Origin of the sequence: Zhengella sedimenti (assembly GCF_046506625.1) — a bacterium.
In the GTDB taxonomy this organism is placed as follows: domain Bacteria; phylum Pseudomonadota; class Alphaproteobacteria; order Rhizobiales; family Rhizobiaceae; genus Zhengella; species Zhengella sedimenti.
The window spans coordinates 1-54,206 of the sequence record NZ_JBKFFP010000001.1; the positions used below are offsets into that span (position 1 = coordinate 1).

Annotated in this window: 56 protein-coding genes and 1 other RNA gene (1 of these 57 running past the window's edge); 20 read left to right on the forward strand and 37 right to left on the reverse strand. The window is 65.7% G+C overall.

Annotation, left to right across the window (positions count from 1 at the left end; all coding sequences use genetic code 11):
• Positions 1-187: 187 nt before the first annotated feature.
• The 5 genes from ACLB6G_RS00005 to ACLB6G_RS00025 all read right to left on the reverse strand — a co-directional run bounded on the left by ACLB6G_RS00005 (position 188) and on the right by ACLB6G_RS00025 (position 5,524).
• Complete coding sequence (locus ACLB6G_RS00005; protein ID WP_410354049.1) at positions 188-2,053, reverse strand: feruloyl-CoA synthase; 1,866 nt, start codon at positions 2,051-2,053, stop codon at positions 188-190.
• Positions 2,054-2,120: 67 nt separating this feature from the next.
• Complete coding sequence (locus ACLB6G_RS00010) at positions 2,121-3,551, reverse strand: FAD-dependent oxidoreductase (protein ID WP_410354050.1); 1,431 nt, start codon at positions 3,549-3,551, stop codon at positions 2,121-2,123.
• Positions 3,548-3,694 carry a hypothetical protein gene (locus tag ACLB6G_RS00015; protein WP_410354052.1) on the reverse strand — a complete coding sequence of 49 codons (147 nt, stop codon included), beginning with the start codon at positions 3,692-3,694 and terminating at the stop codon, positions 3,548-3,550. The genes ACLB6G_RS00010 and ACLB6G_RS00015 overlap by 4 nt, the downstream gene beginning before the upstream one ends.
• A 94-nt stretch (positions 3,695-3,788) precedes the next feature.
• The gene (locus ACLB6G_RS00020; RefSeq protein WP_410354053.1) at positions 3,789-4,706 is read right to left on the reverse strand and encodes an EamA family transporter; all 918 of its coding nucleotides are present in this window, start codon (positions 4,704-4,706) and stop codon (positions 3,789-3,791) included.
• Positions 4,707-4,762: 56 nt separating this feature from the next.
• Positions 4,763-5,524 (reverse strand): GGDEF domain-containing protein, encoded by a 762-nt coding sequence (locus ACLB6G_RS00025; protein WP_410354054.1) that lies wholly within the window; start codon positions 5,522-5,524, stop codon positions 4,763-4,765.
• Between the two features lie 128 nt (positions 5,525-5,652).
• Between ACLB6G_RS00025 and ACLB6G_RS00030 the strand changes: the two genes are divergently transcribed.
• Positions 5,653-6,354 (forward strand): pyrimidine 5'-nucleotidase, encoded by a 702-nt coding sequence (locus ACLB6G_RS00030; protein WP_410354056.1) that lies wholly within the window; start codon positions 5,653-5,655, stop codon positions 6,352-6,354.
• 9 nt (positions 6,355-6,363) lie between these two features.
• Here ACLB6G_RS00030 and ACLB6G_RS00035 read toward each other — a convergent pair whose 3' ends face one another.
• The 3 genes from ACLB6G_RS00035 to ACLB6G_RS00045 form a co-directional block, all read right to left on the reverse strand.
• A complete protein-coding gene (locus tag ACLB6G_RS00035) occupies positions 6,364-6,939 on the reverse strand; it encodes a copper chaperone PCu(A)C (protein ID WP_410354057.1) in 576 nt (191 codons plus the stop codon).
• A 120-nt stretch (positions 6,940-7,059) separates the two neighbouring features.
• The gene (locus ACLB6G_RS00040) at positions 7,060-7,452 is read right to left on the reverse strand and encodes a DUF2946 family protein (protein WP_410354058.1); all 393 of its coding nucleotides are present in this window, start codon (positions 7,450-7,452) and stop codon (positions 7,060-7,062) included.
• A gap of 91 nt (positions 7,453-7,543) precedes the next feature.
• A complete protein-coding gene (locus ACLB6G_RS00045) occupies positions 7,544-8,383 on the reverse strand; it encodes an LOG family protein (RefSeq protein WP_410354059.1) in 840 nt (279 codons plus the stop codon).
• A 145-nt stretch (positions 8,384-8,528) separates the two neighbouring features.
• Between ACLB6G_RS00045 and dapD the strand changes: the two genes are divergently transcribed.
• The 4 genes from dapD (at position 8,529) to ACLB6G_RS00065 (ending at position 12,054) form a co-directional block, all read left to right on the forward strand.
• A complete protein-coding gene (dapD, locus tag ACLB6G_RS00050; protein ID WP_410354060.1) occupies positions 8,529-9,383 on the forward strand; it encodes a 2,3,4,5-tetrahydropyridine-2,6-dicarboxylate N-succinyltransferase in 855 nt (284 codons plus the stop codon).
• Positions 9,384-9,473: 90 nt separating this feature from the next.
• A complete protein-coding gene (locus ACLB6G_RS00055; RefSeq protein WP_410354061.1) occupies positions 9,474-10,220 on the forward strand; it encodes a hypothetical protein in 747 nt (248 codons plus the stop codon).
• 35 nt (positions 10,221-10,255) lie between these two features.
• Positions 10,256-11,461, forward strand: a complete 1,206-nt coding sequence (dapE, locus tag ACLB6G_RS00060; RefSeq protein WP_410354062.1) for a succinyl-diaminopimelate desuccinylase — start codon at positions 10,256-10,258, stop codon at positions 11,459-11,461.
• A gap of 5 nt (positions 11,462-11,466) precedes the next feature.
• On the forward strand, positions 11,467-12,054 hold the full coding sequence (locus ACLB6G_RS00065; protein WP_410354063.1) for a transporter: 588 nt from the start codon (positions 11,467-11,469) through the stop codon (positions 12,052-12,054).
• Here the strand turns inward: ACLB6G_RS00065 and truA are convergent.
• Genes truA through def form a run of 3 tightly spaced genes read right to left on the reverse strand, consistent with a single transcriptional unit; the run spans position 12,045 to position 14,304 of the window.
• On the reverse strand, positions 12,045-12,794 hold the full coding sequence (truA, locus tag ACLB6G_RS00070) for a tRNA pseudouridine(38-40) synthase TruA (protein ID WP_410354064.1): 750 nt from the start codon (positions 12,792-12,794) through the stop codon (positions 12,045-12,047). The two genes, ACLB6G_RS00065 and truA, sit on opposite strands and share 10 nt — an antisense overlap.
• 4 nt (positions 12,795-12,798) lie before the next feature.
• A complete protein-coding gene (fmt, locus tag ACLB6G_RS00075; protein WP_410354065.1) occupies positions 12,799-13,731 on the reverse strand; it encodes a methionyl-tRNA formyltransferase in 933 nt (310 codons plus the stop codon).
• A 39-nt stretch (positions 13,732-13,770) separates the two neighbouring features.
• Positions 13,771-14,304 carry a peptide deformylase gene (gene def / locus ACLB6G_RS00080; protein WP_410354066.1) on the reverse strand — a complete coding sequence of 178 codons (534 nt, stop codon included), beginning with the start codon at positions 14,302-14,304 and terminating at the stop codon, positions 13,771-13,773.
• Between the two features lie 118 nt (positions 14,305-14,422).
• On the opposite strand from def, the gene ACLB6G_RS00085 reads away from it, so the two are divergent.
• A complete protein-coding gene (locus ACLB6G_RS00085; RefSeq protein ID WP_410354067.1) occupies positions 14,423-15,640 on the forward strand; it encodes a DNA recombination protein RmuC in 1,218 nt (405 codons plus the stop codon).
• Between the two features lie 107 nt (positions 15,641-15,747).
• On the forward strand, positions 15,748-16,062 hold the full coding sequence (locus tag ACLB6G_RS00090) for a TraR/DksA family transcriptional regulator (RefSeq protein ID WP_410354068.1): 315 nt from the start codon (positions 15,748-15,750) through the stop codon (positions 16,060-16,062).
• Between the two features lie 21 nt (positions 16,063-16,083).
• Here ACLB6G_RS00090 and ACLB6G_RS00095 read toward each other — a convergent pair whose 3' ends face one another.
• On the reverse strand, positions 16,084-16,257 hold the full coding sequence (locus ACLB6G_RS00095; protein WP_410354069.1) for a hypothetical protein: 174 nt from the start codon (positions 16,255-16,257) through the stop codon (positions 16,084-16,086).
• Positions 16,258-16,417: 160 nt separating this feature from the next.
• On the opposite strand from ACLB6G_RS00095, the gene ACLB6G_RS00100 reads away from it, so the two are divergent.
• On the forward strand, positions 16,418-17,452 hold the full coding sequence (locus tag ACLB6G_RS00100; RefSeq protein ID WP_410354070.1) for an NADP-dependent oxidoreductase: 1,035 nt from the start codon (positions 16,418-16,420) through the stop codon (positions 17,450-17,452).
• A gap of 6 nt (positions 17,453-17,458) precedes the next feature.
• Here the strand turns inward: ACLB6G_RS00100 and ACLB6G_RS00105 are convergent, their stop codons facing one another.
• The 4 genes from ACLB6G_RS00105 to ACLB6G_RS00120 form a co-directional block, all read right to left on the reverse strand.
• Entirely contained in the window at positions 17,459-18,688 is a 1,230-nt protein-coding gene (locus ACLB6G_RS00105) for a lytic murein transglycosylase (RefSeq protein ID WP_410354071.1), read from the reverse strand.
• Between the two features lie 82 nt (positions 18,689-18,770).
• A complete protein-coding gene (recR, locus tag ACLB6G_RS00110; RefSeq protein ID WP_410355131.1) occupies positions 18,771-19,379 on the reverse strand; it encodes a recombination mediator RecR in 609 nt (202 codons plus the stop codon).
• A gap of 42 nt (positions 19,380-19,421) precedes the next feature.
• On the reverse strand, positions 19,422-21,020 hold the full coding sequence (locus ACLB6G_RS00115) for an ATP-dependent DNA ligase (RefSeq protein WP_410354072.1): 1,599 nt from the start codon (positions 21,018-21,020) through the stop codon (positions 19,422-19,424).
• Positions 21,017-22,042: a ligase-associated DNA damage response exonuclease gene (locus ACLB6G_RS00120; protein ID WP_410354073.1), complete on the reverse strand. Its 1,026-nt coding sequence runs from the start codon at positions 22,040-22,042 to the stop codon at positions 21,017-21,019. Before ACLB6G_RS00120 ends, ACLB6G_RS00115 begins: the two co-directional genes overlap by 4 nt.
• Before the next feature lie 138 nt (positions 22,043-22,180).
• On the opposite strand from ACLB6G_RS00120, the gene ACLB6G_RS00125 reads away from it, so the two are divergent.
• Positions 22,181-22,684 (forward strand): GNAT family N-acetyltransferase, encoded by a 504-nt coding sequence (locus ACLB6G_RS00125; protein WP_410354074.1) that lies wholly within the window; start codon positions 22,181-22,183, stop codon positions 22,682-22,684.
• Between the two features lie 16 nt (positions 22,685-22,700).
• Here ACLB6G_RS00125 and ACLB6G_RS00130 read toward each other — a convergent pair whose 3' ends face one another.
• The 4 genes from ACLB6G_RS00130 to ffs all read right to left on the reverse strand — a co-directional run bounded on the left by ACLB6G_RS00130 (position 22,701) and on the right by ffs (position 26,031).
• A complete protein-coding gene (locus tag ACLB6G_RS00130) occupies positions 22,701-23,585 on the reverse strand; it encodes a DMT family transporter (RefSeq protein ID WP_410354075.1) in 885 nt (294 codons plus the stop codon).
• Between the two features lie 82 nt (positions 23,586-23,667).
• Complete coding sequence (locus ACLB6G_RS00135; RefSeq protein ID WP_410354076.1) at positions 23,668-23,991, reverse strand: YbaB/EbfC family nucleoid-associated protein; 324 nt, start codon at positions 23,989-23,991, stop codon at positions 23,668-23,670.
• Positions 23,992-24,018: 27 nt separating this feature from the next.
• Positions 24,019-25,848 (reverse strand): DNA polymerase III subunit gamma/tau, encoded by a 1,830-nt coding sequence (locus ACLB6G_RS00140; protein ID WP_410354077.1) that lies wholly within the window; start codon positions 25,846-25,848, stop codon positions 24,019-24,021.
• Between the two features lie 85 nt (positions 25,849-25,933).
• Positions 25,934-26,031: signal recognition particle sRNA small type (gene ffs, locus ACLB6G_RS00145), an RNA gene on the reverse strand.
• A 161-nt stretch (positions 26,032-26,192) separates the two neighbouring features.
• On the opposite strand from ffs, the gene ACLB6G_RS00150 reads away from it, so the two are divergent.
• Both ACLB6G_RS00150 and nudC read left to right on the forward strand, forming a co-directional pair.
• Positions 26,193-26,621, forward strand: coding sequence for an HIT domain-containing protein (locus ACLB6G_RS00150; protein ID WP_410354078.1), 429 nt, complete (start codon positions 26,193-26,195; stop codon positions 26,619-26,621).
• Between the two features lie 54 nt (positions 26,622-26,675).
• Complete coding sequence (nudC, locus tag ACLB6G_RS00155; protein WP_410354079.1) at positions 26,676-27,623, forward strand: NAD(+) diphosphatase; 948 nt, start codon at positions 26,676-26,678, stop codon at positions 27,621-27,623.
• A 14-nt stretch (positions 27,624-27,637) separates the two neighbouring features.
• Here the strand turns inward: nudC and ACLB6G_RS00160 are convergent, their stop codons facing one another.
• The 4 genes from ACLB6G_RS00160 to ACLB6G_RS00175 all read right to left on the reverse strand — a co-directional run bounded on the left by ACLB6G_RS00160 (position 27,638) and on the right by ACLB6G_RS00175 (position 30,810).
• Positions 27,638-28,432, reverse strand: coding sequence for a DUF1206 domain-containing protein (locus ACLB6G_RS00160; protein WP_410354080.1), 795 nt, complete (start codon positions 28,430-28,432; stop codon positions 27,638-27,640).
• Positions 28,429-29,085 (reverse strand): phosphatase PAP2 family protein, encoded by a 657-nt coding sequence (locus tag ACLB6G_RS00165; protein WP_410354081.1) that lies wholly within the window; start codon positions 29,083-29,085, stop codon positions 28,429-28,431. The genes ACLB6G_RS00160 and ACLB6G_RS00165 overlap by 4 nt, the downstream gene beginning before the upstream one ends.
• Before the next feature lie 114 nt (positions 29,086-29,199).
• On the reverse strand, positions 29,200-30,072 hold the full coding sequence (locus ACLB6G_RS00170; protein ID WP_410354082.1) for a prephenate dehydratase: 873 nt from the start codon (positions 30,070-30,072) through the stop codon (positions 29,200-29,202).
• A gap of 12 nt (positions 30,073-30,084) precedes the next feature.
• On the reverse strand, positions 30,085-30,810 hold the full coding sequence (locus ACLB6G_RS00175) for a 3-deoxy-manno-octulosonate cytidylyltransferase (RefSeq protein WP_410354083.1): 726 nt from the start codon (positions 30,808-30,810) through the stop codon (positions 30,085-30,087).
• A gap of 198 nt (positions 30,811-31,008) precedes the next feature.
• Between ACLB6G_RS00175 and ACLB6G_RS00180 the strand changes: the two genes are divergently transcribed.
• The 8 genes from ACLB6G_RS00180 to ACLB6G_RS00215 all read left to right on the forward strand — a co-directional run bounded on the left by ACLB6G_RS00180 (position 31,009) and on the right by ACLB6G_RS00215 (position 41,158).
• The gene (locus ACLB6G_RS00180; RefSeq protein ID WP_410354084.1) at positions 31,009-31,653 is read left to right on the forward strand and encodes a c-type cytochrome; all 645 of its coding nucleotides are present in this window, start codon (positions 31,009-31,011) and stop codon (positions 31,651-31,653) included.
• Between the two features lie 181 nt (positions 31,654-31,834).
• A complete protein-coding gene (locus ACLB6G_RS00185; RefSeq protein ID WP_410354085.1) occupies positions 31,835-33,763 on the forward strand; it encodes an extracellular solute-binding protein in 1,929 nt (642 codons plus the stop codon).
• 4 nt (positions 33,764-33,767) lie between these two features.
• Positions 33,768-35,645, forward strand: a complete 1,878-nt coding sequence (locus tag ACLB6G_RS00190; protein WP_410354086.1) for an extracellular solute-binding protein — start codon at positions 33,768-33,770, stop codon at positions 35,643-35,645.
• Between the two features lie 39 nt (positions 35,646-35,684).
• Entirely contained in the window at positions 35,685-36,794 is a 1,110-nt protein-coding gene (locus ACLB6G_RS00195; RefSeq protein ID WP_410354087.1) for a microcin C ABC transporter permease YejB, read from the forward strand.
• Positions 36,794-37,942 (forward strand): ABC transporter permease, encoded by a 1,149-nt coding sequence (locus tag ACLB6G_RS00200; RefSeq protein ID WP_410354088.1) that lies wholly within the window; start codon positions 36,794-36,796, stop codon positions 37,940-37,942. Before ACLB6G_RS00195 ends, ACLB6G_RS00200 begins: the two co-directional genes overlap by 1 nt.
• Positions 37,939-39,570 (forward strand): ABC transporter ATP-binding protein, encoded by a 1,632-nt coding sequence (locus ACLB6G_RS00205; protein ID WP_410354089.1) that lies wholly within the window; start codon positions 37,939-37,941, stop codon positions 39,568-39,570. Before ACLB6G_RS00200 ends, ACLB6G_RS00205 begins: the two co-directional genes overlap by 4 nt.
• A complete protein-coding gene (locus ACLB6G_RS00210; RefSeq protein WP_410354090.1) occupies positions 39,567-40,199 on the forward strand; it encodes an NUDIX domain-containing protein in 633 nt (210 codons plus the stop codon). The genes ACLB6G_RS00205 and ACLB6G_RS00210 overlap by 4 nt, the downstream gene beginning before the upstream one ends.
• Positions 40,196-41,158 (forward strand): 2-hydroxyacid dehydrogenase, encoded by a 963-nt coding sequence (locus ACLB6G_RS00215; RefSeq protein ID WP_410354091.1) that lies wholly within the window; start codon positions 40,196-40,198, stop codon positions 41,156-41,158. The genes ACLB6G_RS00210 and ACLB6G_RS00215 overlap by 4 nt, the downstream gene beginning before the upstream one ends.
• On the opposite strand, the gene ACLB6G_RS00220 is transcribed toward ACLB6G_RS00215, so the two are convergent.
• From ACLB6G_RS00220 to ACLB6G_RS00230, 3 genes are all read right to left on the reverse strand, one after another.
• The gene (locus tag ACLB6G_RS00220) at positions 41,152-42,009 is read right to left on the reverse strand and encodes a C40 family peptidase (RefSeq protein ID WP_410354093.1); all 858 of its coding nucleotides are present in this window, start codon (positions 42,007-42,009) and stop codon (positions 41,152-41,154) included. The two genes, ACLB6G_RS00215 and ACLB6G_RS00220, sit on opposite strands and share 7 nt — an antisense overlap.
• Complete coding sequence (locus ACLB6G_RS00225) at positions 42,006-42,356, reverse strand: MarR family winged helix-turn-helix transcriptional regulator (protein WP_410354094.1); 351 nt, start codon at positions 42,354-42,356, stop codon at positions 42,006-42,008. The genes ACLB6G_RS00220 and ACLB6G_RS00225 overlap by 4 nt, the downstream gene beginning before the upstream one ends.
• Positions 42,357-42,418: 62 nt before the next feature.
• Positions 42,419-43,795, reverse strand: a complete 1,377-nt coding sequence (locus ACLB6G_RS00230; protein WP_410354095.1) for a leucyl aminopeptidase family protein — start codon at positions 43,793-43,795, stop codon at positions 42,419-42,421.
• A 108-nt stretch (positions 43,796-43,903) separates the two neighbouring features.
• On the opposite strand from ACLB6G_RS00230, the gene ACLB6G_RS00235 reads away from it, so the two are divergent.
• Entirely contained in the window at positions 43,904-44,716 is an 813-nt protein-coding gene (locus ACLB6G_RS00235; protein ID WP_410354096.1) for a tetratricopeptide repeat protein, read from the forward strand.
• A 252-nt stretch (positions 44,717-44,968) separates the two neighbouring features.
• On the opposite strand, the gene ACLB6G_RS00240 is transcribed toward ACLB6G_RS00235, so the two are convergent.
• The 10 genes from ACLB6G_RS00240 to ACLB6G_RS00285 form a co-directional block, all read right to left on the reverse strand.
• On the reverse strand, positions 44,969-45,964 hold the full coding sequence (locus ACLB6G_RS00240; RefSeq protein ID WP_410354097.1) for a type II secretion system F family protein: 996 nt from the start codon (positions 45,962-45,964) through the stop codon (positions 44,969-44,971).
• Between the two features lie 4 nt (positions 45,965-45,968).
• Positions 45,969-46,991, reverse strand: coding sequence for a type II secretion system F family protein (locus tag ACLB6G_RS00245; protein WP_410354098.1), 1,023 nt, complete (start codon positions 46,989-46,991; stop codon positions 45,969-45,971).
• Positions 46,992-47,022: 31 nt separating this feature from the next.
• Positions 47,023-48,498 (reverse strand): CpaF family protein, encoded by a 1,476-nt coding sequence (locus tag ACLB6G_RS00250; protein ID WP_410354099.1) that lies wholly within the window; start codon positions 48,496-48,498, stop codon positions 47,023-47,025.
• A 30-nt stretch (positions 48,499-48,528) separates the two neighbouring features.
• Positions 48,529-49,812, reverse strand: a complete 1,284-nt coding sequence (locus ACLB6G_RS00255) for an AAA family ATPase (protein WP_410354100.1) — start codon at positions 49,810-49,812, stop codon at positions 48,529-48,531.
• Between the two features lie 20 nt (positions 49,813-49,832).
• Positions 49,833-50,552, reverse strand: coding sequence for a CpaD family pilus assembly protein (locus ACLB6G_RS00260; protein ID WP_410354101.1), 720 nt, complete (start codon positions 50,550-50,552; stop codon positions 49,833-49,835).
• Positions 50,553-50,568: 16 nt separating this feature from the next.
• The gene (locus ACLB6G_RS00265) at positions 50,569-52,107 is read right to left on the reverse strand and encodes a type II and III secretion system protein family protein (protein ID WP_410354102.1); all 1,539 of its coding nucleotides are present in this window, start codon (positions 52,105-52,107) and stop codon (positions 50,569-50,571) included.
• Positions 52,104-52,925: a Flp pilus assembly protein CpaB gene (cpaB, locus tag ACLB6G_RS00270; protein WP_410354103.1), complete on the reverse strand. Its 822-nt coding sequence runs from the start codon at positions 52,923-52,925 to the stop codon at positions 52,104-52,106. The genes ACLB6G_RS00265 and cpaB overlap by 4 nt, the downstream gene beginning before the upstream one ends.
• Before the next feature lie 203 nt (positions 52,926-53,128).
• Complete coding sequence (locus ACLB6G_RS00275; protein ID WP_410354104.1) at positions 53,129-53,650, reverse strand: A24 family peptidase; 522 nt, start codon at positions 53,648-53,650, stop codon at positions 53,129-53,131.
• Between the two features lie 164 nt (positions 53,651-53,814).
• A complete protein-coding gene (locus ACLB6G_RS00280) occupies positions 53,815-53,988 on the reverse strand; it encodes a Flp family type IVb pilin (RefSeq protein ID WP_410354105.1) in 174 nt (57 codons plus the stop codon).
• A gap of 181 nt (positions 53,989-54,169) precedes the next feature.
• Positions 54,170-54,206: the 3' end of a Flp family type IVb pilin gene (locus ACLB6G_RS00285; protein WP_410354106.1), read on the reverse strand. Its footprint extends 137 nt past the window's final position; the window shows 37 of its 174 coding nt (coding positions 138-174); its start codon lies beyond the right edge, outside the window; the stop codon is at positions 54,170-54,172.

Sequence of the window (54,206 nt, forward strand, 5' to 3'; positions counted from 1 at the left end):
CGAAGTGCTCTGACCGGCCTGCTTTTCTTCACGCAATTTCGCGGACGCGAAAGTCTGCAACTTTCGCTGAAATTGCTCCCTTTCACGCAATTTCACGGGCGCGAAAGTCTGCAACTTTCGCTGAAATTGCTTGTCCGACCACGTGCGCATCACCTTTTTCGAAGTGCTCTGACCGGCCCGGCGAGTTTCAAGCCTTCGCCTGCCTGTTCGTCACCAGCACATGACTGGCCGGTTCACCGGCATAGATGTCCTCGATCAGGTGAGCACGGGCGGCCATGACAGCACGCTGGTTGATCGAGCCCTTGTCGGTGACCTCGTGATCGTCCAGCGAGGGCGGACTGTCGACGATGATGGCGCGGGCGACGAAATTGGAACTTCCGGTCGACGTCGCGCCGAGCGCATCGAGGCGTTCCTGGAAGATGCGGCGTACTTGCGGATGCGCGGCGACGGCGGCATCGTCGGCGTCGGCCAGTTCCGGCGCGATCCTGCGCACCGCATCGTGGTCGGTGAAAAGCAGGGCGCCGATGAAATTGCGGTTCAGGCCCGTCAGCACCGCATCGCGCACATAGGGCGCGAAGGTCTTGACGATCCTGGCCCGCACACCGGCGAAATCGACCCAGGTGCCGGTGGACAGCTTGAAGTCCTCCGTCACGCGGCCGTCGAAGATCAGGCCCTTGCCCGGGTCCTGCGGATCAACGAATTTCAACGCGTCGCCCATCATGTAATAGCCTTCCTCGTCAAAGGCCTCCCTCGTCTTGTCGGGCTGACGCCAATAGCCCGGCGTGATGGAGGGGCCACGCAAGCGTACCTCAGTCTTCTCCGCATTGGGCACGAGCTTGAGTTCGAGACCGGGCGCAGGCAGGCCCACCTCGCCCGGCCGTTCCACCGCCCAGGTCGTGGTCAGCGCGAAGGGCGCGGTTTCGGTGGACCCGTAGCCCGTGACGATGATGATCTTTTCGCCCACCGTCTGCTCGGCGAATCTCTCCAGCGCATCCCAGACATGCTGGGCAAGCCCGGCGCCGGCATATTGCATCAGCTTGAGGCGTGAATAGAAATTCCGCCGCAGCGCCTCATTGACCGCGAACTGGGCCGTCAGCATTTCGTAGCCCTTCGGCACGTTGAAATAGAGCGTCGGCGCGATCTCGGTCAGGTTGCGCACCGTTGCCGCAATGCCATTGGGCGTCGGCGCGCCATCGTCGATATAGAGCGAACCGCCATTGTAGAGCACCAGGCCGAAATTGTGATTGCCGCCGGCGGTGTGGTTCCAGGGCAGCCAGTCGACCAGCACCGGCGGTTCCTCCTTCAGGAAGGCCAGGGCATTGGCGATCATTTCCTGGTTGCAGGCCATCATGCCGTGGGTGTTGATGACGGCCTTGGGCATGCCGGTGGAACCGGAAGTGAAAAGGAACTTGGCCACCGTGGCGGCGGTGATCGCCGCATGGGCTTCGTCCACGGCCTCCGTGACAGGCGTTTGCGCCAGTTCGTCGAAGAAATGGGTGTCATATCCGTCGACCGGATCGCGGGCGAGAACCAGCGTCATGCCAGGCTTCATGATCGCGGCCAGCGCCTTCTCGTAAGGCTTGCCCACGGCGGTGAACACCATGCCCGGTGTCAGGAGATCGCAGACGTGCTTCAGCTTGGCATGGTCCTGCGAGACCAGCGAATAGGCGGTGGAGACCGGTGCATAGGGGATGCCGGCATACATGGCGCCCAGCGCCATCAGGCCGTGCTCGATGCCGTTGCCCGACAGGATGACCAGGGGCCGCTCGGCCGAAAGGCCATGGGCCAGCATGTATTCGCCTATGGCACGGACCTTTTCCAGCGCCTGCGCATAGGTCACCGTGCGCCAGTTCCCCTCGAAACGGTCCGCCAGGAAGATGCGGCCGGGCGCCTCGGCGGCCCAGTGCTCCAGCCGGTCCGTGACGGACCGGGCCGATTCCGCCAACCGGTATGGCGAACGCAGGATCACCACGCCGTCGGGCCGCCGCTCGGCCTCCACCGCCAGATCGCCGAGCAGGACAGGACGCATGCCGGGAACGTCGAGTAGCGCCATGAAAACCTCCCTCACGCACTTTGTTATCTTGTATAACTATAAGCGACTTCTGTCCACAGGCTTCGTCTCAGGGGCGCCGGACGAGGTGGTCCGCAAGGCGCAGGGCGAGAAGCACGATCGTGGTGGTGGGATTGGCATGTCCCGATGTCGGGAAAACCGAGGATCCGGCGATGAAAAGGTTCTCCATGCCGTGGACCCGGCAATCGGCATCCACGACGGAGGTTCGCGGGTCGGTGCCCATGCGCGTTCCGCCCATGTGGTGATGGGCGGCCAGCGGCGCGGTGCGGGGCAGGCTGCCCTCGCGCAGCCAGGGCGCCAGGCGCACACGGCCGGCGCCCGCACGGATCATGGCCTCGCCCGTCATCGTCATGGCCTGGCGGATCGTGTGCAGATCGCTGTCGGCAATGCGCCAGTTCAGGACGATCCGCGGCACGCCGGCGGCATCGCGTCCGGTGGCGGAAAGCGCGACGTGGTTGGACCAATCCGGCGCCTGCTCCCAGCCGACGTGCAACTGCGCTGCGCAACGCAGGCGCAATCCGGCCCGGCGTGCACCCCACTCGGCAAGTCCCGGCGCGACACAGGCCAGTTGCGCCAGGAGATGCTTGGCGCCCGGATAGGGATCCTCGATCAGCCGGACATGGAAGTTCAGGATTTGTCTTGCCTCCAGCGCCGCACGGGACGGGCCGAAAAAGGCCTCTCCATCGTCATCGGTGGCAAATGGCGGGTCACCGAACAAGACCATGTCGCCTGCCTGGACGGCAGGATGCTCCATCCAGTAACGTCCAAGCGCGGCATCCATCGGGACAACGCCACGGCCCGAGACGATGTTGGACCAAAGCAGGAGCCGCGCGTTTTCCAGGCCGCCGGCGGCGACCACGACATGGCCGGCCGCGACCCTGCCCGCAGGCGCACCGCGTGACCACAGGTCCAGTCCGGTCACACGGCGGCCGTCGCCGTGAAGAGCGGGCACATAGGCATCCGTCACCAGCGCGACATGGCGCGATGCCGCGATCTGCGCACGGAAGTTCCGGGCAAAGCGCACCGGTTCGCTCTTGATGAAGCCGATCTGTTCCAGATCACCGGCAAACGTCCGGGCGGGCGGGAATGGCGGCAGTTCCAGGATCGACCGCGCCTCCTCCAGCCAGGGAGCAAGATCGGCCGCCCCGACAGGCCAGCCGCTTTCGGGGACGTGCGCCCGCGGTTCGAAATCATGGGGATCGAGCAAGCGGCACCAGCCTGCCCAATGGTTGGAGGATCCGCCGAAATGGCGCAGCCGGGTGATGTCGAGGTCGAAATAGGGATCGCCCCGCACCTCACCGCGATAGAAGGCCTGCGAGCTTTCCGTGAACGCCTCGCTCCCGGCCTCCAGGATGGTCACGGGAATGCCCGCGCGGCCGAGCGCAAGCGCGATCGTGACGCCTGCGGGACCGCTGCCGACGACAATGACACGCGGCCGGAACCCGGAAGACCGATACTGCTCCGGCCCGGAAAAGATCACCCGAGATCGCTCCGTGCGAGAATCCAGCCATCCCGTTCGACGAGCCCGGCCTTGCCGGTCCGGTTGCCCGCAGATACCCGGCTGCAGGCCAGCAGAGCAAGGCACGCCCCCATGAAGAAGCGGCGCGTAACGTAACGCATCAAGTCAATTCCCCCTTGCGGCCGCACAAACCGCATGAACCGGCTGATTGCCGCACGGCAATGAAAGTCAGCCGGGAGGAAATGTCAAATCAGCAACTCAAGGGAGAAGCACCAGCATGACGATCCCGGCGACGATCATGGCGCAACCGGCCACCTCCAGCCGGTTCATGTGCTCGCGGAACACGAAGACGGTCGAGGCGAAAATGAACAGCATTTCCACCTGGCCCAGCGCCTTGACCACGGCGGCCTGTTCCAGCGTCATCGCGGCGAACCAGAGGAAGGAGGCGGTCGCGCCCGCCAGTCCGGTCAGGGCGGACATGCGCCAGGCGGCGCGGATGCGGCCAAGTTCGGCGCGGTCGCGCCACAGCATCCAGCCCAGCATGAGAACGGTCTGGAGAAGGATGGCGACCACCAGCACACAGGCCGCCTGCACGAAATAATCCGGCACCGCCATGGTCTGCGCCAGCGAGAGCGACGCGGCGCGATAGGCCACGGCGGCGATGCCGAACATGGTGCCGGAGGCAAGCCCGATGGCAGCGGTGCGCGTGAAGACCGAGGCGACCAGCGCCCGGGCCGTGACCGGACCGCGCGCAACCGAGATCAGCATGACGCCCGCCACGGAAACGCAGATGGCCACCAGTGCGCCGGGCGAGACCCGGTCGCCCAGGAAGATGAGCCCGAAAACGGCGGCCTGCGCCGGCTCCGTTCGCGAATAGGCGCTGCCGACGGCAAAATTGCGCAATGAGAACATCTGCACCAGCAGGGCCTGCGCGGCGATCTGCGACAGCGCGCCGACCACGACCCAGACAGCGAAACCCGTGTTTGGCGCGGGAAGCGGGAGACTTGAAAACTGCAGGGTGGCGAGCAGGAAGACCAGAGCGAAGGGCGCGCCGAAGCCGAAACGGACAAAGGTGGCGCCGGTCGTGCCCATGGCGCCCTTCAGATGCTTCTGGAGGCTGGAGCGGATGTTCTGGATGAAGGCGGCAGCGATCGTGATGACGATCCAGGCTTCCATGGGGGACTCCGGGCGGGGACAGGCCCAAAGCCTTTAGCCTTCCGGCAACGCGGGAATCAAGCTGCCTGAGGCCTTGCCCCGTCGATCACGACGAGATTGCGGCCGCCGTTCTTGGCCTTGTAGAGGGAGGTGTCGGCGCGACGCAGCGCCTCGGGAACCGGCAGGTCCTGGGCTTCCACGACGCCACCGATCGACACGGTGAGCGGATGGCGCCGTCCCGCTTCCGGCTCAAAGACGATATCCGCGACAGCCCTGCGTACCCGCTCGGCGACAAGAAACGCATCGTCCTTGCCCGCGCCGCGCAGATAAACGGCGAATTCCTCGCCGCCGATGCGGCCGACGATGTCATGTGCGCGCACGCTCTCGCGAATGCGCCGGGTGATGGCGATCAGCGCCTCGTCGCCGATGAGATGTCCATAGCTGTCATTGATCGACTTGAAATGGTCGGCGTCGAGGATGAGGAGCGTGCCGCGGTCCGTCTTGCGGCGCAGGGCAGAGAGCTTCTTCATGAAATATTCACGATTGAGGAAACCGGTCATCGGATCGATCTCGACCTTGCGGCGCAAATCGGCATTGGACCGCTCAAGGTCCTCGCGAAGCGAATCGAGGTCGGCGATCGCCTTGCGATGCCGTTCGGACTGGTAGAGGAGATAGCCGACAAGCGGCATCGAGATCGCGTAGGGTGCAAGCAGGGCCATCAGGACGCTGGCCGTGTTGAAGCCGAGATGCGCCATCTTCTGCACAACGATCGTGAGCGCCGAAGTGACCAACAGGGCGGCGGTGCAAACCAGGAAGGCTTTCCACATGATCGACTTCATGTCACGAACTCCTGTTCCGCCGCCAGAATTAGCACTCCATTTTTAAGATATCTCTCATTTAACGATGACAATTTTCGTCAATTGCGCGGCGGGATGCATGCCGGCGCGGCGCGTGCAATAGTGACGTCATGAAACCGATTCCGCCGAGCGCTTCCTTCGCGCATGTCCGCAACTGGGTGTTCGACCTAGACAACACCCTTTATCCCCACCATGCCAACCTTTTCGCGCAGATCGACGTGCGCATGACGCAATATGTCGCCGACCTGCTGCAATTGCCGCGCGAGGAAGCGCGGAAGCTGCAGAAGGACTTCTACCGCGATTACGGAACGACGCTGAAGGGCCTGATGGAGGTCCATGGCATCGACCCGGACGATTTCCTGGAGAAGGTCCACGACATCGATTATTCCTGGCTGGCGCCGGACCCGGAACTGGGCGAGGCGATTGCCGCGCTGCCAGGGCGCAAGTTCATCTTCACCAATGGCGACCGGGGCCATGCCGAGCGCACCGCCCGGCAACTCGGTATCCTCGATCATTTCGACGAGATCTTCGACATCGTCGCCGCCGGCCTCGTCCCGAAACCCGCGCAGGAGACCTATGACAAGTTCGCGGCGCTGCACCGGGTGGCAGGCGCGCAGTCGGCCATGTTCGAGGACCTGGCGCGCAATCTCACCGTGCCGAAAGCACTCGGCATGAAGACGGTGCTGATCGTGCCGCGCAATTTCGAGCCGGATTTCGCAGAGGTCTGGGAGCGCGACGAACCGGGCGAAGGGGTCGTCGATCACGTGACCGACGACCTGAAGGGCTTTCTCTCGGCCATACTGGCGGATTGAGGGAAGCGGTCAGCCGCCCTGCTTCATCATGCCGCCATGGCCGCCGCCATGCATCATGCCCTTGCCGTCGCCCTGGTTCATCTTCATGCGGCCGTGGTCAAAGGGCATGACCTTGAGCGTCACGTCGACCTTGCCGGCCTTCTCGAAGGTGAGCGTGGCGGGCACGGTGCTTCCCTCCTTGAAAGGCTCCTTCACCTCAAGAAACATCAGGTGAAAGCTGCCGGGCTTGAGTTCGACGGTTTCCCCGGCCGGGATTGGCAGGCCATCGGCCAGTTCACGCATCCGCATCACGCCATCGGTAACGGCCATTTCATGCACTTCCCCGCGCGCCACCGGCGTCTCCACCTTCAGTAGGCGGTCATCCTGCGTGCCGGCGTTGCGGATGGTGACAAAGCCGCCGCCGGCCGGCTGGTTCGGCAGCATGGCGCGGGTCCAGAGGCCGGTGAGTTCGAGGTCGCCCGCCTTCAGCGGGGCCTGGTCCATGGCCATGGCCGCCTTGTCTTCCGCCATGGCGGGCTGAACGGCGGCAACAGCCGGGATGGAAAGCGCTGCCACAGCAGCCAGCGTCCTGAGGGTCTTGTTCATGTCTTTGCTCCTTGCGGCATGGGCTTTCGCTGCGCCATCCGCTGCACGGGGGTCCTGTCCGTGTCGAAATACTGTTCTGCGCCAGGCCAGAAAAGCAGGCGCGCGCCGTCACTTCGTTGCTCAAACGCAAACCGGCGGGCCGCGAATGGCCGGCGGCAGCGTGCGGGCCGGTTCGCCGCCACGCTCCTGCCCGATGGTCCAGCGCACCGGTGAGGCAGTGCGCGCAAGGACCGGCAGGGCCGGAGGCGAAACGGACAACAGCGGCTGGGCATGCCCCCCGGCCAGACAGAACGGGCAGTCGTCGGCGCCGGGCGGCGTCCCCGGCAACGGGCCGGAACCGGGCTGCACGGCGCCGAAGGATGAGCAGATCACGCCGGCAAAGGGAGAGCCTGCCGCCTTCGCCTCGGCAAGCGGCTTTGCATGCACGACGAGCACCACGACCGCCGCAAGGATGGCGAATGCCAATCCATCGCGGCGCAGCATTGCCAGGAAAGTGCGCGGCTGCCTGCTCATGCCTCTCAGATAAGCCGGATCAGACCGTTTTGGAAGTCATCGCGCTGCGGCATTTGTTCCGCACGCCATGAAAGCAGGACCCGAAAAGGGATCAGAGCCCGTAGAATTCCGCCACGGCCTTCCAGGCTTCATCCGCCGTGTCGACAAAGGTGATGAGATCCGGATCGTCGGGCGAGATCGTCCCCTGCGCGGCGAGGAAGTCCAGGTCGATGGCGTTGCGCCAGAAGTCCTTGCCGAACAGCAGGACGGGCACGCGCTCCATGCGGCCGGTCTGGATGAGCGTCAGCGTCTCGAACAACTCATCCATCGTGCCGAAGCCGCCGGGAAAGACCGACACCGCCTTGGCGCGCATGATGAAATGCATCTTGCGGATGGCGAAGTAATGGAAATTGAAGCACAGCTCCGGCGTCACATATTCGTTGGGCGCCTGTTCGTGCGGGAGCACGATGTTGAGGCCGATGGAAGGCGCGCCGACATCCTGCGCGCCGCGGTTGCCGGCCTCCATGACGCCCGGCCCGCCACCGGTGACGACGACGAATTCGCGGTAGCGCGACTTGGCCGATTCCTCCGAACACAGGCGGGCGAACAGGCGCGCCTCCTCGTAATAGCGGGCATTGGCCTCCAGGTTCTTCTTCTGGACGTCATTCTTGGCGGCCCAGGCCGCGCCGCCCGGCTCGGGAATGCGGGCGCCGCCGAACAGGATCACGGTGGAACGGATGCCGCGCTCGGCCAGCATCATTTCCGGCTTGAGCAGTTCCAGTTGCAGGCGCACGGCGCGCAGTTCGCGCTGGGTCATGAAATCCTGGTCGGTCCATGCCAGCCGGTAGGCCGGCGCCCGCGTCTGCGGCGTGTCGGGCACCGAACGCGCCCGCGCCGCGTCCTCGCCGGAATGCGGCAGCGGCGTCCAGCTCGACTTGTCTTCAGGATTCATGCGTCATTGTCCCCGACTGAAAGAAACGGGCAGCGATTCGCCCGCGATTGACCCCGTCCGGTCCTTCGCATAGGTTCCGCGCGATTTTTCCCGGAGGGAATCCTATTTCCCAATCCCTTAACACGACGTGTAGCGGAGCCTGCCGATGTCCAAGCCCGACCTTGCCGCCCTGGAAGCCGTGATCGAAAAGGCGTTCGATGAACGCGAGGGCGTTTCCACATCGACCCGCGGCGAAGTGCGCGATGCGGTGGAAACCGCGCTCAACCTGCTCGACCGGGGCGAGGCGCGCGTCGCCAGCCGCGGCGCGGATGGCAACTGGGTGGTGCACCAGTGGCTGAAGAAGGCGGTCCTGCTTTCCTTCCGGCTGAACCCGATGGAGATCATCAAGGGCGGTCCGGGCGATTCGACCTGGTGGGACAAGGTGCCCTCCAAGTTCGATGCCTGGGGCGCGAAGGACTTTGAACACGGCGGTTTCCGGGCCGTGCCCAATTGCGTCGTGCGCCGCTCCGCCTTCATCGGCAAGGGCGTGGTGCTGATGCCGTCCTTCGTCAATCTCGGCGCCTATGTGGACGCGGGCACGATGGTGGACACCTGGGCGACCGTCGGTTCCTGCGCGCAGATCGGCAAGAACGTGCACCTGTCCGGCGGCGTGGGCATCGGCGGCGTGCTTGAGCCGTTGCAGGCGGGCCCGACCATCATCGAGGACAACTGCTTCATCGGGGCCCGTTCGGAGGTCGTGGAAGGCTGCATCGTGCGCGAGGGCGCGGTGCTCGGCATGGGCGTCTATATCGGCAAGTCGACCAAGATCGTCGACCGCGAGACCGGCGAGATCCACATGGGCGAAGTGCCGGCCTACTCGGTGGTGGTCTCCGGCTCCATGCCCGGCAAGCCGCTGCCGAACGGCGAACCGGGACCGAACCTCTATTGCGCTGTCATCGTCAAGAAGGTGGACGAGCGGACCCGCTCCAAGACATCCATCAACGAGTTGCTGCGCGACTGACTGCCATGCCCTTCCCCGCTCCGCTGCAAGGCGGCGGAGCGGAACCGGCCTCGCAAGGCTTTTTCAAGGCTTTGCCGATAGAAAGGGCTCATGCCCTATTCGAAGCTCGACGCCGACAAGATCATCGCCACGGCCGAGCGGCTGGAACGCCGCATCGCGGAGCGCTTTCCCCAGTCGGGCCTTTGCAAGGTGGCGGGCGAACTGACCGAAACCGGTCGCGGGATCAGCGCCGAGGCGGCAACCATCGAGAAGAACGACTGGTACTGGCGCGCGCTGTCGCTGACGGGCATCGCGGCGGGCGCCGCCGTGCTGTTCCTCGCGTTCCGCTTCCTGCGCTTCGACCGTATCGAAACCGGCACGTTCGACATTCTCCAGGGCATCGACGCGCTGTTCAACACGGCCGTGCTGACCGGCGCGGGCGTCATCACGCTGATGGGGCTGGAACGGCGCCAGAAGCGCAAGACCGTGCTCAAGGGCCTGCACAAGCTGCGCTCGCTGATCCACATCATCGACATGCACCAGCTGACCAAGGACCCGGCGGCGCTGTCACGCGACTTCATCATGACGGAAAGCTCGCCGCTGCGCACCATGACGGCCGCGCAACTCAAGCGCTATCTCGACTACTGCTCGGAGATGCTCTCTTTGACCGGCAAGTTCGCCGCGCTCTACGCGCAGACGCTGCCGGACATGGAGGTCGTCAACGCCGTCAACGACGTGGAGGCGCTGGGCACCAACCTATCGCGCAAGATCTGGCAGAAGATCATGCTGACGGGCGAACAGGGCCGGACCGACGCTCCGGTTTCCTCGCCGGGTTCCGTCGATATCGTCAAGGCCTGATGACAGCCCGTTGCCGTTCGGCTAATCAGGCGGTCATGACCCGCTTCACCGATCCCGCCGCCATCCTGGCCGACCTCATCCGCTGCCCCTCCGTCACGCCGGCGGAAGGCGGCGCGCTTTCCGTTCTGGAAAACCTGCTGAAACCGCAAGGCTTTACCGTCGAGCGCCCGGTCTTTTCCGAAGAGGGCACGCCGGACATCGAGAACCTCTATGCCCGCATCGGCAAAGACGGTCCGCACCTCATGTTCGCCGGCCATACGGACGTGGTGCCGGTCGGCGATGCGGCGGCCTGGAGCGCCGGTCCGTTTGCCGCGGAGATTCGCGACGGGGTCATGTACGGGCGCGGTGCGGTGGACATGAAGGGCGGCATCGCCTGTTTCGCGGCCGCCTTCGCGCGCTATGTGAAGGATCACGGCCTGCCGCCGGGTTCGCTTTCCTTCCTGATCACCGGCGACGAGGAAGGCCCGGCGGTCAACGGGACGGTCAAGCTGCTGGAATGGGCGGCGGCGAAGGGCGAACGCTGGGACGGCTGCCTCGTCGGAGAGCCGACCAATCCGGGCCAGATCGGCGACATGGTGAAGACCGGCCGGCGCGGTTCGGTGTCCGGGCGTATCGTCGTGCACGGTGTGCAGGGTCACGCGGCCTACCCGCATCTCGCCGACAATCCGGTGCGCTCGGTCATCATGCTGGCCGAGGCGCTGATGACGCCGCCCTTCGACGAGGGATCGCGCGATTTCCAGCCGTCGAACCTGGAGGTCACCTCCATCGATGTCGGCAACACGGCGGCCAATGTCATCCCGGCGAAGGCGGAGGCCCGTTTCAACATCCGTTTCAACGACCACTGGACGGCCGAAACCGTGATGGCGGAAATCCACAACCGGCTCGACCGGGCAGCGCAGGACACGCGCCTGCGGCCGGGCGGACGGGAACCGGTCAGCTACGAGCTTATCTGGGCGGACCGGCCGAGCCATGTGTTCCTGACCCGTGACGAGGACCTGATCGCGACGATCACCAGCGCGGTGGAGGCGGAAACCGGGCGCGAACCGGCGCTTTCGACCTCGGGCGGCACGTCGGACGCGCGCTTCATCAAGGATTACTGCCCCGTGGTGGAGTTCGGACTGGTCGGCCAGACCATGCACATGGTCGACGAACGCGTTCCGGTTTCAGACCTCGAGACATTGACGCGCATCTATCATCATTTCATCGCCTACTGGTTCGCTGCCAAGGCGGGCGGAGCCTGAGGGCCATGCTTGACGCCGACTACGTGCAGGCCCACCTGTCCGCCGCCTGGCGCATCATGGCGACGGCGAAGGGTGACGCGTTGGCGCGCATGGATATCTCGGCGGAAGGGTTCTGGCGGTCATTCTGGTCGATCCTGCTCGCCCTGCCGCCCATGCTGCTTTCCTGGGTGGCGGCCGCGCCCGATTTTTCGGACGGCTCCGCGCTGTCTGCGACCGTGCTCCGGCTGGGATTGGCCGACCTCGCCGCATGGCTCCTGCCGATAGCCTTGCTCGCGCTCATCGGCAACGGCATCGGCATGGGCCGCTCCTTCGCGGCCTACGTGATCGCCACCAACTGGGGCAGCGCAATTCTCGTATGGCTGGCCGTGCCGCCGGCGCTCGTGCGGCTCTTGTCGCCGGGCGAGCCCGACCCGTCCGGCTTTCTCTCGCTGACGATCTTCCTGGTCTCGCTGGCCCTCGGCTGGCGCATCACGCACGGATCCATCGGCCGCGACGCCATGTATTCCACGGCGATCTTCATCGGCATGGCGGTCACGTCCGTGCTCGTGCTGGTCGCCATGCACAGCCTCCTCGGCCTGACCTCTCAACCGTAATCGACGCCGGTGAGATAGAGCCCGTGCGGCGGGGCCAGTGCGCCGCAGGCCTGGTGGTCGCGGGCTTCCAGCGCATGGCGCAAGTCGTCCCTGGTCCAGCGGCCCTCGCCCACAAGCTTGAGCGATCCGACCATGGACCGCACCTGGTTGTGCAGGAAGGAGCGGGCCGAGCAGCGCACCTCGATGCAGTCCCCGGACCGCGTCACGGCGATGCGCTCCATCGTCTTCACAGGGCTCTTCGCCTGGCACTGGGCGGCCCGAAAGGTGGTGAAATCATGGGTGCCGATGAGCACTTGCGCCGCATCGGCCATCGCCTGCTCGTCGATCACGCCCTTCTTCACCCACCAGGCGCGGTCGCGGTCCAGCGCCAGCGGCGGGCGGCGGTTGACGATGCGATAGAGGTAATGGCGGCGGGTGGCGGAAAAGCGCGCGTGAAAGCCCTCTTGCGCCTTTTCGACGGACAGGACCGACACCGCCTCGCCGGCCTCGCGCAGCATGGCGTTGACCGCCTCGTGAAACTTGAAGGGCGGCCAGTCGCGCTCAAGATCGGCATGGCTGACCTGCCCCGTGGCATGGACGCCGGCATCGGTGCGGCCGGCCACCTGCAAGGTCACATCCTCGCGGGCAAAGCGGGCGATGGCGGCCTCGATGGCGGCCTGGACACTGTGGCCGTTCTTCTGGCGCTGCCAGCCCTTGTAGGGCGTGCCATCATATTCGACCGTCATCCGATAGCGCGGCATGGCGTCAGTCCAGCCTCGTTCCGGGACCGACCGGCGCTCCAAGGAGAAAACCCCTGGCGTCGAGCGGCTTGCCGCCGGCCTTTTGCAGCCGGGTGAGGCGAACGGCGCCCTGGCCGCAGGCCACCGTCAGCGCATCGTCCAGCACGGTGCCGGGCGCGCCCTCGCCCTTGCCCAGCGTCGAGCCCAGAAGCTTGACCCTTTCGGGGCGGCCTGCGCCGAGCGTCATCTCGCACCATGCGCCCGGGAAGGGCGAAAGCCCGCGAATCCGGTTGTGAACCTCGCGAGCCGGGCGCGACCAGTCGATCCGCGTCTCGGCCTTCCCGATCTTGCCGGCATAGGTGACGCCGTCTTCCGCCTGCGGCGTCAGCGTCAGCGTTCCGGTGGCAAGCGCCGCCATGGCTTCCACCATCAATGGCGCGCCGGTTTCCATCATCACGTCGTGCAGTTCGCCGGCCGTCATGTCCGGGCCGATGGCGACGGGCGCCGTCATGGCCACCGGGCCCGTATCCAGCCCCTCGTCCATCTTCATGACCATCATCGCCGTTTGCGTATCGCCGGCCATGATGGCGCGCTGGATGGGCGCCGCGCCGCGCCAGCGTGGCAGGGCGGAGGCATGGCCGTTGAAGCAGCCCAGGCGCGTGCCTTCCAGAACGGCCTTCGGCAGGAGAAGGCCATAGGCGACAACGACCGCCACGTCCGCCTCCAGCGCACGAAACGCCGCCTGTTCCGCTTCTCCCTTCAGCGAGACAGGCGTGCGCACCTCAAGCCCGAGTGCTTCGGCGGCCTTGTGAACGGGCGAAGGCGTCAGTTCAAGGCCACGGCGGCCGGCCCTGCGCGGCGGCTGCGAATAGACGGCAACGATCTCATGCCCGGCCGCGTGAAGCGCGCGAAGCGTTGGCACGGAGAAATCCGGCGTTCCCATGAAGACGATGCGCATGGCAGGCTCCCCCGGCTTCCTGAAGGCGGCGCGGACGCGTCAGCCCACCATGGTGCGGGTGCCGCCGCGATCCTTCGCCAGTTTCCTGAATTTCTTGATGACCATGTCGCGCTTCAGGCGCGAGATGTGGTCGATGAAAAGAACCCCGTTCAGGTGGTCGATCTCGTGCTGCAGGCAGGTGGCCATCAGGCCCTCGGCCTCCATCGTGCGCTGCTTGCCGTCAAGGTCGAGATAATTGACCGTGACGCGGGCGGGCCGTTCGACCTCGGCGTAATAGTCGGGGATCGACAGGCAGCCTTCCTCGTATACCGACCGGTCGTCGCTGGATGCCACGATCTCCGGGTTGATGAAGACATGCGGCTGCGGTTCCTCGTCCTCCTTGGCCAGATCGATGGTCAGCATGCGGATCGGCTCGGCCACCTGGATGGCGGCAAGGCCGATGCCCGGCGCATCATACATCGTGTCCAGCATGTCCCTGGCGAAATTGCGCAAGGCATCGTCGACGCGCTCGACAGGCTTTGACACCTCGCGCAGGACGGGATCGGGCAACAGGACAAGCGGCTTGATCGTCATGGCGTGCACATAAGCGTTCGCGCGCGAGGCGTCAACGCGCCTGCTTGCGTTTGTTCGCGTTTTGATCTCGCATCGGCGATGCAAAACTGTTACCGTCACGATCATGGAATCGTTGATCATGCTGCTTTCGGAGCCGGCTGGCACGCTCGGCCGGACCATCATCACATTGGGACATGTCGCGCTTGCGGCCGCGGCGGTGCTGGTGGGGGCCGGCCTCCTGGCATGGCGGCGGGGGGCGCGGCGGAGCGCCGAAGCCGCCGCGCAGGCAGCCGAGCAGCAGCGCCTGCTGGCCGACCTGATGAAGGCGCAGGGCGAGATGCAGGGACGCATGGCGACGCTGGCCGAGGTGTTCGGATCGCGCCAGGCCGAGCTCAACCAGTCGATCCGCGAACGCCTCGACGGCATGACGAGCCGGATCGGCCAGACGATGGCCGAGCAAACCAAATCGACCCATGAAAACCTGGCGAAACTGCAGGAGCGCCTGGCGGTCATCGACACGGCGCAGACCAACATCCAGTCGCTGGCGGGCCAGGTGGTGGAACTTCAGGCCATCCTTTCCAACAAGCAGACGCGCGGGGCCTTCGGCCAGGCCCGCATGGAAGCGATCATCGCCGACGCACTGCCGGCGGGCGCCTATGAATTCCAGGCGACGCTCGCCAACGGTTCGCGGCCGGACTGCCTGATCCTCATGCCGAACGGCGCTCCGCCCTTGGTCATTGACGCGAAATTCCCGCTTGAGGGCTGGAACGCGGTCCGCGAGGCGGAACACGCGGAAGCCGAGAAGCAGGCCCGCCAGCGCTTCCGGCGCGACATGGAGGTGCATGTTTCTGCCATCGCCGAGAAATATCTCAACCCCGGCGAAACACAGGACACCGCCTTCCTGTTCGTGCCGTCGGAATCGATCTTCGCCGACATCCACGAACACTTCGAGGCGCTGGTGCAGAAGGCGCACAGGGCACGCGTGGTCATCGTTTCCCCATCGCTGCTGATGCTGTCGGTGCAGGTGGTGCAGGCGGTGCTGAAGGATGCCCGCATGCGCGAGCAGGCACACCTGATCCAGGGCGAGGTGGCGCATCTGATGAACGATCTGGGGCGGCTGAACGACCGCGTGATGAAATTGCAGAGCCACTTCGGACAGGCGGCGCGGGACATCGAGCAGATCGTCACCTCCACACAGAAGCTGTCGCGGCGCGGCGAGAAGATCGAGGCGCTGGAATTTGCACCTTCCGAAGCCGATCGGCGGCGCCAGGGCATGTCCTTGCAGGATGGCGCGCCGCCCCCGGGCGGCGAAAACGGGGGTGGACGTCTCAGGTTGCGCCTGGTCGACGAGGATTGACCCGAAGCCCGGTCTTGAGCCAAATCAAGAAAAATCACGCAAGTCCGGTTATCGTGCCGGAAGACGAGCCGCGCACGACGCGGCCTACAAGAGGAAAGACAAATTTCATGGTCGATGTCGCCTATTTCAAGAACAAGCTTCTCGCCCGCCAGGCCGAACTGCGTGAACGTCTCGCGGAAATCGAACATGACCTGGACGAACCGGCGAGCGCGGACACCGAGGAGCGGGCCACGGAGCGCGAAGGCGACGAAGTGCTGGAAAGCCTCGGCAACCAGGGCATGGAAGAGCTTCGGCGGATCGACGCGGCGCTCAAGCGCGTCGAGGACGGCAGCTATGGCGATTGCGTGAAATGCGGCGAGGAAATCTCTGTCGACCGGCTGGAACTTCTGCCGGCCACGCCCTTCTGCCGCAATTGCGCCTGACCGGCACCCTTCGCCTGACGATCACCGTTTGACGCGAATGCGCACCGGCTGAAGCGCCAGCCGGTCGCAGGCGCGCAGGAAAAGTGCGCGACGGGCGAGTTCGCGCGCCTCGGTCAGCAATCCGCCCTGCTTGAGCAGTCTAGCCTGCTTGATCATCATCATGGCGAGGTCGTTCAGGCGGCCGTATCTTTTCATCTCTCATCTCCCTGTGCCCCATTCCCTTTTACGCCGATCGTGCCAAACGGTTTCGGGCTTCACGTTCTGTTTACCAAGGCTCATACGGCACGGCCTGCTTGCCCTCGCCGGTCGCGGGCCTATAGTCCCGGCTCGACGATCGCCATCAGAGGAGAACAACATGGGCGCGAACGGTCAACGGATCATCCTGACGGCTTATCCGAAAGGAATGCCGGGCCATGACGAACTGAAGCTGGAAGCCCATGACTATGCCTCGCCGGGCAAGGGCGAGGTCCTGCTCAAGGTCATCTACCTGTCGCTCGATCCCTACATGCGCGGGCGCATGAGCCCGGCCAAGTCCTATGCCGCCTCGACCGAGATCGGCGGCGTGGTGACGGCGGAGGCGGTGTGCTCGGTGGTGGAAAGCGGCGATGCCTCGCTTTCGGCCGGTGACATCGTGCTGGCACGCACCGGCTGGCAGAGCCATGCGGTGCTGCCGGCCAATGCCTGCCGCAAGCTCGACCCCGCGGCCGCGCCCATTTCCACCGCGCTCGGTTGTCTCGGCATGCCGGGCTTCACGGCCTATGCCGGCCTGATCGAGCATGGCAAGCCGAAAGTCGGCGAAACCGTGGTCGTCTCGGCGGCGAACGGCGCCGTCGGCCAGCTCGTCGGACAGATCGCGAAGATCAAGGGCTGCCGGGCTGTGGGCATTGCCGGATCGGACGAGAAATGCGCGCAGGTGGTGGACGAATTCGGTTTCGACGCCTGCGTGAACTACAAGGACGCCGATTTCCCGGAGAAACTCAAGGCGGCCTGCCCGGACGGCGTGGACATCTATTTCGAGAACGTGGCGGGCGACGTGCTGAAGGCCGTGATCCCGCTGTTCAACGAATTCGCCCGCATGCCGGTTTGCGGCACCATCGCCTATTACAATCTTTCGGGACTTCCGGAAGGGCCGGACTTCCTGCCCATGTTCATGCGGGCGATCCTGGTGAAGCGCCTCACCGTGCGCGGCTTCATCAATTACGACCACGAGGCGGAGCATCGCGTCGCCTTCGAGCGCGAGATGGCGGAGTGGGTGCGTGACGGCCGGATCCGCTACACGGAAGACATCGTGGACGGACTGGAAAACACCGTGGACGCCTTCCGGGGCCTGCTCACGGGGCGCAACAAGGGCAAGCTGATCATCCGCGTCGCGGACGATCCGACGGCCTGATCCGGGTCAGCGGATCGCCTTGACCAGTGCCGCACTGGGAAAGCAGGTGGGCTGGCGGCCGTTCTTCGCCTGCCAGGCGCCGATGGAGCGCCGGGTCTTGAAACCCGGCAGGCCGTCGGCGCCGCCCACGTCATGGCCCTGGCTCTCCAGGACACGCTGCATGGCGGCAATGTCGGAGCGCCAGAGCTTGTCGATCTTCCCCCAGCCTTGGGTAAAATCGCCGACATTCCATTCGATGCGGTCGCCGACATGGCCGACGAAGAGCGCGTAGAGGTCGCTCTCGTTGTAGTCCTTCAGCACGTAGAAGTTGGGCGTGACGATGAAGGCCGGACCAAGGCGTCCGGCCGGCATCATGAGATAGCCCTCGCCCCTCAGTTCGTGGGCGGGGAAGGCCTTGCCGTTCACCCGGCGGATGCCCATCGCTTCCCATTGCGCGATCGGCCGGCCCCGGTCCGGACCTTCCAGCGCGCAGGAAACCGATTGCGGCACGACCACCTCGAAGCCCCAGTCGCGGCCGGTCTGCCAGCCGTGATGGCGCAGGTAATTGGCGATGGAAGCCAGCGTATCGGCTTGCGATCCCCAGATGTCGGCGCGCCCGTCGCCATCGCCGTCGGCGGCATGCTTGAGATAGGATGAGGGCATGAATTGCGGCTGGCCGAGCGCGCCGGCCCAGGAGGATTTCATGTTGCGCGGCGGCACGCCCCTTTCGGCCATTTCGAGGGCTGCCAGCAGTTCGGCGCGAAACAGGTCCTTCCGGGTCGACATGAAGGCCTTGGTGCCAAGCACCTCGAAGACATCATGCGGTATCTTCGCGCGCCCGAAACCGCTTTCGCGCGCCCATATGGCAAGCAGGACGCGGCCCGGCACGCCGTAGGCGCTCTCGATGCGTTGCAACGTGGAGGCCAGGCGGGTCTTGTGCTTGCGCCCGCCGGCCGCCGCGCCCTGCACCGTCCCGGGATTGAAATACCGGGCGGGCGCGCCGAACTCCGCCTGCCGCTGCTCCCTCGGTGTTTGCGGCTTCGTGCCCGGCGGCACGAGGTCCGGCAGTTTCCAGTTCAGCGTCACGCCGTCGAAGGCGGCGTTGAACGTAGCCGCGCTGACGCCGCGCTGGCGGGCCTGCGGCCAGAGATCGCTCGCCAGCCAGTCGCGGAACTGGCGTTCGACGGCAGCCGACTGCGCAAAGGCGGGCATGGCCGTGACGAGGGACAGCAGGCAGGCTGTGATGATGCGGCGCATGGCGGGCGGCCTCCGGCGTTCGTCGTGCGATTCGAAGGCCATCCTACCATTGCAAGCGGCGGGAAAAAGGCGCGCGCCCGGCTCAGAAGCTGGTGCGGGCGCGCAGCGCGGCGGCCAGCGTGCCGTCGTCGAGATAGTCGAGTTCGCCACCCACCGGCACACCGTGGGCAAGGCGCGTCACCTTCACGTCGAACCCGGCCAGCCGGTCGGTAACGTAATGGGCCGTGGTCTGGCCCTCCACCGTTGCATTGACCGCCAGGATGATCTCCGACACACCGCCCCCGGCAACGCGGTCGACCAGGCCGGCGATGTTGAGATCGTCGGGGCCTATTCCGTCGAGCGGCGAGAGCGTGCCGCCGAGCACATGGTATCGGGCCGCCGTCATGGCGCCGGCGCGCTCCAGCGCCCAGAGGTCGGCCACATCCTCCACGACGATGATGACGGCGCCGTCGCGGCGCGGATCGGTGCAGATGTTGCACGGATCGACCGTGTCGACATTGCCGCAGACCGAGCAGGTGCCGACCTTCGCGTAGGCATCGGCCATGGCGCCGGCCAGCGGTCCCATCAACTGGTCCTTCTTCTTGATGAGATGCAGGGCGGCACGCCGCGCCGAGCGCGGCCCCAGCCCGGGCACCTTGGCCAGAAGCTGGATCAGTTTCTCGATTTCCGGGCCTGCGATTCGCTTGGACATGGGCGAGAAATAGACCGAAAGGGGCATTTGAGCCAGTGCGGATCAGCCGCCGAGCGAAGCCAGCAGCCCCTTGAGGTCGGCGAGCGTGTTGATTTCGGAAACCGGCTTGTCGGTGCGCCAGCGGGCCATGCGCGGGAAGCGCAGCGCAATGCCGGACTTGTGGCGGCTGGAGGCCTGGATGCCCTCGAAAGCGATCTCGAAGACCTGGACGGGGGGAACGGAACGGACCGGGCCGAAGCGCTCCAGCGTGTTGGCACGCACCCAGCGGGTGATCTCGCGGAACTCGGCGTCGGTCAGGCCGGAATAGGCCTTGGTGAAGGGCACGAGATTGCCGTGCTCGTCGGGCACGGCGAAGGTGAAATCGGTGAACAGGTTCGCACGCCGGCCATGGCCGGCCTGGGCATAGATCATCACCGCGTCCACCGTCAGCGGATCGACCTTCCACTTCCACCAGTCGCCGCGCTTGCGGCCGACATGATAGGGGCTGTCCAGCTTTTTCAGCATCAGTCCCTCGGCGCCGCGTTCGCGCGCGGTATCGCGGGCAGCGGCAAGATCCGCCCAAGCTGTTGCCGGGACCGTTGGCGAAAGGCGCAACGGCGCGTCACCGGGCAGGCTGGCGACCAGTCCTTCCAGCCGGGCGCGGCGTTCGGCGAACGGCATCTGGCGCAGGTCCTGGCCATCCTGTTCCAACATGTCATAGGCGGTCATGACGACGGGGGTTTCCGCCAGCAGCCTTTTCGAGACGGTCTTGCGGCCGATCCGGGTCTGGAGCGCCTGGAACGGCAGGGCGGCGCGATCGCGCCAGGCCATGATCTCGCCGTCGATCACCGTGCCGTCGGGCACGAAATCCAGCGTGGCGGCAAATTCGGGAAAGCGGTCCGTGACCAGTTCCTCGCCGCGCGACCAGACGAAAACCTCGCCGTCGCGGCGCACCAGTTGCCCGCGAATGCCGTCCCACTTCCATTCGGCCAGCCAGTCCGAAACGTCGCCGAGGCTGTCCGGCTCAGCCTCCAGCGGATGAGCGAGGCAGAAGGGATAGGGTCGGGACGTGGCGGCCTCGTTGTCGCCGGACAGGATGAGGCGTTCGAAGGTGGTGGTATCCGGCGACCAGTCGCCCATGATGCGGTGGGCGAGTGCCGTCTCCTCGATGCCGGTGGCCGCCGCCAGGGCCCGGGTCATCAGCTTCTGCGACACGCCCATGCGGAAGCCGCCGGTGATCAGCTTGTTGAACAGGAAGCGGCCTGTGCGGTCCAGCCGGTCCCAGGCCGACAGGATGGCCGCCTTGCGGGTCTCGTCATCGGCCTCGCGCAGCGCCCGCGTCTCGTCGATCCAGAAGGTCAGGCTCTCGTCACTGGTCTGCCCGGGTTCGGGAAGGACGAGGGCAATGGTCTCGGCCAGGTCGCCGACCACCGGATAAGCCTCCTCGAACAGCCAGAGGGGAATGCCCGCGCGCTCGGCGGCCCATTCGCGCAGGTTCGTTGCCGTCACGGCGCGGCGCGGCCGGCGTCCGGAGAGCAGCGCGACGGTCCAGAGCCGGTCATCCTCGGGTGCTTCCCGGAAATAGTCCGCAAGCGCCGCGACCCTGGCATTGGTGCTGGTGGTCTGGTCCAGCGCGGTGAAGAGCGCGGCGAAGCGGTTCATGCGCCTTCCCCGGCTTCCTCGCCGGCCGGTGCCGTGTCGAGGCTTTCACCCTCGTATTCGGTGGACACGACATAGGCGTCGTAGCCGCGCGATTCCAGCCACCTGCGGAACGGCCCGGTATAGCCGTGGGTGACGAAGACGCGTTCGGCGCCGGTCGCCGCGATGGCGGCGTTCAGGCCGTTCCAGTCGGCATGGTCACTCATCACGAAGCCGCGATCGGCCGCGCGCCTGCGCCGCACGCCGCGCAGCGCCATCCAGCCGGAGGCATAACCGCGCGAGACCGGGCCGAAGCGGCGCATCCAGCTTCCGTCCATGGCCGAGGGCGGTGCGATCACCAGCCCGCCGGCAAAGGTGGCGCGGCCCATGTCCGGCGTGACGCGCGTGGCCGGCGGCAGGTCAACGCCCTGTTCGCGCAGCACCGCGTTCATGTTCTCCACGGCGCCATGGGCGAAGACCGGGCCGATGGAGAGATCGAGGCTTTTCAGCACACGCTGCGCCTTGCCCAGCGAATAGGCGCCGATGACGGCCACCTTGCCGGAGGCCGCGCAATCGCGCCACCAGGCGTTCAGTTCGGCGGCGAGATCGGCCTGGCTTGCCCAGTTGAACACCGGCAGGCCGAAGGTGCATTCGGTGATGAAGGCATGGCAGGCGACCGGCTCGAAGGGTTCCGACAGGCTGTCTTCCTCGACCTTGTAATCACCGGACACCACCCAGACCTGGCCGCCCGTCTCGACGCGGATCTGGGCCGATCCCGGCACGTGGCCGGCCGGATGAAAGCTGACGGAGGCATCGCCGATCTTCAGCATCTCACCGTAGGCAACGGTCCGGGCCGACACCCCGAGGCGGCGCTGGATGACCGGTGCGGCGGCCTCAGTGCACAGATAGCTGCCATGGCCGAAGCGGGCATGGTCGGCGTGGCCATGGGTGATGAGCGCACGGTCGACGGGCCGCCAGGGATCGATGAAGAAATCTCCTGCGGGGCAATAGATGCCCTTTTCCGTGAAGGTCAGCACGTCGCGCATTCACACCTCGCTCGAACGGTCCATATAGGCGCGATGACGCGCTTTTCATCCATGCGGCGGATGGCAAATCAGGCGGCAGGCGCTAAAAACCGCGTCAGGGCGTGCAACAACAGCCCATCACGGACGGGAGAAACGGAAATGAACGATGTCGTGATCCGGCGCGCGACAGCCGATGACCGGGATGCGCTGGAAGCGCTGATCGAGGCCTGCTATTCGGCCGTCTATCCCGGCTGGTACAGCGACGACATCCTGACCGACGCCCTGCCGGCCATGCTGCGCATCGATCCGGCGCTGCTCAATTCGGGGCGCTACTTCGCCGCATCGGTCGGCGGGCAACTGGCCGGTTGCGGCGGCTGGAGCGTCGCGACGCCCGGCACGGGCCGCATCGAGGACGCCACCGGCCATATCCGCCACTTCGCCACCCATCCGGACCTGATGCGCGGCGGCGTGGGCGGCTCCATCCTCACCGCCTGCATGGCGGAAGCCCGGCGCGAGGGCGTGCGCCGGTTGATGTGCTTTTCCTCCCGCCCGGCGGAAAAATTCTATGCCCGTCACGGCTTCCGCCGGCTGGAGGAGGTTTCGGTGATGCTGGCCAGCGACATCGCCTTTCCCGCTGTCCTCATGGAGAAGGATCTGGGTTGAGCGGCGGACCTGTCCTTCACGTTGCCGCGAAGGGCTCGCGCCGCGGGCGGCGCAGGAGCGTGTAGAGTCCCGACGCCAGGATCAGCAGCGAACCGGCCAGCGTGGCGCCATCGAAGGTTTCGCCGAAGACAGCGATGCCGAGCGCGATCCCGAACAGGAGGCGGGTGTAGCGGAACGGCGTCACCACGGCGACCTCGCCCATGCGCATCGCCGCGGTCAGGCTCCAATAGGCCGTGACACCGAACAGCGAGGCGGCGGCGACGAAGCCGAGGGCCTCGGGCGCGGGGGCGGTTGGCGCGCCCGTGAAGGGCAGGAGGACAAGCCCGGCCACCGTCAGTGCGGCGAACCCGTGCGCGCCGAGTTGCGGATTGGAAAGCACCTTCGGCGCGGCGCGGGAGGCAAGGTCGCGACCGGCAAAACCGAACATGCCGATCACCGTCCACAGGGCGGCGGGCACGAACCCTTCCATGCCGGGCCGCAGCACGATCAGCACACCGAGGAAGCCGATGCCGACCGCCAGCCAGCGGCGCATGCCGACCTTTTCGCCGAACAGCACGGCGGCGCCGGCCACCACGACCAGCGGCGTGGCCTGGAGGATGGCGGACGCATTGGAAAGCGGCGTCATGGCGATGCCGAGCGTGTAGCCAAGCCGGCCGATCACCTCGAACACCGCTTTCAGCATGAGGGTCCGGCCCAGCATGGCCGGATGCCATGGCCGCTGGCCGCGCAGGGCGGCGATCAGCGAAAAACCGGCCATTCCGGCCAGTCCGAAAAGAACCAGCACCTCACCGACGGGCAAGGCCATGGCGGCGCGCTTGATGAACATGTCCTCGACGGCGAAGCAGGCCATCGCAAGGACCATCAGCATCGCGCCACGCAGGTTTTCCTGCGCGAGCGTCATCGCACACGCCTCCGGAAGTCGCCGGACCCTGCCGGCAGGAAGGGAGAAAGGCAGGGACCCGACGGGCAGGACCCCGCCGGGTTCAGAATGGCAGTTTCATGCCGGGCGGGATGGGCAGGCCGGCGGTCAGTTCCTGGGTCTTCTCGGCCATGACCTGCTCCACCTTGGCCTTGGCCTCGTTGTGGGCAGCCACGATCAGGTCCTCGAGGATCTCGACGTCATCCTCCTTGAAGAGCGACGGGTCGATCTTCAGGCCACGCATCTCGCCCTTGCCGGACAGGGTGACGGTCACGAGGCCGCCACCGGACCGGCCGTCGGCGGTGATGTTGGCCATCTCCTCCTGAAGGGCCTGCATCCTGGCCTGCATTTCCTTGGCCTTGCTCATCAGGCCCATGAGGTCTTTCATTGTCTCTCTCCCGGTTTCGGGTCCATGTCACAAGATGTCGTCGTCATCGTCATCGGGCAAGGCCTCGACCGGCATCCCCTCGCCGCCGGGCAGTTCTTCCGGCGCGGCGGGCAGGCGCACATCGATCACCTTCGCGCCGGGAAATTTCTGCAGGATGGCGGCGACGGCCGGATCCTTGCTGGCATCGGAGAACAGCGTTTCGCGCGTTTCCTCCTCGATCTCGGCAAGGGTCCGCCCGCCCTCCTCCTGGCTGAGCGAAACCATCCAGTTGCGCCCTGTCCAGAGCTTGAGGCGCTGGGCGAGATCGGTCAGCAGGGAGCGGTCGGCATTGGCCGTCAACGAGACCGAGAGGTGTCCGGGTGTCAATGAGACGAGGCGCACGCCATTGCGCACGCCGATCTTGATCCGCAAGTCGCGATGCCGGTCGGCCAGCGCGACGATATCCTCCAGGGAACGGACCGGCACGGCCTCGGCGGCCTGCTCGGTCTGCGGGGCGGTGTGCATTTCCGTCGCGGGTTCCGGCCGGCTTTCGACAAGCCGCATGGCGGGTCCGGAGACGGGCTGCGCCGCCTGGGTGGACCGGGAAACCGCGGGCGCCGAAGACGCGGCCCGCGATGCGGGCGAACCGTGGCCACCGGAAGCTCCGCCGCCCTGTGGCGCGGCCGGCATGGCGGGCTGCTGGCCGCCGCCCTCGCCGATCGCGCGGATGGCCTCGTCCAGCGTCGGCAGGTCGGCGGCATGGGCGATGCGGATGAGAACCATTTCCGCCGCCGCATAGGGCCTTGCGGCGCCCTGCACCTCGTGGATGCCCTTGAGCAGCATCTGCCAGGCGCGCGAGAGTATGCGCACCGAGAGGTTCTGCGAAAATTCGAGGCCGCGCGTGCGCTCGTCCTGGCTCAGAGAGGCATCGTCGGCCGCTTCGGGAACGAAACGCAGCCGCGTGACGAGATGGGTGAAGCCGGCCAGGTCGGTCAGAACGATGGCCGGATCGGCACCGGCATCATATTGCGCCTTCAATTCGCCCAGCGCGCCGGGCAGGTCGCCGCGCATCAGCATTTCGAACAGGTCGATGACGCGGGCATTGTCGGCAAGGCCCAGCATGGACCGCACGGCCTGCGCCGTGACGTGGCCGCTGCCATGGGCAATCGCCTGGTCGAGGATGGAAAGCGAATCGCGCACCGATCCTTCCGCGGCGCGCGCCATCATGGCCAGCGCATCGGGTTCCACCTGTACGTCTTCCAGTTCGGCGATACGGGCGAGGTGGCGGGTGAGCGCCTCGGCGTCAACACGGCGCAGGTCGAAACGCTGGCAGCGCGACAGGACCGTGACCGGCACCTTGCGGATCTCGGTGGTGGCGAAGATGAACTTGACGTGCGGCGGGGGCTCCTCCAGCGTCTTGAGCAGGCCGTTGAAAGCCTGGTTGGACAGCATGTGGACCTCGTCGATGATGAAGACCTTGTAGCGCGCCACGGAGGGCATGTAGCGCACCTGCTCGATGATCTCGCGGATATCGCCGATGCCGGTATGGGAAGCCGCGTCCATCTCGATCACGTCGACGTGGCGGCCTTCCATGATCGCCTGGCAATGCTGGCCGGGGACCGACAGATCGATGGACGGAGCGTTCACGGTATCGGTTTCGTAATTGAGCGCCCGGGCCAGAATACGCGCCGTCGTCGTCTTGCCCACGCCACGCACGCCGGTCAGCATCCACGCCTGGGCGATGCGGCCCGAATGGAAGGCGTTGGTCAGGGTGCGCACCATCGGCTCCTGGCCGATCAGGTCGGTGAAATCGCGCGGACGGTATTTGCGGGCAAGCACCCTGTAGGGTGTCTTCTGGCCGCCGGACTGTTCGCTCATGGCTCGGGCCTGGTCTCCGTTCCCGGCGATACTTGCAGGGGGGCGCGGCGCGGTCAATCCGATGCCCGCATGGGGATGGGGATAGGCGGGAGGCTGGCACGATGACCCGCGCCATGGCTCGTTGGGGCTGCTTCCTTCCGGACCTGACCCGGTTGGCGAGTGGCTCGTCCACCACCAGCCTCCCGCTGCCCATATCGTTTCTTTTCCGCCCGAATGCAAGCGGCTCGCGGCGGTTTTCGAGCGCGGCCCGGTAGCGGGAGCCGAAAAATCACAAGACAGAAGGAAAAACTTGAGTCAGGATTGTTTTTTAACGACAAGACGAAACAGAGAGCGGACACAAGGGAATGTTGCCACGGGCAAAGGCGGGTTTCGAACTCGACAGAAGGCTGGAAACCGACACGTTTCCGGTGCTGTGGCTCGGCCTTTGCGAATTGCGGCTGATGAACGACAGCCGGTGGCCGTGGCTCATCCTGATCCCGCAGAGGCCGGACATCCAGGAACTGCACGATTTGACACCGCTCGACCAGGCGATGCTGACCTTCGAGACAAACCTCGTGGCCGCGGCGCTGAAGAGGGTCACCGGCTGCGACAAGATCAATGCCGGGGCGCTCGGCAATGTCGTGCGGCAGTTACACTGGCACATCGTGGCCCGCAACGAGGGTGACGCGAACTGGCCCGGGCCGGTCTGGGGCCACGGCGAACGAACGCCGTGGCGCAAGGAAGACCGGCACCAGTTCGTCTCCCGCCTCAAGGAGGCCGTCTCGGCCGCCTGACACCCCGCCTTCACCTGTCCCCTTCCGCACTTCTCCCCCCAGGAAACCGCCCCCATGACATTCCCGTTCTTCGACGCGCCGGCCGACGAACCCTCAACACGCGTCGGCTTCGCCGGCAACCGGATCGACCGCCAGTCGGAACACCGGGCCGACGATTGCGTGGAAAAGGCGCTGGACGACCCGTCGGCGCGCGTGTTCGTGGCTCGCGCCGGCCGGCTCTACATGCTGGCCGACGGTGACGGCATGCAGGGTCTGCACGATGTCGCCACGGCGCAGGGACTCGGTGCGCGGCTGGGCGATGCCATCCTGCTCGGCCATGAGGACGGCCACCCGGTGCTGGCCGTTCCCTCCTCGCTCGATCCGGAAGCGCTGCCCGCCTCGGTCAAGGCGATCGACTACCGCTCGCTCTACATGCAGCAATTGCTGACCCGCGAAACGGAAGCGGCGCTGGCGCAAGGCGCGGCGCTGCTGGCATGGCACGCCACGAACCGGTTCTGCGGCCGCTGCGGCGAAAGGACGGCCATGGGCGGGGGCGGCGTCAAGCGGGTCTGTCCGGGCTGCAAGGCGGAGGTCTTTCCGCGCACCGACCCGGTGGCCATCATGCTGGCGCTCGACAATGACCGCTGTGTCCTGGGCCGCAGCCCGCATTTCCCACCCGGCATGTATTCCTGCCTCGCCGGGTTCATCGAGCCGGGCGAGAGCATCGAGGACGCGGTGCGGCGCGAGACGCTTGAGGAATCCGGCATCGCCATCGGCCGGGTTGCCTATCATGCCAGCCAGCCCTGGCCCTTTCCCCATTCCCTGATGATCGGCTGCTATGGCGAGGCGGTGAGCTTCGACATCGACCCGGACCGCACGGAACTGGAGGATTGCCGCTGGTTTTCGCGTGACGAGGTGCGTGAGATGCTGACCCGGACACCGGGCGATCCCGACCGTCCCGCGATCCCGCCGTCGCGTGCCATCGCCCACCGTCTGATCGCGGACTGGGTGGCGGCGGGCTGAACGGCGCCACGGTCTCAGGTTGATGGCAGGCGGACCTCGCGCCATGCCGCCTCGGCGAAGCTGTAGAGACAGAACAGGATCAGCCCCGCCCCCAGTCCTGCCAGCACGGCGCCGCCCCAGGGCAGGCTTTCCGTCCAGGTGAGCACGGTTTCGGTGTCGGGCATGTCCCGCGCACCGTAGTCGATACGCCGCGCCCAAAGCAGGAAAGCAATGAGGGCGAAGACGGCGCCGCGGGCGAGCAGTCCCCCGATCGAGACAAGGTGGACAGCGTTTTCAAAGCGGGCCGGCGGGTGAATGAACTTCGTGTATCCGGCCGTCAAGGCCTTCCAGCCATGGGCGAGCGCGATGGCGGCAAAGACCAGCGACAGGATGATCGTTCCGGCCCACGACCCCGTGAGCGCGACCAGAAACGCGACGGCGTCGTTGCCGCCACCGCCAGAACCCGCGCCGGCCAGACCGGCCAGACCCAGCGCGTAGAGTGCAAGCGCGCCATAGCTCAGCCCGCTTGCCAGCAGGCCGGCCCGCACGGCAATGCCACGCCACCCAAGGCCGTGATCGTCGGCGTCGAGGACGGATTGCGACAGCCGCCAGGCGGCATGGGAAACGAGTCCGACCGCGATGACGATCAGGATCAGCGGGCCGAAGTCCTCTCCCATCAGCGCGCGCAGGGCGCCGCGCGTGCCGGTTTCCTCGGCCGTGCCGAGCGCTGCCAGGAGCGCCAGTCCTCCCGTCAGCAGATAGACGACGCCGCGGGACGCATAGCCCCAGCGGGCCAGAAGCCGCAGCCATCTGCGCGGCCGGGCGTTCATGACCGGCGCCTTTCATCCGCTTCGCTGGCCGCGCCCTGCGCGGCGCGCATCCGGGCATCGAGGCCGAAGACCAGCGACACCCATGCGAGTCCCAGCGCCCAACCGGCCACAACGTCGCTCGGCCAGTGGACACCGAGATAGACGCGGCTGAGGCCCACGAGCATAGCCAGAACGATCACGGCGCCGGTGAGCCAGATGCGCACCGCCGGGACGCTGACGTGGCGCGCCAGAACCAGCGCAAGGGTCAGCCAGGCGACAAGCGACACGGTGGCGTGGGAACTGGGAAAGCTGACATGAACGATGGTCGGGTCGAGATGCGCGACGAGATCCGGCCGCTGGCGCTCGAACACCTGTTTCAGGCCAGAACTCAGCGCCGAACCGCCAGCCACCGACATTACCACCAGAATGGCAGCCTGCCGTTCGCCCGACAGGGCAAGGATGACGACGGCGTTGAGCACGGCGAAGACGATGACCGGATAGCCGCCCAGCGCGGTGAACGCGCGCACGGTATTCTCGAACCAGGCGGGGCCGAGCGCATCCGACAGATCGTCGGCCGAGCGCAGGCTTTCCAGGATCCATCCGTCGATACCGGCCGTCAGGCCCAGCGACATGAGCGCGGCGACCAGAAGGAAAAGCGCGGTGCCGCCCGCCACGCCGGCAGTCCATCCCGAATGTTGTCCCGTATTCCGGCCGTCCGGCCACCGATCCATCGCGCTCTCCATTGCTCCTGAACGGAACGGCGCGCGGTTGGTTCCGCCCGCGCCGCGTCAGCGCCCGTCGGCTTCCTCCGCCTGGGTGGCGCGGAAGGGGTGGGCCTCGTAGACCCCCAGCACGCGCACGTCGCGCGAGAAAAACGCCAGTTCCTCGAGCGCCAGGCGCACATTGTCGTCGTCCGGATGACCCTCGATATCGGCATAGAACTGGGTGGCGAAGAACTTGCCGCCCATCTGGTAGCTTTCCAGCTTGGTCATGTTCACGCCGTTGGTGGCGAAACCGCCCATGGCCTTGTAGAGCGCGGCCGGAATGTTGCGCACCCGGAAGACAAAGGTGGTCATCATCATCTCGCCATCGACGCGGGCAGGGATGACCTTGTCGCGCGACAGGACGACGAAACGGGTGACGTTGTTCTCCTGGTCCTCGACATCCGAGGCGATGATCTTCAGGCCATAGAGGTCGGCGGCCAGGCGCGGGGCGAGCGCGGCCTGGGTCACGTCGCCAAGGTCGCGCACGAAGCGGGCGGCGCCCGCCGTATCACCAGCCACCACAGGTTTCCAGCGATGCTTGCGGATGATCTTGCGGCACTGGCCGAGGGCATGGATGTGGCTGTGCACGGCCTTGATGCCGGCCATGTCGGCCTCCGGCAGGACCATGAGCTGAAAGTGGATCGGCAGGAAATATTCGCCGACGATATGCAGCCGGCTTTCCGGCAGGAGATGGTGGATGTCCGCCACGCGCCCGGCGATGGTGTTCTCGATCGGGATCATGGCGAGATCGGCCTTGCCGCCTTCCACCGCAACGAAGGCATCCTCGAAGGTGGGACAGGGCATCGGCTCCATGGCGGGGAACATGTCCCGGCAGGCAGTATCGGAATTTGCGCCGGGTTCGCCCTGGAAGGCAATGCGGTTGGTCTTGGCGGCCATGGTCATGTTCCTTCAGCCCAGCATCCGGCGGGCGCGTTCGAGGTCGTCGGGCGTATCCACCCCGAGAGGCACCGTGTCAACGATTTCGGCGTCGATGCGCATGCCGGCTTCGAGTGCACGCAATTGCTCCAGTTTCTCGCGCCGTTCCAGAATCGACGGCGGCAGGGCGACAAAGCGCGCCAGCGCGTCGCGGCGCCAGGCATAGAGGCCGATATGGTGGAACAGCGGACCTTCGCCCCAGGGCGCCGTTGCGCGGGTGAAATAGAGCGCCCGCAGGCGGTCCGCCGCGACGGGCGTCCCGACCACCTTGACCACGTTGGGATTGGTCCGTTCTTCCTCGCGGGTGATCTCCACGGTGAGCGTGGCGATGTCCACGCCGGCGTCTTCCAGTGGGTTCAGGGCAGAACGAACGGTCGCCGGATCGATGGTCGGCAGGTCGCCCTGCACATTGAGGACGACATCGTGGGCGCCTTCAGGATCAAGCGCCTGCAGCGCCTCGAAGATGCGGTCCGATCCCGACTGGTGGTGGCTTCCGGTCATCACCGCCTCGAAACCGGCAGCGCGCACGGCCTCGAACACCTCCGGCGCATCGGTGGCGACGACGACGCGCCCGCAATCCGCCTCGGCGGCCCGTCGGGCGACCTGGACGATCATCGGCGCGCCGGCAATGTCGGCGAGCGGCTTTCCGGGCAGGCGCGTCGAAGCCATGCGGGCCGGGATCAGGACAATCGGTTTCATGAAGGGATCACTCGCGGAAAGTGGCAAAAAGTCTCAGTGGGAGGCTCTTTATATGTGTTGCAACGAAGGTGCAAAAGACATAGGTTCCGCGCGACCAAAAACCGGCCCGCCGGTCGAGGGATAGGTGTGCCCGCACGTCATGGTGAATGCCGCGGCAGGGGGCAAAGCGGCGGGAAAGCATGCAGGAGCCTCTGGGAAATGGACTCGTTTGAACTCAACAAATTCATCGGCGCGACACTGGGCACCGTCTTCGTGGTGTTCTCGCTGGCCATTGCCTCGGATGCGATCTTCGCGACGCATGCTCCGGAGACGCCCGGTTACGTGATCGAGGTTGCGGAGGACGCCGGCGGCGCAGCGCCCGAGGCCCCTGCCGATACCGGACCGGAACCGGTCGCGCCGCTGCTGGCCAGCGCCGATCTTGGCGCGGGCGAATCGGTGTTCAAGAAGTGCGCGTCCTGCCACACGGTCGAAAAGGGTGGCGCCAACAAGGTCGGCCCGAACCTGTGGGGCGTGGTCGGCCGTCCGGTCGCCAGCCACGAGGGCTTCTCCTATTCCGGCGCCATGCAGGAATATTCCCAGGGCCAGTCGGTCAACTGGGAATACAAGAACCTGAATGCCTTCCTGGCCGCGCCGAAGAAGTATATCAGCGGCACCTCCATGGGCTTTGCCGGCCTCAAGAAAGTCGACGAGCGCGCCAACCTGATCGCCTGGCTGCGCGAGCAGGCCGACAGCCCGCTCCCGCTGCCCGCCGAGGGTGATGCCGCAGAGGCACCGGCCGAAGGCGACACGGCTGTCGCGCCGGCCGACGGCGCAGCCGCCGAGGGCGAGAGCCAGGCCCAGTAAGGTCTGCTCACGACGAATTGAAGAAAGCCGGCCTCCGCGCCGGCTTTTTTAATGCTCCCGTAATGTTGGCGGCTGCGGGCGCCCTTTCATTCGCCACAAAAAGCCATAGGTTACAAATCGTGACCGGCGCGGCCGTGGCGGCGCCGTTTCCTGGCCATGGCATGAAAGGACACTTCCGACGATGGCGTTTCCCGATCTCGTCCTGACCCGTCGCAGCCTTCTTCTTTCGGCTGCCCTGTCTCCCCTGATCCTTGGTCGCGCGGCCGCCGTCGAAATCCCCATCGAAAACCCGTCCCTGCCCGATCAGGCAGCGCGCGAGGCCGAGGATTGGCATCACGCCACCGCGCTGAGCGGCACACCGCGCTATCCGGCCGATTTCACCCATTTCGACTATGTGAACCCCGACGCGCCCAAGGGCGGGCGGGCGCGCATGGCCACGCTCGGTTCCTTCGACAGCTTCAATCCCATCCCGCCGAAAGGGGAAGTGGCGACAGGCCTCGGCCTCGTCTTCGAGACCCTCATGACGACGAGCCTCGACGAACTGAACATTTCGGCCGAATACGGGCTTCTGGCGGAAGCGATGCGTTACCCGGCCGATTTCTCATGGGTGTCCTTCCGCATGAACCCGAAGGCGCGCTGGCATGACGGCAAGCCGGTGACAGCGGAGGACGCGATCTGGAGCTTCCAGAAGCAATCCGAACTCAACCCGCAGATCCGCTTCTACTACCGCAACGTTGTCGGCGCGGAGAAAACCGGCGACAACGAGGTCACCTTCTTCTTCAACGTGAGCGGCAACCGGGAACTCCCGCACATCATGGGCCAGTTGATGGTGGTGCCGAAACACTGGTGGGAAGGCACGGGGCCGGACGGCAGCCCCCGCGACATCTCGCGCAGCACGATGGAGCCGCCGCTGGGATCCGGGCCATACCGCATCGGCCGGGTGGATGCGGGGCGCTCGGTGACCTTCGAGCGCGTTGCCGACTATTGGGGCGCCGATCTGCCCACCAATGTCGGCCAGAACAATTTCGACGAGGTGGAATACGAATACTACCGCGACGGCGCGGTGATCGTGGAGGCCCTGAAGGCCGACGCCTACGACTTCCGGCTGGAAAACTCGGCCAAGAACTGGGTCACGGCCTACGAGCCGTCCATCTTCCCGGGCCGCGCGGCGGGTCATGTGAAGCTGCTCGCCTATCCGGACAAGGCATCGGGTTCCATGCAGGCCTTCGTGCCGAACCAGCGTCGCAAGCAGTTCCAGGACTGGCGGGTGCGCCGCGCGCTGAACTATGCCTTCGACTTCGAGACCACCAACCGCACGGTGCTGTTCGACCTCTACCTGCGCAATGACAGCTACTTCGCCGGCACGGAACTGGCGTCGAGCGGGTTGCCGGAAGGCCGCGAGCTCGAAATCCTGGAGAAATACCGCGACCTGCTGCCCGAAACCGTCTTCACCGAGGCCTATGCCAACCCGGTGGGCGGAAGCGACGCGAACCTGCGCTCCAACCTGCGCGAGGCGGTTCGCCTGCTGCGCGAGGCGGGCTATGAATTGCGCGACCGCAAGATGGTCCATGCCGCAACGGGCGAACCCCTCGCCTTCGAAATCCTCGACATTTCGGGCCGCGATTTCGGCAAGATCGTGCTGCCCTATGTGGAGAACCTGCGCAAGATCGGCATCGATGCCAGCTATCGCGAGATCGAGACCTCGGCCTTCATCAACCGGTGGCGCAGTTTCGACTATGACATGGTGATCTCCAACTGGGGGCAGAGCCTGTCGCCGGGCAACGAGCAGCGCAATTACTGGGGATCGGAATCGAAGGACCGGGCGGGCTCGCGTAATTACGCCGGCATCGCCGACGAGGGCATCGACCGCCTCATCGACGAGATCATCTTCGCCCGCAGCCGGGAAGACCTGGTAGCGGCGACGCGGGCGCTCGACCGCGCCCTGCTGCACCATCACTATGTCGTTCCGCAATGGTATTATCCCTTCGACCGCATCGTCTACTGGGACCGGTTCGGCCATCCCGACCCGCTGCCGGAATACAACCACGGCTTCCCGGCTGTCTGGTGGTGGGACGCCGAGAAGGCGCAACGCGTTGGCAAGCAGGGCTGAGGCCATGACCGTGAGACCGACGCGCAGGAGCTTCCTGACGCTTGCCGGTTCGGCGGCGCTCCTGCCGCTGACCGGGCTGCCGGGGCTCGCCGCCCTGCCCGCCGAAACGCCGCTGCACGGCCTGTCGGCCTTCGGCGAACTGAAATACGGGCCGGACTTCAACCATTTCGCCTATGCCAACCCTGGAGCACCGAAGGGCGGAACGTTCAATTTCTCGCCGCCCAACTGGGCCTTCAACCAGGGTGCCCAGACCTTCGACACGCTCAACAGCTTCACGTTTCGCGGCAATGCGCCCATGCGCATGGAACTGTGCTTCGACGCGCTGATGACGCGGGCGCTCGACGAGCCGGACGCGATCTACGGCCTGCTGGCCGAAAGCGTGACGATTTCGCCTGACCGCAGGACCTACCGCTTCGTCCTGCGCGAGGGCGCCCGCTTCCATGACGGCTCGCCGGTGACGGCGCAGGACGTCGCCTTCTCCTACCGGACATTCAAGACGCCGGAGGCGCACCCTTCGCTCAGCCAGCCGCTGCGCGAACTCAACGACGCCGTGGCGGTGGACGAGCGCACGGTGGATCTCGTCTTTTCCGGCCAGCATTCGGACCGGACCATCCTGACGGCGGCGACCTTCCCGATCCTGCAGGAGGCGTTCTTCGAGGGTTTCGCCTTCGACCAGACCAAGATGACTCCCTTGATGTCTTCAGGCCCGTTCCGCGTGGCCGAGGCGCAGGCCGGGCTGTTCATCGAATATGAGCGGGTGGCCGACTATTGGGGCCGCGATCTGCCGGTCATGCGCGGGCAGTTCCATTTCGACCGCATCCGCATCGACTACTACCGCGACCGGCAGGCCGGCTTCGAAGCCTTCAAGAAGGGGATCACCCTGTTCCGGCAGGAATTCACCTCCAAGACCTGGGCCACGGAATATGATTTCCCGGCCATCGCCGAAGGCAAGGTCGTCAAGCGCACCTTCCCGCGCGAGAAATACGCCACGATGCAGGGCTGGGCGATCAACCGGCGGCGGCCGCACCTGGCCGACCGGCGCATGTCGCAGGCCATCAACCTGTGCTTCGATTTCCAGTGGACACGCGAGAAACTGTTCTACGGCTCCTACGAGCGGTCGCAGTCGCTGTTTTCCGGCTCCGGTTTCGTTGCCAGCGGGCCACCCTCGGCGGAAGAACTGGAATTGCTGGAGCCCTGGCGGGGCAGCCTGCCCGACGAGGTGTTCGGCGAGCCGGTGACCATGCCCGTCTCCGACGGTTCCGGCCGCGACCGGCGGCTCCTGTCGCAGGCGGCACGGCTCCTCTCGGATATGGGTTACAGCCGCGGCGGCAACGGCTTGCTTGAGGATGGTAACGGCGCGCCGCTGACGCTGGAAATCCTGGTGCGCGACCAGACCTTCGTGCGCGTCCTGCAACCCTTCATCGAGAACCTGCGCGCCGTCGGCATCGACGCGTCCTCGCGGCTCGTCGATGCCTCGCAATTCGAGACGCGTCTGCGCGACTATGAATTCGACATGGTCGGCATCGCGCTCAACCATGGCGCCACGCCGACCCGCGAAGGGCTGGCGCTGATCTTCTCGTCGGAAGCGGCACAGGCGCCCGGAACGCGCAACCTGCCGGGCACGGCCGACCCGGCGGTGGACGCGCTCATCGACACGATCGGCCGGGCAGAGACGCGCGAGGCCATGACGATTGCCATGCGCGCGCTCGACCGGGTCTTGCGCGCGCGGCGAGACTGGATTCCAAATTGGCATGCGGCGAATCACCGGGCAGCCTTCTGGGACATGTTCGGTTATGCCGAACCGAAGCCGGATTACGGCTTTTCGCCGGAGCGGCTCTGGTGGGTGGATGAAGAGAAGGCAAGGGCGATTGGCAAGGCGTGACGACGCACGACAGGCCGTGACGAAGCGGGGACACTCCTAATGGGCGCCTATATCCTCCGGCGCCTGCTGCTGATGATCCCGACCCTGCTCGGGATCATGGCGGTATCCTTCGCCGTCATCCAGTTCGCGCCGGGCGGACCGGTGGAACAGGTGATCGCGCAACTCACCGGCCAGGGCGGCAGCGCCACGGACCGCATATCCGGCGGCGGCGGGGATTTCGGCGGCCAGAACCAGGGCTTCGATTCCGGCGGAGGCGATGTTTCCTCGAAATATCGCGGCGCACAGGGTCTCGACCCGGAATTCATCCGCCAGCTCGAACAGCAGTTCGGCTTCGACAAGCCCTGGTACGAGCGCTTCGGCCTGATGCTGTGGAACTATGCCCGGTTCGATTTCGGCGAGAGCTATTTCCGCTCCACCTCGGTCATCGACCTCATCCTGGAGAAGATGCCGGTCTCGATTTCGCTCGGGCTGTGGCTGACGCTCATCTCCTATTCGATCTCGATTCCGCTCGGCATCCGCAAGGCGGTGAAGGACGGATCGGCCTTCGATGTCTGGACATCGGCCGTCATCATCGTGGGCTATGCCATTCCCGGCTTCCTGTTCGCGGTGCTGCTGATCGTGCTGTTTGCCGGCGGATCGTTCTGGGACCTGTTTCCGCTGCGCGGCCTGACATCGGAAAACTGGAACGAACTCTCCTGGCCCGAACGCATCATCGACTATTTCTGGCACCTCACCCTGCCGCTGACGGCCATGGTGCTTTCGCAGTTCGCCACGCTGACGCTGCTGACGAAGAATTCCTTCCTCGACGAGATCAAGAAGCAATATGTGGTGACTGCGCGCGCCAAGGGGCTGACCGAACGCCAGCTGCTTTACGGCCATGTCTTCCGGAATGCCATGCTGATCATCATCGCCGGCTTTCCCGGCGCCTTCATCGGCGCCTTCTTCACCGGGTCGCTGCTGATCGAACAGATCTTCTCGCTCGACGGACTGGGCCTGCTCGGCTTCAAGTCGGTCATCGACCGTGACTATCCGGTGGTTTTCGCCACGCTCTACATCTTCTCGCTGATGGGCCTGCTGATCGGGCTGATCTCCGACCTGACCTATACCTGGATCGACCCGCGCATCGACTTCGAGCGGAGGGACGTGTGATGGACAAGACCGTCCACGACCGGACCGCCACCGCAGGATCGATGCCGCGCAAGCCCTTCCTGTCGCCGCTCAACCAGCGGCGCTGGCAGAACTTCAAGGCCAACCGGCGCGGCTACTGGTCGCTGTGGATCTTCCTCGTGCTGTTCGTCGTGACGCTGATGGCGGAGTTCGTGGCCAACGACAAGCCGGTGCTGATCTCCTACAAGGGCGAGTTGCTGTCGCCGGTCCTGGTCGATTATCCGGAGGAAAAGTTCGGCGGCTTCCTGGCCATCACCGACTATCGCGACCCGGTGATCCAGGAGGAGATCGAGGCCAATGGCTGGATGTTGTGGCCGCCGATCCGCTACAATTACCGCACGGTGAACCGTGAAATCCCGGAAGCGGCCCCCGCCAAGCCGTCCTGGATGTACACGCCGGAGGAACGCTGCAGCCAGTATGCCGATGGCGCCGCCGATCCCAACTGCAACATGGGCAACTGGAACTGGCTGGGCACGGACGACCAGGCGCGCGACGTGCTGGCGCGCGTCATCTACGGCTTCCGCATCTCCGTGCTGTTCGGCCTGACGCTGACGCTGTTCTCGGCGGTCATCGGCGTCAGCGCGGGCGCGGTGCAGGGCTATTTCGGCGGCTGGATGGACCTGATCTTCCAGCGCTTCATCGAGATCTGGTCCTCGATCCCGGTCCTGTTCCTGATCCTGATCATCGCCTCGGTGCTGCCGCCGGGCTTCTGGATCCTGCTCGGCATCATGCTCCTGTTCTCGTGGGTCTCCTTCGTCGGCGTGGTGCGGGCGGAGTTCCTGCGCGCGCGCAATTTCGAATATGTCAACGCGGCGCGCGCGCTCGGCGTCTCCAACCGCACGATCATGTTCCGCCACCTGCTGCCCAATGCCATGGTGGCGACGCTGACCTTCCTGCCCTTCATCCTGAACGGGTCGATCACCTCGCTGACCTCGCTGGACTTCCTTGGCCTCGGCCTGCCGCCCGGCTCCGCCTCGCTCGGCGAATTGCTGGCCCAAGGCAAGAAGAACCTGCAGGCACCATGGCTCGGCATCACCGGCTTCGTGGTGATCTCGCTGATGCTTTCCCTGCTGATCTTCATCGGCGAGGCAACGCGCGACGCCTTCGACCCGAGAAAGACGTTCCGATGAACAAGGCGCCCCTGCTCTCCGTCCAGGACCTGTCCGTCGCCTTCAAGGTCGGCGGAAACGATGTGACAGCGGTCGATCATATCTCCTTCGACATCATGCCGGGAGAAACGGTTGCGCTGGTCGGCGAATCGGGATCCGGCAAGTCGGTCTCTGCTCTGTCGGTGCTCAAGCTGCTGCCCTACCCGGCAGCAAGCCACCCGTCCGGCAAGATCCTGTTCGACGGCGACGACCTGCTCGACAATGACGAGCGCGACCTCATGCGCGTGCGCGGCAACGCCATTTCCATGATCTTCCAGGAGCCGATGACCTCGCTCAATCCGCTCCACACGATCGAGAAACAGATCGCGGAAGTGCTCAAGCTGCACCAGGGCATGGATGACAGGAACGCCCGGGCGCGCGTGCTGGAACTGCTCAACCAGGTGGGTATCCGCGAGCCGGAAAAGCGGCTCGGCTCCTACCCGCACCAGCTGTCGGGCGGGCAGCGCCAGCGTGTGATGATCGCCATGGCGCTGGCCAACGAACCGCGCCTGCTGATCGCCGACGAACCGACGACGGCGCTGGACGTGACCGTGCAGGCGCAGATCCTCGAACTGCTGGCCCGGCTGAAGTCGCAGCACAACATGTCCATGCTGTTCATCACCCATGACCTCGGCATCGTGCGCAAGATCGCCGACCGGGTCTGCGTGATGACGAAGGGCAAGATCGTCGAAAGCGGGCCGACGCGCGAAATCTTCGACAACCCGCAGCACGACTATACCCGCCACCTGCTGGCCGCCGAGCCCAAGGGGCATCCGCCCGCCGGAGACCCTTCCGCCAGGACCGTCATGCAGGGCGAGCAGATCAAGGTCTGGTTCCCGGTGCGGCAGGGTTTCTTCCGCAAGGTGGTGGACCATGTGAAGGCGGTGGACGGCATCGACGTGACGGTGAAGGCCGGCCAGACGCTGGGTGTGGTCGGCGAATCGGGCTCCGGCAAGACCACGCTCGGCCTGGCGCTGGCGCGCATGATCCAGTCGCAGGGCGCCATCACCTTCGAGGGCAAACGCATCGATACGCATTCCTTCAAGGACATGCTGCCCTTGCGTTCTCATCTGCAGATCGTGTTCCAGGACCCTTTCGGTTCGCTCAGTCCGCGCATGTCGGTCTCCGAAATCATCGAGGAAGGCATGACGATCCATTTTCCCGGCCTCGGCCGGGCCGAGCGCGACGAGCGCGTGGTCGCCGTGCTGAAGGAGGTGGGGCTCGATCCCTCAAGCCGGCACCGCTATCCGCACGAATTTTCGGGCGGGCAGCGGCAGCGCATCGCCATTGCGCGCGCCATGGTGCTGAACCCGCGCTTCGTCATGCTGGACGAACCGACATCGGCGCTGGACATGAGCGTGCAGGCGCAGGTGGTGGACCTGTTGCGCGACCTGCAGAAGCGGCACGATCTGGCCTACCTCTTCATTTCCCATGACCTGAAGGTGGTGCGGGCGCTGGCCAACGAGGTCATTGTCATGCGCGGCGGACGCGTCGTCGAATACGGCCCCGCCGACCAGATCTTCGAGAATCCGCAGACCGACTACACGCGGGCACTGATCGCGGCGGCCTTCAACATCGAGACGGCGCCGTCCGGCGTGGTGAGCCAGTGACGGGCCCGGGTCTGGAAGACCGGCCGGTCGAGACGGAGATCAGCGGGCGTTCGGTCCTGTCGGAGGGTTTCCGCCGCATGTTGCGCTTCGTGCTTCGCCACCGCCAGCATGATGGCGGATGGAGCGGCGTCATGACCCGCGACATCCACGAGGGCGCCAAGGTAGCGGCCGTCATCGCCTGGGATCCGGACCGCGACAGGCTGGTCCTGATCCGCCAGTTCCGGCCGGCGGCCCATCTTGCGACCGGCTGCGGCTCGCTGGTGGAAATCGTGGCGGGCGGCGTGGAGGATGGCGAAACACCGGAGATCGCGGCGGCGCGCGAACTGCGCGAGGAGACGGGACTGGCCGCACTGGCGATGATGCCATGCCTTGAATTCCTTCCCTCGCCCGGCATCACGACGGAACACGCCTTCCTGTTCCTGGCACGCGTCGACAGTTCGCGGCTGCCGGAACGGGCGGGCGAGGACGACGACGAGGACATCCGGCCCTTCGCCGTGCCGGCCGGCGACGCCATCGATGCGGCCGGGCGCGGCGCCTTTCGCAACGGTTTCGCCTTGCTGGCGCTCAACTGGTTTGCCGGGCAGGACCGGGAGGCACTGAAAACGAGAATGACGGAGGCCGCGACATGAGCGCAGAGGCGATCCTGATCGCCGTGGGCGACGACCGGGCGGAAGACTGGCTGCCGGTCTTCGCCCAACATTACCCCGATGAAGCCGTGCGCTGGTATGAGCCCGGCATGGACGATGCCACGCTTCGCGATTGCGCCTATGCCATCGTCTGGGCGCCGGATGCCGCGCTGCTCGACAGGATCGGCCACATGAAGGCGCTGTTCTCGCTGGGGGCGGGCGTAGACCACATCACGCGCTCCGGCGTTGCCCTGCCGGCCATTCCGGTGGTGCGCTATGTCGGCGACGACCTCACCAACCGGATGAGCGAATGGATCGTGCTGCAATGCCTGCACCATCTGCGCCAGCACGGCCGCTACCGACTGCAGCAACGCGACCACGTCTGGCGGGCCCTGCCGCAGCCGGGTGCGGAGGATGTGCGGGTCGGGATCATGGGGCTCGGCGTGCTGGGCAGCGATGCCGCGGCCAAGCTGAAGCCCTTCGGCTTCAGGCTTTCCGGCTGGAGCCGGACGCGCAAGGCCACGGACGGCATGGAATGCTTTGCCGGCGAAGAAGAGCTGGATGCCTTTCTCGGCCAGACCGATTTTCTCGTCTCGCTGCTGCCGCGAACGGCAGAGACGGAGGGTCTCGTCAACCACGCCTTCCTTGAGAAGCTGGCGCGAGACGGCGTTTTCGGCGCGCCGGTCTACATCAATGCCGGGCGGGGCAAGACCCAGGTGGATGCCGATGTCGTGGCCGCCCTGCACGACGGCACGCTGGCCGGCGCCTCGCTGGACGTGTTCGAGACCGAACCGCTGCCGTCAGGGCATCCGGCCTGGGACGCGCCCAATCTCGTCATCACGCCCCATGCGGCGGCCTGGTCGAAGCGCAGCGCGGTCGTCGATTATGTCATGGGCCAGATCGCCCGCCTCCGGCAGGGCAAGCCGCTGGAAAACGTGATCGACCCCAAGGCCGGCTACTGAACCCGCCTGAACGCGGTCGGCTGTCCATACAGGTAGCTGATGCGCGTGACCGCATCGTCGAGCGGTTCCGTGGCGACGGTCATGGTATGGCCGTTGGCATGGATGAGCGTGGCCGCATCGGTCATGATGGCGACATGGCCCTTCCAGAAAACGAGATCGCCGCGCCGAAGATCCGTGCGCGCAATGGAATGACCGAGCCCTGCCGCCTGCATGTCGGTGTCGCGCACCACATCGCGTCCCGCCATGCGCAGGCTCAACTGCACGAGACCCGAACAGTCGATCCCGAAGGCCGACGTGCCGCCCCACAGATAGGGCGTGTGCAGCAGGATTTCGGCAATGCTCACGTAATCGGCGGTCAGAGGCGCGGCGGCGAGCGGCGCGAGATGGCCCATGACGATCCAGTCGCCGGCCTCCGTCCGGCCATAGGCAAGGCCGCGCGTCTCAGCCTGCCCGGTGACCGCAAGCCGGCTGCCAATCGACAAATGGCGCGTCACGGGGCGCTTCATGTCCGGTTCCGCGTAACAGACCGTGCGCGGCACCGACACCTGTTGCGTCAGGTCCGCCGCCACGGGACCGAGGGCCGTTTCCGCGACATAACCGACATAGTTGTCCCGCCTGCCCTGCACCCATGCCCAGCCATCCAGGCGCTCGAACACCTCCACGTCGTCGCCCAGCAGGAATTGCGTATCCATGCCGGCGGCGGCGTCCGGCGCGGATTTCACGTCGGCGACGGGGACGGCGATGCGCGCCGGTTCGCCGGCCACGAAACGCGCTGCCTCGACGCGTCCCTGAAGGCGGATGTCTGCCAGATCGGGCCGGAAGACATGAAGACGGCGATCAAGGGCGGTCACAATGGCAACTCCGCGGCCTTCGCGACGATCCGGTCGCCGAACCGCTCGACATAGAGCGCGCCTTCGACGGTGCGCCTGACCAGCACGTTGCGCCGGTCATCAGGATCGCGATGGCGCGAGACAAGGTTCATCGCGCCCATCGTGTCGAGCGCGCGCGTGATGACCGGCTTGGTGACGCCGAGGCGGGCGGCAAGGGCGCGAATGGTATGCGGCGGCGGATCCAGATAGATCGTCAGCAGGATGGCCGCCTGGCGAAAGCTGAGGTCCGGGTGGCCTGAACGGACCTCATCCAGAGCGGTCTCCTGCCAGAGGCGCAAGGCCTGGCTCGGTCTCATGTGAACGGACATCGGGGCCTGCCTGCCGGTTGAACGTTTCGGAACCGTATCCGTTTTCCGGTCCGGGCGGAAGGTCAGCCATAGCGGTCCGCGATCACCTTTTCCAGGGCGCGGATGGCCTGCGCCTCGCCACCGGCGGGGCCATGCGGACGGGCCGACGGATTCCAGGCGAAGATGTCGAAATGAACCCAGCTTTTCGCCCCGCCCGCGAAACGCTGGAGGAAAAGCGCGGCGGTGACGGAGCCGGCGAAGCCGCCAGTGGTGACGTTGTTCACGTCGGCCACCTTCGAGGCCAGGTCGCTGTCATAGGGCTGCCAGAGCGGCATGCGCCAGAGGGGATCGGCGCGTTCGCGCGCGGCATCGGCAAGCGCGGCGGCAAGCGTCTCGTCGGCGGTGTAGAAGGGCGGCAGGTCGGGGCCGAGCGCCACGCGCGCCGCGCCGGTCAGGGTCGCCATGTCAACCAGCAGATCGGGTGCTTCCTCGCCCGCCAGGGTCAGCGCGTCTGCCAGCACCAGCCTTCCTTCCGCATCCGTATTGCCGATCTCGACGGTCAGGCCCTGCCGGCTCTTCAGGATGTCGCCGGGCCGGAAGGCATTGCCGGCGATCGAATTTTCCACCGCCGGGATGAGCACGCGAAGCCTGATCCTAGCGCCGGCGCCCATCAGCATGTCCGCCAGACCCAGGACATTGGCCGCGCCGCCCATGTCCTTCTTCATGTTGAGCATGGAACTGGGCGGCTTGATGTCGAGCCCGCCGGTATCGAAGCAGACGCCCTTGCCGACCAGCGTGACCTTCGGGGCGTCATCCTCGCCCCATTGCATGTCGATGAGGCGCGGCACTTCCGCCGCGGCGCGGCCGACCGCGTGGATCATCGGAAAATTGTTGTCCAGCAGGCTGTCGCCGGCAATGACCGTGATCGATGCGCCATGCCGGGCGGCCAGGTCACGGGCCGCCGCTTCCAGCGCCGACGGGCCCATGTCGCAGGCCGGGGTGTTGACCAGGTCGCGCGTCAGGCGGTGGGCTTCGGCCTGCCGTGTGACCGCTTCCGGATCGACGCCACCGGGTACGGCAAAGGTGAGCGCACGCCCGTCCTTCTTTCCATAGCGGGTAAAGGCATAGCCGCCCAGCATCAGGCCGAGGCAGGCCAGCGCGGCGTCTTGCGGCGGCGCCGCGAAGGTCCAGGCACCTTCCGGCAACTTGCCCGCCAGCGCACCGTAGCCGAGCGCGCCATACCCTGCCTTCATTCCGTCTCCGGTGCCGAACAGCGCACCGGCCAGCCCGCCATCGATGCCGGGCAGGACAAGCACTTCGCCCGCCGCGCCCTCGAAGCCGTTCGCCCTGGCCCAGTTGAGCGCGGCGGCATCCAGGCCGGCGGTCTCCAGGCCACCCTTGCCGACGCAATGAACAGGACGGGCTTCGGGCAGCGGCGCTGCGACGAGGGTGACAGGCATGGAAACTCCTTCGGGATGCGGGAATTAACGAACTGTTAGGGTTAACAGATTATTGCTCACAGGGAAGAGGACCGGCCGGGTCCGCCATCGTTTCCGCAGGTGAGCCGCATGATTTCCAAGCGCCGTCAATCCCGCTTCCGCATCGCAAGCCTGGCCACGACGAGCCTCCTCGTCCTGGCACTCGGCCTTTCCGGATGCGCCAGCAAGCGCCTGACGACCGGTTCGGTGGGAGCGCGCATCTCCAAGCCCGTCGAGCAGATGAACGAGAGCGAGCTTGGCGCGGCGGCTGCAAGTTTCGGCAAGGCCTATTCCGGCGATCCGAAGAACAAGCAGACCGCCATGGCCTATGCCAAGGTTCTGATGATGACCAATCGCACGGACCAGGCACTGGCCGTGATGCGCAAGACGGCCATCTATCATCCGAACGACCGTGACGTGCTGGCTGCCTATGGCAAGTCGCTCGCCGCAGCCGGCCAGCTCGAACCCGCGCTCGACGCGGTGCGCCGCGCCCAGACGCCGGAATATCCGGACTGGCGCCTCGTTTCCGCCGAAGCGGCCATTCTCGACCAGCTCGGTCAGGCGGATGCCGCGCGCACGCTCTACAGGAAGGCGCTGACGCTTCAGCCCAACGAAGCCTCCATTCTGTCAAACCTGGGCATGTCCTACGTGTTGTCCGGCGACCTCGCCACCGCGGAACAGCACATGCGCCAGGCCGTGCAGGCACCGGGCGCCGACAGCCGTGTGCGCCAGAACCTCGCGCTCGTCGTCGGCCTGCAGGGCCGTTTCGACGAGGCCGAGCAGATCGCCGCACAGGAACTCGACCCGCAACAGGCCAGCGCCAACGTGGCCTATCTGCGCTCGATCCTCGCGCAGCAGAACAGCTGGGCCAAGCTCTCCGACAAGTCGAAAAAGACGAACTGAGCCAGCAAGGCCGGATCGCCGGACCGGCGCGCCGACACGTTCACACGCGTTTGCGCGCCCTTTGCAGCAATCGGGTTCCCGCGTCGCTTCCGGCAGGCGGCGACGCCCATCCCTCCCCGCCTATCCTGACCCTGTGAAAAAGCCCCGGCCTGCAAGACCGGGGCATCCGTCACCGGCTTGCCGCGCGGCAGGCAAGGCTGCCGGCTGCATGATTGAGGGAAGGGCGCCGGCCCGGCGCCTTCCCCTGTCCGGTCAGTCGAGCAGTCCCTTCTGGGAGATGTTGATGCCGGCCGGGCCGAGAATGACGATGAAGAGGACCGGCAGGAAGAACAGGATCATCGGCACGGTCAGTTTGGGCGGCAGCGCCGCGGCCTTCTTCTCGGCCTCGTTCATGCGCTGCTCTCGGCTCTCGTTGGCAAGGACGCGCAGGGCGTGGGCAACGGGCGTGCCGTAGCGTTCGGCCTGGATCAGGGCCTGGGACACGCTCTTGACCGAATCGAGGCCGGTGCGGATGGCCAGGTTCTCATAGGCCTGACGGCGTTCGGGCAGGAAAGACAGCTCGGCGTTGGTCAGGACGAATTCCTCGGCCAGGTCGATGGACTGCGTGCCGATTTCCTCCGCGACGCGGCGGAAGGCGGCTTCCACGGACATGCCCGATTCCACGCAGATCAGGAGCAGGTCGAGCGCGTCGGGCCATGCCTTGCGAATGGAGGTGCGCCGCTTGGACGCCAGGTTCTTGACATAGATGATGGGCGCGTAGAAGCCGGCATAGGCGCCGACGATACAGACGACCAGGCGCATGAAGCCCGGCTGATCGGCAAGGGCGCCCAGTCCGTAGACATAGAGCGCGACCAGGGCGAAGCCGACCGGCGGCAAGACCAGGCGGAAAAACAGAAACTTCGTGAGCGGGTTCTGGCCGCGGAAACCGGCCATCCTGAGCGAGTTGACGGTGTTTTCGTCCGCCAGCATCTTGCGCAGGTCCAGCCGGTCGACGATGGACTTCATGCCGCCGACATCCTGCTCGCGCAGTCCCCGCCGGTTGCGGTCGTTCTCTGCAGCCAGTTGCGCGCGCTGCCGGGCGCGCAACTCGTCGCGCTCCAGCGCGACCGACTTCATGCGGCCCTTGAGTTCGTCGCCGCCGAACGACGGCACGACCGTCAGGATGGTGGCGAAGACAGCAAGTCCGACGAGTAGGGCGACAAGGAATGCCGGGCTGAAAATCTGTTGTGCGATCTGATCGGCTGTCATGGGATCAAACCTCGAAATCCATCATTTTCTTCATCATGAATATCCCGATTGACATCCACACTCCGGCGCCTGCCAGCAGCATGTGACCGGAGGAGGTGGTGAAAAGCGGCATGATGTAATTCGGGCTTGTCACATAGACCAGCGTGGCGACGATGAACGGCAGGGCGCCGATGATCATGGCTGAGGCCTTGGCCTCGGCGGCCAGCGCCTTGACGCGATCCTTCATCCGCTTGCGGTCTCGCAGGACGCGCGACAGGTTGCCAAGCGCCTCGGAGAGATTGCCGCCCGCCTGCTGCTGGATCTGGATGACCACGCCGAAGAAGGCGGCCTCGGGGCAGGGCATGGTCTCGGGCATGCGCATGGCCGCCTCGGGCGCCGACATGCCCACCTGCTGCGCTTCCACGATACGGCGGAACTCGGTGCGGACCGGTTCCTGTGCCTCCGAGGCAATCAGGCGAATCCCGTCATTGAGCGGCAAGCCCGACTTCACCGCGCGCACGATGACATCGAGCGCGTTGGGGAATTCGATCAGGAAGGCCTTCACGCGGCGCCCGCGCATGAAACCGATGAACCATCGCGGCAGGCCGAACGCAGCCGCAACGAAAAGACCGGGAAGCGTGAGCAGCGGCATGGGCGCTATGCCGGCCACCGCGACCGGAACGACCACGGCGATGCCGACGAAGACGGAGACAATGTAAAATCGCTGGAGCGTGACATCCATCCCGGCCTGCCTGATCTGAACCTTGAGCGGCGGCCGCTTGATGACGGAGGCGGCGTTGCGCTGCTTGGCTTCCAGATCCTTCAGCGTGTCCTGGATGTTCTTCTTGCGCTTGGCAGCTTCCTGGTTGCGGTCGCGCGCGGCCTTGACGACGGACCGGTCGGTCTCGGCCTTCTTGATGGTCTCGAGGCGCCGTCCGCTCTGGCGTTCGGTCTCGATCCTGTTGAACAGGAAGGCATAGGCAACCGCGCCGGCCGAGAGCCCGGCCAGCGCCACGATCGCCAATATGGTGATGTCAATGCCGAACATGCCCGTTCCCTCTCAACTTGCCGCACTCACGTCAGGCACGCTGGCTTTCCTCCATGGCCGACAAGGCACTGGCCAGCCGCGCTTCCTCTCCGAAGTAGCGGGCCCGCTCCCAGAAATGGGGGCGTCCGATGCCGGTCGACCGGTGTTCGCCCACGATCTTGCCGCTCGCGTCCTCACCCTTCATGTCGTAGAGGATGATGTCCTGCGTGGTGATCATGTCGCCTTCCATGCCGATCACTTCGGTCACGTGGGTGATGCGGCGTGAACCGTCGCGCAGGCGAGCCGCCTGGATGATCACGTCCACGGAGCCGACGATGATCTCGCGCACGGTGCGCTGGGGCAGCGAAAAGCCGCCCATGGCGATCATGGATTCCATGCGGTTGAGACATTCGCGCGGGGTATTGGCGTGGATCGTGCCCATGGAGCCGTCGTGGCCGGTGTTCATGGCCTGAAGCAGGTCGAAGACCTCAGGGCCACGCACTTCGCCGACGATGATCCGCTCCGGGCGCATGCGCAGGCAGTTCTTGACCAGATCGCGCATGGTGATCTCGCCCTCGCCCTCCAGGTTCGGCGGGCGGGTTTCAAGGCGCACCACATGGGGCTGCTGAAGCTGCAGTTCGGCGGAGTCCTCGCAGGTGATCACGCGCTCGTCGCGGTCGACGTAGTTGGTCAGGCAGTTGAGCAGCGTGGTCTTGCCGGAGCCGGTGCCGCCGGAAATGATGACGTTGCAGCGAACGCGCCCGATGATCTTGAGCACCTCCGCGCCTTCCGGCGAAATGGCGCCGAACTTGACAAGCTGGTCGAGCGTCAGCTTGTCCTTCTTGAACTTGCGGATGGTGAGCGCGGTGCCGTCGATGGCCAGCGGCGGTGCGATGACATTCACGCGCGATCCGTCGATGAGGCGGGCGTCGCAGATCGGACTCGATTCGTCGACACGGCGGCCGACCTGGCTGACAATGCGCTGGCAGATGTTGAGAAGCTGCTGGTTGTCGCGGAAGCGCACCGCCGTCTTCTCGGTCTTGCCGTTCACTTCGATGTAGACGTTCTGCGCACCGTTGACCATGATGTCGGCGATGTCGTCGCGGGCGAGCAGCGGTTCCAGCGGTCCGAAGCCCAGGACGTCATTGCAGATGTCCTCGAGGAGTTCTTCCTGTTCGGCGATGGACATCGCGAAGTTCTTGATCGCGATGATGTCGTTGACGATGTCGCGGATTTCCTCGCGCGCCGCTTCCGGATCGAGCTTGGCAAGCTGCGACAGGTCGATCGTGTCGATCAGGGCCGAGAAGACCTGGCTCTTGGTGTCGTAATAGGTGTCGGAGCGCTCGCGCTGCGGCCGGCTTGCAGGAGCGGGCGGCGGCACGGGAACGTTCTTCTGCGGAGCCTTGGCCTGTGCCTGGTGGGAAGGCGAAGGCGCCACGTCTCCGGCCTGCTGCGCGGCCACCGGGGCCGGCGCGCGGAACTCGGGAACGCCCCTGCCGGCGTTGTCGTTGCCTTTTCTTCCAAACATCGTGTCCACCAATCCCCTGGAAAGGCCGCGTTACTTCTTCTTGCCCAGCTTGCCGAGGAACCCGGCCAGTCCCTTGGTCTCCTTCTTCCGGATTTCCATCCGGCCGGTAAGGACATGGGCGATCTCGTTGACCATCTGTGCGATCGCATGGCTGGCGTCCATCTCGCCGAGCATGCGGCCGTTGTTCGATGCGGTACCGAAAAGTTGCGGATCGAACGGAATGATGGCGATCGGTTCGAGATCGAGCGGATCGGCGAAATCGGCCGGTTCGATCTCGGGCCGCTTCGGCACGGCAACCTGGTTGAGAATGAGCTTGGGCGGCGAGTCGTTCGGGCGCAGCCGCTTGAGCGTGTCGGCCAGGTTCTTGGTGTTGCGCAGGTTGGCCAGTTCCGGCGTCGCGACCATCACGACCTCGTCGGCCTGGGCGAGCGTGTCGCGCGTCCAGGCGTTCCAGGTGTGCGGGACGTCGAGAACGATGAGGGGCGCGGTGCGCTGGACAACCTCGACCACGGACAGGAAGGCATCGGACTGGAAGTCGTAGACCCGGTCAAGCGTCGAGGGCGCGGCCAGCAGCGAGAGATGCTCGGAACATTTGGCGAGCAGGCGGTCGAGATAGACCTCGTCGACGCGTTCCGGCGAGAAGACCGCCTCGGCGATGCCCTGGGCCGGGTCCTGGTCGAAATTGATGTTGGCCGTCCCGAACGGCAGGTCCATGTCGGCGATCACGGTCTCGGTCTGGAACAGGTTGGAGATCGACCAGGCGACATTGTGGGCGATCGTCGACGATCCCACGCCGCCCTTGGCGCCGACGAAGGCGATCGTCCGGCCGAGCGGTTCGGCATCGGGATTGACGAAGAGGCTCGAGATCACCGTCATGACATCGGCCAGGGTGACCGGCGCGACCATGTATTCGGAGATGCCGTTGCGGATCAGTTCGCGGTAGAGGTTCACATCGTTGTAGTGACCGACGACGACGACCCGCGTCGAGGGATCGCAGACCTCCGCCAGGCTTTCCAGTTCCGCCATCATGTCGGCCGGCGACACGCGGCTCTCGACGATGATGAGATTGGGCGTCGGATTGGACGCGTAGAACTCGGCGGCCGCGGCGACACCGCCGCGCATCACCTTGACATGGGCGCGCGCCATGCGCCTGTCCTCGGCGGCCCGCTCGACCGGCTTGGCGACACCTTCGGTTTCGCAGAAGGCATGGATCGAAATCCGCGGCACCGGACGCATGGCCTGCAGTTCCGCGGTATCGCGGGCTGTCGCGGCAAAATCTTCCGCCGGTTCCTGCTCGTATGCCAGATTGTCCATCGTCTTCACCCGTTCATGAATCAGTAGCTGATGTTGGGAACGAGCACGGATTCACCGGTCTCGTACTTGCCGATGACGTCGGCACGGCGGGTGCCGTCGATCTCGCCGACCGGACGCGGTCCCAGCAGATCGGCGGGGTTGGCAACCTGCGCCGCCAGGTTGTTCTGGTAGGAGCAGCCGAAGTCGGTGTAGTTGCGGTTTTCCGCCGTGTTCGTGAGATCGTCGGTCCAGCGTCCGCATTTGCCGGTCGACGCCGTCAGGCGCGTGTAGGAAATGCGCACCGGTGCGGAATGGGCCTCGGCGCCGCCTTCGTAGGAGAAGGTGGTGATCCGGTTTGCCGGAACGCCGTGCCTTGTCAGCAGGTTGACGATATCGCCCGCAACACGGCCGGCGCCTGCCGCATTCGGCGTGCCCACCGGGACGATCACCCGGACTTCCGATCCGCTGGCGCGCTCATAGCCGGACATGAAGCCCTTCAGCGCATCGGCCTGGGATGCGGAAAGCGCCCTGGCGTCCTGCGTGACCGGCAGGTCATAGACGGCCTCGCGCTCGGCGATGGTGATGGGATGGTTGGTGCGGTAATCCTGCGGCACCGAACCGACGGTGACGTGATCCCGCTTGAGCGCGGCGCACCCGCCCAGGGCGGCCATGGCGGCGGCGGCCGCAATGACGGGCAACAGCGCCCGGGCCCGGGACTTGCCCGGATTGGCCGCGGCGGTCTTCATGCTTGCTTGCGACATGACACTCATTCCCCGATCACTTGTAGATGTAGCCGACGACGCCGTGGTATCGTCCGGCAGGCCGGTTGGTCTTCATCGTCCCGTAGACGCGGTTGACACGTCCGAGGAACATGCCGGCGCCATCGCTCGGCGGATTGAAATTGTCGTCGGGCTTGGCCAGCGCATTGCGGGCGACGGGCCGCGACAGGTAGGGCGTGACCAGGACGACGAGTTCGGTCTCGTTGCGCTCGAAGGAGCGGCTGCGGAACAGGGTTCCCAGCACCGGCAATTTCATGAGACCGGGCATGCCGTTGATGTTCTGGCGGACATCGTCCTGGATCAGGCCTGCGATCATCATCGTGCCGCCCGAGGGCAGTTCGACGGTCGTATCGGCGAGGCGCTTGCGGATCGAGATGATGTTGGTTTCCGCGATGGGCACCGAACCCTGGGTCGTGGGCTCGGAGACGGTGGTGCGGATCTTCAGGCTGATGCGGCCCGGCGACAGGACGACAGGCAGGAATTCCAGCCCGATCCCGTATTCGACCTTGGCGACGGTGTAGGTCACCTGGCCGTTGTCATCGCCGCGGTCGTTGACCATGTTGAATTCACCGCCGACACGGAACTGAGCCTGCTCGCCGGACACCGCCGTCAGGGTCGGTTCAGCCAGCGTCTTCATCACGCCGGTCTGCTCCATCGCGTTGAGATAGGACTGGAGCGTCACGCTGCCGATTGTGGCGGTCAGCGAACTGGAGAGATTGGTGAGCGGCTTTCCCAGGCCTGTGAAGCTGTCGGCCACCGAGGCAAACGAGATCCCGTCCGTCGATCCGGCGGCCAGGGCCCGCACACCAAGCTGTTTCATGACGGTGCGGCTGATCTCGGCGACCGTGACCTTCAGCGTGACCTGGTCCTCGCCGACGATCTTGAGCAGGTTGACGATCCTGGATGTACGGCGCTCGCTGTCGGGGTTGGAGATGTCCACATCGGCGCCGCCTCCCGAGGGACCCACGCCGGTCGCCGTGGTGGCATACTGGCCCGTGGTCGCCTCACCGCCGGAGACGAAGATCGTGGCGAGTTGCTGGGCGCGCTGGGCATCGAGCGGCGTGGCGACTTCACCGGTCAGGACGACGTTGTCGTTGATCAGTTCCACATTGATCGTGGAATCGGGCAGGAAGCGCTTGAGGTAGTCCTCAAGACCCGAGACATCGCGTTCGATCTGCAGGTCGAGCGAGGCGATCTGCTCCCCGTTGGGGCCGAAGACGAAGATGTTGGTTTCGCCGACCTGCTTGCCGAAAAGGTAGATGCGGCGAGCCGTGCGGGTGACCGCGTCGGCGACCGCCGGATTGGCCACCAGGATGTCGTAGGCATCGGTCGGCAGATCGATGACGATCGACTTGTTCAAGCCGAGCTTGACGCGCTGGGTTGCCGTCGATTCGGTCACGCGCGTGCCTGCGGCCTGCGCAGACTGTTGCACAGCAACCGGCGTCAGGGCCGTCGCGGCCAGCGCGAGGGCAATGGAGGCCGCCAGGCCGGCGCCGGACGAAAAGGCAATGCGGGGAAAACGGGTTTGGCGTGTCATTTCTTCGTAGCCTCTTCGGAAAGTTCGCCGCCCTTGATCATCCGCACGACGCCGCTCCGGTCGCTGTCGGACGAAACGAGATAGTCTGCTCCCTGGCCGGTCACCTCATCGGCGTCCTCGACGGAACGGAGCGCCAGTGTCAGGCGGTCGGCCATCTGCTGGGCCACCGTGATGATCTCCGCCTGCTGCGGCGTCAGCTCCAGGGTGGCCGTCTCGCCCACCTTGACCTTGCGGCCTTCCTCGTCCTCCTGGATCGTCTGGTCGATGGCCAGGACCCGGATGTTGCTGAGGATGGTCTCGGTCTTGAAGGCTTCCCCCGCGGTACCCGAGGCGGAGCGCCGGGTCATGATGACGTCCACCTTGTCATTGGGCAGGATGAACCCGCCTGCCGAGGTATCGGCGGAGATCTGCGTCGCGATGGCGCGCTTGCCGGACGGCAATATGGACGACATGAAGCTCTTGCCGAAGCCGACGAGCCGGGTCTTGCGCAGCGGCTCGCCCGCCGACATCGAGGTTCGCACGACCACGCCAGCCAGCTTTTCGACCGCCTCGGGTTCCTCTGCGCGGGTGATGTATTCCGGGTTCATCGCATCGACCGGCCATTCCTGCCAGCGCAACTGCCCCTCGATCGGCGCGCCGACCGGCATGTCCTCGGTCACGATGAGGATTTCCGCCAGTTCGATGGCGGGTTCGGAGGGAACCGGCGCCATCACGACCGTCTCGGCCGGCGGCGCCGAGGCCATATTCTTGGCGATCATCCCGGCACCGCCAGCGGCGGCCACGGCGACACCCAGAACGATGAGCTGGGAGGTTTTCATTTGCGCTGCACCCCTTACCCGGTGGACCTCAACTTGCGGCCACAGTGCAGGTGCAATCGTCAAATTATGGTTAACGAGACTTTTAAAACCTTGATTAATGAGGTGTTAGGTTTTGCAGCCTGGAGAAAACGCCGTGCGGGACATCATGCGGGGTGTTGGAAGGGCCGGCGCGGCACGGGGCCGTCCGTCAGGCCGCCGATGCCTCAGCCGCCGGCAATCGCGGCGAGCGCCCAAAGGCCGAGCGGGCTTTCGGGAAAGGTGAGAAGACCGGCAATGCCGAGCGCGATGCCATAGGGAATTCCGCTTTGCGGATCGGCGATGCGGCGCAGAAACTCCACACGCCAGGCAAAGACGGCGACAGGCGATCCGCGCAGCGACAGGATGGCGAGCGTCAGGAAGCCGCCTAGGATGGCGGTGAAAAGAAGGTAGTGGACGGTGACCGTGCTGAATCCGAACCAGAGCCCGGTTGCGGTGAGCAGCTTTGCATCGCCGCCGCCCATCTGGCCAATGGAAAACAGGAAGAAGGTGATGGCGAGAACGGTCGCGGCCACGGCGAAATGCGTTGCGTAGGTGCCCCAGTCCATGCCCGTCAGCGGCGCGATGACGGCGAAGGCGCCGACCAGCAGCAGCGAGACCCGGTTCGCAATGGTCATCGACAGCAGATCCGAGATCGCCGCGAACACCATGCAAAAAGGAAAGATCACAAGGATTGCAGCTTCAAGCATCGGTTCATCCTGCCCTGTTCCCGGCCCTGCCCGCTGCCGGGCCGGACGCGTCTTGATCTTGTGCGGACACTAGCGGACCGGGCTTAAACAATGGTGAAGCGTGGCGGACAGCCCGGTGCCCGCCCGCAGGACACCGGGGCAATCCTTGCCGGCTGGCAGACCGATCAGACCCCCGTACCGGCGACGCCGTTCGACACCCGCTGGAACTTGCCATTGAGGTTGGTGCCAAGCGTGGTGAGCGTGCCCATGATGACAACCGAAATCAGCGCCGCGATCAGCCCGTATTCGATGGCCGTCGCACCGGATTCATCCATGATGAAGGATTCGAACTTTTTCATCTTGCGTTTTCCCTGTGTTGCAAACGCCCTGTTTCCAGGGCAGTCATCGTCTTTTCACATCATTTCCGCGCCCCGGGGCGCACACATGCCCCGGACCGCATCGCATTGGCCGGACAGGCGGCGGTCATGCAGCGGAAAGACCGGTGCGGACCGCATCCGGCAGAGCCGGGATCCGGGGCGTCTAGCCGCCGGGCCAGCAATTCGTGCACCAAAGGCGG

Excerpts from the sequence above, each read along its gene's own strand:
- ACLB6G_RS00005 (WP_410354049.1), bottom strand. The coding sequence starts at position 2,053 with ATGGCGCTACTCGACGTTCCCGGCATGCGTCCTGTCCTGCTCGGCGAT.
- ACLB6G_RS00020 (WP_410354053.1), bottom strand. The coding sequence starts at position 4,706 with ATGGAAGCCTGGATCGTCATCACGATCGCTGCCGCCTTCATCCAGAAC.
- ACLB6G_RS00025 (WP_410354054.1), bottom strand. The coding sequence starts at position 5,524 with ATGAAGTCGATCATGTGGAAAGCCTTCCTGGTTTGCACCGCCGCCCTG.
- ACLB6G_RS00030 (WP_410354056.1), top strand. The coding sequence starts at position 5,653 with ATGAAACCGATTCCGCCGAGCGCTTCCTTCGCGCATGTCCGCAACTGG.
- ACLB6G_RS00035 (WP_410354057.1), bottom strand. The coding sequence starts at position 6,939 with ATGAACAAGACCCTCAGGACGCTGGCTGCTGTGGCAGCGCTTTCCATC.
- ACLB6G_RS00040 (WP_410354058.1), bottom strand. The coding sequence starts at position 7,452 with ATGAGCAGGCAGCCGCGCACTTTCCTGGCAATGCTGCGCCGCGATGGA.
- ACLB6G_RS00045 (WP_410354059.1), bottom strand. The coding sequence starts at position 8,383 with ATGAATCCTGAAGACAAGTCGAGCTGGACGCCGCTGCCGCATTCCGGC.
- dapD (WP_410354060.1), top strand. The coding sequence starts at position 8,529 with ATGTCCAAGCCCGACCTTGCCGCCCTGGAAGCCGTGATCGAAAAGGCG.
- ACLB6G_RS00055 (WP_410354061.1), top strand. The coding sequence starts at position 9,474 with ATGCCCTATTCGAAGCTCGACGCCGACAAGATCATCGCCACGGCCGAG.
- dapE (WP_410354062.1), top strand. The coding sequence starts at position 10,256 with ATGACCCGCTTCACCGATCCCGCCGCCATCCTGGCCGACCTCATCCGC.
- ACLB6G_RS00065 (WP_410354063.1), top strand. The coding sequence starts at position 11,467 with ATGCTTGACGCCGACTACGTGCAGGCCCACCTGTCCGCCGCCTGGCGC.
- truA (WP_410354064.1), bottom strand. The coding sequence starts at position 12,794 with ATGCCGCGCTATCGGATGACGGTCGAATATGATGGCACGCCCTACAAG.
- fmt (WP_410354065.1), bottom strand. The coding sequence starts at position 13,731 with ATGCGCATCGTCTTCATGGGAACGCCGGATTTCTCCGTGCCAACGCTT.
- def (WP_410354066.1), bottom strand. The coding sequence starts at position 14,304 with ATGACGATCAAGCCGCTTGTCCTGTTGCCCGATCCCGTCCTGCGCGAG.
- ACLB6G_RS00085 (WP_410354067.1), top strand. The coding sequence starts at position 14,423 with ATGCTGCTTTCGGAGCCGGCTGGCACGCTCGGCCGGACCATCATCACA.
- ACLB6G_RS00090 (WP_410354068.1), top strand. The coding sequence starts at position 15,748 with ATGGTCGATGTCGCCTATTTCAAGAACAAGCTTCTCGCCCGCCAGGCC.
- ACLB6G_RS00095 (WP_410354069.1), bottom strand. The coding sequence starts at position 16,257 with ATGAAAAGATACGGCCGCCTGAACGACCTCGCCATGATGATGATCAAG.
- ACLB6G_RS00100 (WP_410354070.1), top strand. The coding sequence starts at position 16,418 with ATGGGCGCGAACGGTCAACGGATCATCCTGACGGCTTATCCGAAAGGA.
- ACLB6G_RS00105 (WP_410354071.1), bottom strand. The coding sequence starts at position 18,688 with ATGCGCCGCATCATCACAGCCTGCCTGCTGTCCCTCGTCACGGCCATG.
- recR (WP_410355131.1), bottom strand. The coding sequence starts at position 19,379 with ATGTCCAAGCGAATCGCAGGCCCGGAAATCGAGAAACTGATCCAGCTT.
- ACLB6G_RS00115 (WP_410354072.1), bottom strand. The coding sequence starts at position 21,020 with ATGAACCGCTTCGCCGCGCTCTTCACCGCGCTGGACCAGACCACCAGC.
- ACLB6G_RS00120 (WP_410354073.1), bottom strand. The coding sequence starts at position 22,042 with ATGCGCGACGTGCTGACCTTCACGGAAAAGGGCATCTATTGCCCCGCA.
- ACLB6G_RS00125 (WP_410354074.1), top strand. The coding sequence starts at position 22,181 with ATGAACGATGTCGTGATCCGGCGCGCGACAGCCGATGACCGGGATGCG.
- ACLB6G_RS00130 (WP_410354075.1), bottom strand. The coding sequence starts at position 23,585 with ATGACGCTCGCGCAGGAAAACCTGCGTGGCGCGATGCTGATGGTCCTT.
- ACLB6G_RS00135 (WP_410354076.1), bottom strand. The coding sequence starts at position 23,991 with ATGAAAGACCTCATGGGCCTGATGAGCAAGGCCAAGGAAATGCAGGCC.
- ACLB6G_RS00140 (WP_410354077.1), bottom strand. The coding sequence starts at position 25,848 with ATGAGCGAACAGTCCGGCGGCCAGAAGACACCCTACAGGGTGCTTGCC.
- ACLB6G_RS00150 (WP_410354078.1), top strand. The coding sequence starts at position 26,193 with ATGTTGCCACGGGCAAAGGCGGGTTTCGAACTCGACAGAAGGCTGGAA.
- nudC (WP_410354079.1), top strand. The coding sequence starts at position 26,676 with ATGACATTCCCGTTCTTCGACGCGCCGGCCGACGAACCCTCAACACGC.
- ACLB6G_RS00160 (WP_410354080.1), bottom strand. The coding sequence starts at position 28,432 with ATGAACGCCCGGCCGCGCAGATGGCTGCGGCTTCTGGCCCGCTGGGGC.
- ACLB6G_RS00170 (WP_410354082.1), bottom strand. The coding sequence starts at position 30,072 with ATGGCCGCCAAGACCAACCGCATTGCCTTCCAGGGCGAACCCGGCGCA.
- ACLB6G_RS00175 (WP_410354083.1), bottom strand. The coding sequence starts at position 30,810 with ATGAAACCGATTGTCCTGATCCCGGCCCGCATGGCTTCGACGCGCCTG.
- ACLB6G_RS00180 (WP_410354084.1), top strand. The coding sequence starts at position 31,009 with ATGGACTCGTTTGAACTCAACAAATTCATCGGCGCGACACTGGGCACC.
- ACLB6G_RS00185 (WP_410354085.1), top strand. The coding sequence starts at position 31,835 with ATGGCGTTTCCCGATCTCGTCCTGACCCGTCGCAGCCTTCTTCTTTCG.
- ACLB6G_RS00190 (WP_410354086.1), top strand. The coding sequence starts at position 33,768 with ATGACCGTGAGACCGACGCGCAGGAGCTTCCTGACGCTTGCCGGTTCG.
- ACLB6G_RS00195 (WP_410354087.1), top strand. The coding sequence starts at position 35,685 with ATGGGCGCCTATATCCTCCGGCGCCTGCTGCTGATGATCCCGACCCTG.
- ACLB6G_RS00200 (WP_410354088.1), top strand. The coding sequence starts at position 36,794 with ATGGACAAGACCGTCCACGACCGGACCGCCACCGCAGGATCGATGCCG.
- ACLB6G_RS00205 (WP_410354089.1), top strand. The coding sequence starts at position 37,939 with ATGAACAAGGCGCCCCTGCTCTCCGTCCAGGACCTGTCCGTCGCCTTC.
- ACLB6G_RS00215 (WP_410354091.1), top strand. The coding sequence starts at position 40,196 with ATGAGCGCAGAGGCGATCCTGATCGCCGTGGGCGACGACCGGGCGGAA.
- ACLB6G_RS00225 (WP_410354094.1), bottom strand. The coding sequence starts at position 42,356 with ATGTCCGTTCACATGAGACCGAGCCAGGCCTTGCGCCTCTGGCAGGAG.
- ACLB6G_RS00230 (WP_410354095.1), bottom strand. The coding sequence starts at position 43,795 with ATGCCTGTCACCCTCGTCGCAGCGCCGCTGCCCGAAGCCCGTCCTGTT.
- ACLB6G_RS00235 (WP_410354096.1), top strand. The coding sequence starts at position 43,904 with ATGATTTCCAAGCGCCGTCAATCCCGCTTCCGCATCGCAAGCCTGGCC.
- ACLB6G_RS00240 (WP_410354097.1), bottom strand. The coding sequence starts at position 45,964 with ATGACAGCCGATCAGATCGCACAACAGATTTTCAGCCCGGCATTCCTT.
- ACLB6G_RS00245 (WP_410354098.1), bottom strand. The coding sequence starts at position 46,991 with ATGTTCGGCATTGACATCACCATATTGGCGATCGTGGCGCTGGCCGGG.
- ACLB6G_RS00250 (WP_410354099.1), bottom strand. The coding sequence starts at position 48,498 with ATGTTTGGAAGAAAAGGCAACGACAACGCCGGCAGGGGCGTTCCCGAG.
- ACLB6G_RS00255 (WP_410354100.1), bottom strand. The coding sequence starts at position 49,812 with ATGGACAATCTGGCATACGAGCAGGAACCGGCGGAAGATTTTGCCGCG.
- ACLB6G_RS00260 (WP_410354101.1), bottom strand. The coding sequence starts at position 50,552 with ATGTCGCAAGCAAGCATGAAGACCGCCGCGGCCAATCCGGGCAAGTCC.
- ACLB6G_RS00265 (WP_410354102.1), bottom strand. The coding sequence starts at position 52,107 with ATGACACGCCAAACCCGTTTTCCCCGCATTGCCTTTTCGTCCGGCGCC.
- cpaB (WP_410354103.1), bottom strand. The coding sequence starts at position 52,925 with ATGAAAACCTCCCAGCTCATCGTTCTGGGTGTCGCCGTGGCCGCCGCT.
- ACLB6G_RS00275 (WP_410354104.1), bottom strand. The coding sequence starts at position 53,650 with ATGCTTGAAGCTGCAATCCTTGTGATCTTTCCTTTTTGCATGGTGTTC.
- ACLB6G_RS00280 (WP_410354105.1), bottom strand. The coding sequence starts at position 53,988 with ATGAAAAAGTTCGAATCCTTCATCATGGATGAATCCGGTGCGACGGCC.